Annotated in this window: 51 protein-coding genes, 1 tRNA gene and 1 riboswitch; of the genes, 19 read left to right on the forward strand and 33 right to left on the reverse strand. The window is 32.8% G+C overall.

From position 1 onward, the window contains the following. Nucleotides 1–256 precede the first annotated feature (256 nt). On the forward strand, nucleotides 257–1,204 hold the full coding sequence (trxB, locus tag IW18_RS06635) for a thioredoxin-disulfide reductase (protein WP_041516817.1): 948 nt from the start codon (nucleotides 257–259) through the stop codon (nucleotides 1,202–1,204). 152 nt (nucleotides 1,205–1,356) lie between these two features. Here the strand turns inward: trxB and IW18_RS06640 are convergent, their stop codons facing one another. The 5 genes from IW18_RS06640 to IW18_RS06660 form a co-directional block, all read right to left on the reverse strand. Further along, on the reverse strand, nucleotides 1,357–2,190 hold the full coding sequence (locus IW18_RS06640) for a GIN domain-containing protein (RefSeq protein ID WP_041516818.1): 834 nt from the start codon (nucleotides 2,188–2,190) through the stop codon (nucleotides 1,357–1,359). 86 nt (nucleotides 2,191–2,276) lie between these two features. After that, nucleotides 2,277–3,011 carry a head GIN domain-containing protein gene (locus IW18_RS06645; RefSeq protein WP_041516819.1) on the reverse strand — a complete coding sequence of 245 codons (735 nt, stop codon included), beginning with the start codon at nucleotides 3,009–3,011 and terminating at the stop codon, nucleotides 2,277–2,279. Between the two features lie 3 nt (nucleotides 3,012–3,014). Beyond that, on the reverse strand, nucleotides 3,015–4,760 hold the full coding sequence (locus tag IW18_RS06650; RefSeq protein WP_041516820.1) for a PspC domain-containing protein: 1,746 nt from the start codon (nucleotides 4,758–4,760) through the stop codon (nucleotides 3,015–3,017). Between the two features lie 3 nt (nucleotides 4,761–4,763). Continuing rightward, the gene (locus tag IW18_RS06655; protein WP_008464689.1) at nucleotides 4,764–5,096 is read right to left on the reverse strand and encodes a PadR family transcriptional regulator; all 333 of its coding nucleotides are present in this window, start codon (nucleotides 5,094–5,096) and stop codon (nucleotides 4,764–4,766) included. Nucleotides 5,097–5,224: 128 nt separating this feature from the next. Next, nucleotides 5,225–5,704, reverse strand: a complete 480-nt coding sequence (locus IW18_RS06660; RefSeq protein WP_084607925.1) for a DUF4870 domain-containing protein — start codon at nucleotides 5,702–5,704, stop codon at nucleotides 5,225–5,227. A gap of 231 nt (nucleotides 5,705–5,935) precedes the next feature. On the opposite strand from IW18_RS06660, the gene IW18_RS06665 reads away from it, so the two are divergent. Further along, a complete protein-coding gene (locus IW18_RS06665; protein ID WP_041516821.1) occupies nucleotides 5,936–6,388 on the forward strand; it encodes a DUF4442 domain-containing protein in 453 nt (150 codons plus the stop codon). A 241-nt stretch (nucleotides 6,389–6,629) separates the two neighbouring features. On the opposite strand, the gene IW18_RS23185 is transcribed toward IW18_RS06665, so the two are convergent. From IW18_RS23185 to IW18_RS06695, 7 genes are all read right to left on the reverse strand, one after another. Next, on the reverse strand, nucleotides 6,630–6,794 hold the full coding sequence (locus IW18_RS23185) for a hypothetical protein (RefSeq protein WP_160113193.1): 165 nt from the start codon (nucleotides 6,792–6,794) through the stop codon (nucleotides 6,630–6,632). Between the two features lie 143 nt (nucleotides 6,795–6,937). Then, complete coding sequence (locus tag IW18_RS06670; RefSeq protein WP_041516822.1) at nucleotides 6,938–9,190, reverse strand: multicopper oxidase domain-containing protein; 2,253 nt, start codon at nucleotides 9,188–9,190, stop codon at nucleotides 6,938–6,940. A 9-nt stretch (nucleotides 9,191–9,199) separates the two neighbouring features. Next, nucleotides 9,200–11,740, reverse strand: a complete 2,541-nt coding sequence (locus tag IW18_RS06675) for a heavy metal translocating P-type ATPase (protein ID WP_041516823.1) — start codon at nucleotides 11,738–11,740, stop codon at nucleotides 9,200–9,202. A 216-nt stretch (nucleotides 11,741–11,956) separates the two neighbouring features. Then, nucleotides 11,957–12,517: a helix-turn-helix domain-containing protein gene (locus tag IW18_RS06680; RefSeq protein WP_041516824.1), complete on the reverse strand. Its 561-nt coding sequence runs from the start codon at nucleotides 12,515–12,517 to the stop codon at nucleotides 11,957–11,959. A 2-nt stretch (nucleotides 12,518–12,519) separates the two neighbouring features. Beyond that, nucleotides 12,520–13,050, reverse strand: coding sequence for a DUF3347 domain-containing protein (locus tag IW18_RS06685; RefSeq protein WP_041516825.1), 531 nt, complete (start codon nucleotides 13,048–13,050; stop codon nucleotides 12,520–12,522). 141 nt (nucleotides 13,051–13,191) lie between these two features. Continuing rightward, on the reverse strand, nucleotides 13,192–13,575 hold the full coding sequence (locus IW18_RS06690) for a hypothetical protein (protein ID WP_041516826.1): 384 nt from the start codon (nucleotides 13,573–13,575) through the stop codon (nucleotides 13,192–13,194). A 70-nt stretch (nucleotides 13,576–13,645) separates the two neighbouring features. Next, the gene (locus IW18_RS06695; protein ID WP_041516827.1) at nucleotides 13,646–14,479 is read right to left on the reverse strand and encodes an AraC family transcriptional regulator; all 834 of its coding nucleotides are present in this window, start codon (nucleotides 14,477–14,479) and stop codon (nucleotides 13,646–13,648) included. Between the two features lie 101 nt (nucleotides 14,480–14,580). Between IW18_RS06695 and IW18_RS06700 the strand changes: the two genes are divergently transcribed. From IW18_RS06700 to IW18_RS22645, 6 genes are all read left to right on the forward strand, one after another. Then, nucleotides 14,581–15,747, forward strand: a complete 1,167-nt coding sequence (locus IW18_RS06700) for an MFS transporter (RefSeq protein WP_041516828.1) — start codon at nucleotides 14,581–14,583, stop codon at nucleotides 15,745–15,747. A 652-nt stretch (nucleotides 15,748–16,399) separates the two neighbouring features. Continuing rightward, nucleotides 16,400–19,642 carry a SusC/RagA family TonB-linked outer membrane protein gene (locus IW18_RS06705; protein ID WP_041516829.1) on the forward strand — a complete coding sequence of 1,081 codons (3,243 nt, stop codon included), beginning with the start codon at nucleotides 16,400–16,402 and terminating at the stop codon, nucleotides 19,640–19,642. Nucleotides 19,643–19,659: 17 nt separating this feature from the next. Then, nucleotides 19,660–21,462, forward strand: coding sequence for a RagB/SusD family nutrient uptake outer membrane protein (locus tag IW18_RS06710; RefSeq protein ID WP_041516830.1), 1,803 nt, complete (start codon nucleotides 19,660–19,662; stop codon nucleotides 21,460–21,462). A 28-nt stretch (nucleotides 21,463–21,490) separates the two neighbouring features. Then, nucleotides 21,491–23,071, forward strand: a complete 1,581-nt coding sequence (locus tag IW18_RS06715) for a DUF4957 domain-containing protein (RefSeq protein WP_041516831.1) — start codon at nucleotides 21,491–21,493, stop codon at nucleotides 23,069–23,071. A 224-nt stretch (nucleotides 23,072–23,295) separates the two neighbouring features. Next, nucleotides 23,296–24,657, forward strand: coding sequence for a hypothetical protein (locus IW18_RS22640; protein WP_052480104.1), 1,362 nt, complete (start codon nucleotides 23,296–23,298; stop codon nucleotides 24,655–24,657). A gap of 12 nt (nucleotides 24,658–24,669) precedes the next feature. After that, entirely contained in the window at nucleotides 24,670–25,251 is a 582-nt protein-coding gene (locus IW18_RS22645) for a DUF6705 family protein (RefSeq protein WP_052480105.1), read from the forward strand. Between the two features lie 95 nt (nucleotides 25,252–25,346). Here IW18_RS22645 and IW18_RS06730 read toward each other — a convergent pair whose 3' ends face one another. From IW18_RS06730 to IW18_RS06780, 11 genes are all read right to left on the reverse strand, one after another. Further along, nucleotides 25,347–25,919, reverse strand: a complete 573-nt coding sequence (locus IW18_RS06730; protein WP_041516832.1) for a pentapeptide repeat-containing protein — start codon at nucleotides 25,917–25,919, stop codon at nucleotides 25,347–25,349. Nucleotides 25,920–25,962: 43 nt separating this feature from the next. Then, on the reverse strand, nucleotides 25,963–26,163 hold the full coding sequence (locus IW18_RS06735; RefSeq protein ID WP_041516833.1) for a hypothetical protein: 201 nt from the start codon (nucleotides 26,161–26,163) through the stop codon (nucleotides 25,963–25,965). Between the two features lie 69 nt (nucleotides 26,164–26,232). Beyond that, nucleotides 26,233–27,153: a helix-turn-helix domain-containing protein gene (locus IW18_RS06740; protein ID WP_041516834.1), complete on the reverse strand. Its 921-nt coding sequence runs from the start codon at nucleotides 27,151–27,153 to the stop codon at nucleotides 26,233–26,235. Nucleotides 27,154–27,156: 3 nt separating this feature from the next. After that, nucleotides 27,157–27,720: a DUF6642 family protein gene (locus IW18_RS06745; protein ID WP_041516835.1), complete on the reverse strand. Its 564-nt coding sequence runs from the start codon at nucleotides 27,718–27,720 to the stop codon at nucleotides 27,157–27,159. Nucleotides 27,721–27,915: 195 nt separating this feature from the next. Then, on the reverse strand, nucleotides 27,916–28,290 hold the full coding sequence (locus IW18_RS06750) for a hypothetical protein (protein WP_052480106.1): 375 nt from the start codon (nucleotides 28,288–28,290) through the stop codon (nucleotides 27,916–27,918). A gap of 285 nt (nucleotides 28,291–28,575) precedes the next feature. After that, entirely contained in the window at nucleotides 28,576–30,138 is a 1,563-nt protein-coding gene (locus tag IW18_RS22650; protein ID WP_052480107.1) for a PKD-like domain-containing protein, read from the reverse strand. Nucleotides 30,139–30,159: 21 nt separating this feature from the next. Further along, nucleotides 30,160–31,314 carry a YncE family protein gene (locus IW18_RS06760; protein WP_041516836.1) on the reverse strand — a complete coding sequence of 385 codons (1,155 nt, stop codon included), beginning with the start codon at nucleotides 31,312–31,314 and terminating at the stop codon, nucleotides 30,160–30,162. 26 nt (nucleotides 31,315–31,340) lie between these two features. Then, the gene (locus IW18_RS06765) at nucleotides 31,341–33,389 is read right to left on the reverse strand and encodes a TonB-dependent receptor plug domain-containing protein (protein ID WP_052480108.1); all 2,049 of its coding nucleotides are present in this window, start codon (nucleotides 33,387–33,389) and stop codon (nucleotides 31,341–31,343) included. Between the two features lie 100 nt (nucleotides 33,390–33,489). After that, nucleotides 33,490–33,720, reverse strand: a riboswitch (cobalamin riboswitch). A 191-nt stretch (nucleotides 33,721–33,911) separates the two neighbouring features. Next, nucleotides 33,912–37,307, reverse strand: coding sequence for a polysaccharide deacetylase family protein (locus IW18_RS06770; protein WP_041516838.1), 3,396 nt, complete (start codon nucleotides 37,305–37,307; stop codon nucleotides 33,912–33,914). Between the two features lie 399 nt (nucleotides 37,308–37,706). Beyond that, nucleotides 37,707–37,964, reverse strand: coding sequence for a hypothetical protein (locus IW18_RS06775; RefSeq protein WP_041516839.1), 258 nt, complete (start codon nucleotides 37,962–37,964; stop codon nucleotides 37,707–37,709). A 125-nt stretch (nucleotides 37,965–38,089) separates the two neighbouring features. Beyond that, nucleotides 38,090–38,163, reverse strand: a tRNA-Met gene (locus IW18_RS06780). A gap of 154 nt (nucleotides 38,164–38,317) precedes the next feature. Between IW18_RS06780 and IW18_RS06785 the strand changes: the two genes are divergently transcribed. Together IW18_RS06785 and IW18_RS06790 are read left to right on the forward strand one after the other, a co-directional pair. Then, nucleotides 38,318–38,710, forward strand: coding sequence for an START-like domain-containing protein (locus IW18_RS06785; RefSeq protein WP_026984135.1), 393 nt, complete (start codon nucleotides 38,318–38,320; stop codon nucleotides 38,708–38,710). 54 nt (nucleotides 38,711–38,764) lie between these two features. After that, complete coding sequence (locus IW18_RS06790) at nucleotides 38,765–39,604, forward strand: aminotransferase class IV (RefSeq protein ID WP_041516840.1); 840 nt, start codon at nucleotides 38,765–38,767, stop codon at nucleotides 39,602–39,604. On the opposite strand, the gene IW18_RS06795 is transcribed toward IW18_RS06790, so the two are convergent. The 7 genes from IW18_RS06795 to IW18_RS06825 all read right to left on the reverse strand — a co-directional run bounded on the left by IW18_RS06795 (nucleotide 39,601) and on the right by IW18_RS06825 (nucleotide 46,027). Then, nucleotides 39,601–40,161 carry a YqgE/AlgH family protein gene (locus IW18_RS06795; RefSeq protein ID WP_041516841.1) on the reverse strand — a complete coding sequence of 187 codons (561 nt, stop codon included), beginning with the start codon at nucleotides 40,159–40,161 and terminating at the stop codon, nucleotides 39,601–39,603. The genes IW18_RS06790 and IW18_RS06795 overlap by 4 nt on opposite strands. Before the next feature lie 128 nt (nucleotides 40,162–40,289). Then, complete coding sequence (locus tag IW18_RS06800) at nucleotides 40,290–40,562, reverse strand: HU family DNA-binding protein (protein ID WP_017498096.1); 273 nt, start codon at nucleotides 40,560–40,562, stop codon at nucleotides 40,290–40,292. Nucleotides 40,563–40,742: 180 nt separating this feature from the next. Next, the gene (gene fmt / locus IW18_RS06805; protein ID WP_041516842.1) at nucleotides 40,743–41,690 is read right to left on the reverse strand and encodes a methionyl-tRNA formyltransferase; all 948 of its coding nucleotides are present in this window, start codon (nucleotides 41,688–41,690) and stop codon (nucleotides 40,743–40,745) included. After that, nucleotides 41,690–43,585, reverse strand: coding sequence for a RecQ family ATP-dependent DNA helicase (locus tag IW18_RS06810; RefSeq protein ID WP_041516843.1), 1,896 nt, complete (start codon nucleotides 43,583–43,585; stop codon nucleotides 41,690–41,692). The genes fmt and IW18_RS06810 overlap by 1 nt, the downstream gene beginning before the upstream one ends. Nucleotides 43,586–43,649: 64 nt before the next feature. Beyond that, the gene (locus IW18_RS06815; protein WP_041516844.1) at nucleotides 43,650–44,183 is read right to left on the reverse strand and encodes an AAA family ATPase; all 534 of its coding nucleotides are present in this window, start codon (nucleotides 44,181–44,183) and stop codon (nucleotides 43,650–43,652) included. Nucleotides 44,184–44,477: 294 nt separating this feature from the next. Next, nucleotides 44,478–45,092, reverse strand: coding sequence for a hypothetical protein (locus tag IW18_RS06820; RefSeq protein WP_041516845.1), 615 nt, complete (start codon nucleotides 45,090–45,092; stop codon nucleotides 44,478–44,480). Between the two features lie 17 nt (nucleotides 45,093–45,109). After that, nucleotides 45,110–46,027, reverse strand: coding sequence for an alpha/beta hydrolase family protein (locus IW18_RS06825; protein ID WP_041516846.1), 918 nt, complete (start codon nucleotides 46,025–46,027; stop codon nucleotides 45,110–45,112). Between the two features lie 269 nt (nucleotides 46,028–46,296). Here IW18_RS06825 and IW18_RS06830 point away from each other — a divergent pair, with 269 nt between their 5' ends. The 4 genes from IW18_RS06830 (at nucleotide 46,297) to IW18_RS06845 (ending at nucleotide 49,745) form a co-directional block, all read left to right on the forward strand. After that, nucleotides 46,297–46,593, forward strand: coding sequence for a DUF493 family protein (locus tag IW18_RS06830; protein WP_041516847.1), 297 nt, complete (start codon nucleotides 46,297–46,299; stop codon nucleotides 46,591–46,593). A gap of 3 nt (nucleotides 46,594–46,596) precedes the next feature. After that, nucleotides 46,597–47,316, forward strand: coding sequence for a DUF4290 domain-containing protein (locus tag IW18_RS06835; protein WP_041516848.1), 720 nt, complete (start codon nucleotides 46,597–46,599; stop codon nucleotides 47,314–47,316). Between the two features lie 90 nt (nucleotides 47,317–47,406). Continuing rightward, nucleotides 47,407–48,720, forward strand: coding sequence for a UDP-N-acetylglucosamine 1-carboxyvinyltransferase (gene murA, locus IW18_RS06840; protein ID WP_041516849.1), 1,314 nt, complete (start codon nucleotides 47,407–47,409; stop codon nucleotides 48,718–48,720). 146 nt (nucleotides 48,721–48,866) lie between these two features. Continuing rightward, nucleotides 48,867–49,745: a cation diffusion facilitator family transporter gene (locus IW18_RS06845; protein ID WP_041516850.1), complete on the forward strand. Its 879-nt coding sequence runs from the start codon at nucleotides 48,867–48,869 to the stop codon at nucleotides 49,743–49,745. A gap of 220 nt (nucleotides 49,746–49,965) precedes the next feature. On the opposite strand, the gene IW18_RS06850 is transcribed toward IW18_RS06845, so the two are convergent. The 3 genes from IW18_RS06850 to IW18_RS06860 all read right to left on the reverse strand — a co-directional run bounded on the left by IW18_RS06850 (nucleotide 49,966) and on the right by IW18_RS06860 (nucleotide 53,577). Further along, entirely contained in the window at nucleotides 49,966–52,455 is a 2,490-nt protein-coding gene (locus tag IW18_RS06850; RefSeq protein ID WP_041516851.1) for a DUF5686 and carboxypeptidase regulatory-like domain-containing protein, read from the reverse strand. 68 nt (nucleotides 52,456–52,523) lie between these two features. Next, nucleotides 52,524–52,937, reverse strand: a complete 414-nt coding sequence (gene aroQ / locus IW18_RS06855; protein WP_041516852.1) for a type II 3-dehydroquinate dehydratase — start codon at nucleotides 52,935–52,937, stop codon at nucleotides 52,524–52,526. 76 nt (nucleotides 52,938–53,013) lie between these two features. Next, nucleotides 53,014–53,577 carry a porin family protein gene (locus IW18_RS06860; RefSeq protein WP_041516853.1) on the reverse strand — a complete coding sequence of 188 codons (564 nt, stop codon included), beginning with the start codon at nucleotides 53,575–53,577 and terminating at the stop codon, nucleotides 53,014–53,016. A gap of 284 nt (nucleotides 53,578–53,861) precedes the next feature. Here IW18_RS06860 and IW18_RS06865 point away from each other — a divergent pair, with 284 nt between their 5' ends. The 5 genes from IW18_RS06865 (at nucleotide 53,862) to xerD (ending at nucleotide 57,521) form a co-directional block, all read left to right on the forward strand. Beyond that, the gene (locus tag IW18_RS06865) at nucleotides 53,862–54,362 is read left to right on the forward strand and encodes a hypothetical protein (protein WP_041516854.1); all 501 of its coding nucleotides are present in this window, start codon (nucleotides 53,862–53,864) and stop codon (nucleotides 54,360–54,362) included. 206 nt (nucleotides 54,363–54,568) lie between these two features. Continuing rightward, nucleotides 54,569–55,144 carry a porin family protein gene (locus IW18_RS06870; protein WP_041516933.1) on the forward strand — a complete coding sequence of 192 codons (576 nt, stop codon included), beginning with the start codon at nucleotides 54,569–54,571 and terminating at the stop codon, nucleotides 55,142–55,144. Between the two features lie 161 nt (nucleotides 55,145–55,305). Beyond that, a complete protein-coding gene (locus tag IW18_RS06875; protein ID WP_041516855.1) occupies nucleotides 55,306–55,893 on the forward strand; it encodes a porin family protein in 588 nt (195 codons plus the stop codon). Between the two features lie 146 nt (nucleotides 55,894–56,039). Then, nucleotides 56,040–56,546 carry a hypothetical protein gene (locus tag IW18_RS06880; protein ID WP_041516856.1) on the forward strand — a complete coding sequence of 169 codons (507 nt, stop codon included), beginning with the start codon at nucleotides 56,040–56,042 and terminating at the stop codon, nucleotides 56,544–56,546. 78 nt (nucleotides 56,547–56,624) lie between these two features. Next, nucleotides 56,625–57,521, forward strand: a complete 897-nt coding sequence (xerD, locus tag IW18_RS06885) for a site-specific tyrosine recombinase XerD (protein ID WP_041516857.1) — start codon at nucleotides 56,625–56,627, stop codon at nucleotides 57,519–57,521. Nucleotides 57,522–57,671 lie beyond the last annotated feature (150 nt).

A 57,671-nucleotide genomic window follows, 5' to 3' on the forward strand; every position in this document is an offset into this window, starting at 1 on the left:
TTTTTTTTTGGCATAAACTGAAAGCTAAAATTCTAGTATAGAACGATTATCGCGTCCCGATTTTTAATCGGGAAATCCTCAGGTTCGAATCCTGCCACCCCGACAAAAGTCTTTTATGTGTTTTAAAGAAAGGATTTTTTCTTTTTAAGCTATTTGTTATTCTCTATTTTAGAATAACAAAAACTGATTAGTCGAGTTCTTTTTTCCAACAATAAAAACTTACTTTTGCATCGTCATTATAAATACTATACACATTATGTCAGATACAATCGAAAAAATTAAATGCCTAATTATTGGTTCTGGTCCAGCAGGTTATACTGCAGCAATTTACGCTGCCAGAGCAAATATGAATCCAGTTTTATATCAAGGAATGCAACCTGGTGGTCAATTGACTACAACTAATGAGGTTGAAAATTTTCCTGGTTATGTTGATGGTGTTACTGGGCCTGAAATGATGATTCAATTACAAGAACAAGCAAAACGTTTTGGTTCAGATATTCGTGATGGTTGGGCTACAAAAGTTGATTTTTCAGGAGATATTCATAAAGTTTGGATTAACGATACAATCGAATTGCACTGCGAAACTGTTATTATTTCTACAGGTGCTTCGGCTAAATATTTAGGATTACCTTCTGAACAACATTATTTACAAATGGGTGGTGGAGTTTCTGCTTGTGCTGTTTGTGACGGTTTTTTCTACCGTAATCAAGAAGTAGTAATTGTTGGAGCAGGAGATTCTGCTTGTGAGGAAGCGCATTATTTATCTAAACTTTGTAAAAAAGTTACCATGTTGGTAAGAAGCGAAAAATTCAGGGCTTCAAAAATCATGGAAGAACGCGTTCGTAAAACTGAAAATATCGAGATTTTAATGAATTACGATACTGTTGAAGTTTTAGGAGATGAAAATGTTGTTCATGCTATAAAAGCAAAAAACAAAACAACTGGTGAAATTTTTGACATTCCTGCAACAGGGTTTTTCGTTGCAATTGGTCATAAACCAAACACAGATATTTTTAAAGATTACATTACTCTAGACGAAACTGGTTATATTGTAAATGTACCAGGAACATCTAAAACAAATGTTGATGGTGTTTTTGTAGCTGGTGATGCTGCAGATCATGTGTATCGTCAGGCAATTACTGCTGCCGGTACAGGATGTATGGCTGCACTAGATGCTGAAAGATATTTGGCTTCAAAAGAATAAATTCAGTCGCAGTTTTCAGCTTCAGTTTCCAGTTTTTATTGGAATGTGAAATCGACTATAAACAAAAAGTCCCAATCTTTACGATTGGGACTTTTTGTTTGGTTTAATTTTCAGTTTCAATCTGAGAACTGAAACTGAAAACTGTGACTTTTTTACTTAATCTTCTTAAACAATTTTGCTTCTTCAGAAAAACGTGTAAGTGTTATTGTCGGGCTTCCAAAAAGAGAAAGTTCGGCGTTATTTCCAAGTGCAATTGAAACTGTGGTTTCGGCTAAAATACTTCCTTTAGAATAGTTTTCGGCAGTTACGTTGGCATCTTTTAATGTGAATTTTGTTCCTGTAAAGATCGAATTATTGTCTAGACGAATAGTTGCTTTCTCTGCGATTCCTTCAATTGTAGCGATTGATTTTTGATATAAGTCGCATTTGAATTTTATTGCAGATACTAATGTTTTTATTGAAGCTGTTTTGCTTAGTTGCAAAGCTGCATCTTCCGATTTTAAGTTCAATTCGATTCTTGATTTATCATCGGCTGTTAAGTTGAATTTTTTTGCATTTACATTCAAAAATAATTTAGAATAATCAAAAGTATTAAAAGTAATATCGTCTAATTGAAGTTCCTGAATTGCATAAATAACCGATTCATTTTTAGCAATTACTTTTTTTAACGAACTTGTATACGTAATGTGGATTACTAATTTTTTGAATATCGTACTTTCTTTTGAAGTGTATAAACGAAGTACTTTTTCTCTTAAGTCCATTCCAACGATGTCGTGTAAATTATCGTCGGCTTCAATTTTAATTTCGTTTTTTTCTCCTCGCTCTAAGTATACTTCTAAATTGTCGTCGGCTTCAATACCATCAAATTCTCCAACTTCTTTTATTGACGTTGTCACGATTTTAGATCCTTTTATTTTTTCTCTTTTTTGAGCAAAAGTTAATGTCGTTACCAACAATAATAGGAGTAGGGCTGTATTTTTTTTCATTAATTCTTGATTTGATTGGAACAAATATAAAAAAATCATCCACTTTTGATGAATGATTTTTTATATATTTAACAGATTAAGAGGCTTTATCCTTGGCTGATCGTTCCTCCAGAACTTGCAGTTTTCTCAATTGTTTTAGGAGTAGAGTCGTAATTGATGCTTCCTCCGCTACTAGCTTCTGCTTTTAAATTTACGATTGGATGCACATTAACACTTGCGCCACTCGAAGCTTCTGCTTGTATTTCGTTTACTTGCAATTGGCGAGCATTTACATTAGAGCCGCTTGATGCCGATATTCTTGTTTTTAATGCTTTTCCTTTGATGTTTATGGTACTTCCGCTTCCCGAATCAATAGTTACATTATCAGATTCGACATTTAGATCGATTGATGCAGCGCTTGAAGTTTCAAGATTGATATCTTCGCCAGTAATAAGACCATTATTTATTACAGTAGAAGCGCTTGAAGCTTCTAACTTATCTATTTTAGGCATTTTTACGGTTACTTTTTTCTTTGTAATATCTCTGAAAGAGTTGTATTTACATTTAATGATTAAAGTTCCGTTCTCTACTTTTGTGATAATATCTTTTTGTAAATTATCATCGGCTTCGACAGTAATTTCGGTTGAATCTGATTGCTGGATCACTAAATCTATCGCATTACTTACAGAGATATTTTTAAATTCTCCTTGAACAATTCTTTTTTCAGTCGTAACATTTCCGCTTCCTTCAATAGTATTTACGTTAAGGTTACAAGAGGCAAATAATAGAGCAGCGATTCCTGCAACTATGAATTTTGTAATATGAATGATTATTTTTATCATGGCTTAGTTAATTTTGATTATAACTCCGTTTTTATCAGTGGTTAATCTTCCTTTGGTTTTCTTTCCGTTTAAAACTTCTTTTCCATTTATTTTAATCGAAACTTCTTTAACGGTGTCGTTGTCAATAGTATCGTTATCAATAGTATTATCTTCGTCAGTATTGTAATCAGCATCTCCATACTCATTTTCTCCTGCTGGGCAATTCAAACATTTAATTTTCGAACCTTCAACTTTATAGTTGTAGTTACCACTAAAGTGTAAGTTGAAAAAATCATCTTCAGAATCGTCATAATCTTGAATAGATGCATCTGGTTTGAATAATTGTCCTTGTGGTAAGTACAAATAGATATCAACTTCCTGACCTCTAAATTTGTTTTTTACATCTGTAAGAAAGTAGTTATCTAAAATGATTTGATTCCCGATGATTTGAACTTTATAATCGATTTTTTCGGCTCTTTTCTTTGCATTTGTAAAGGAGTTTCCTCTGGCAGTTTTCTCTACTTGTAAGTAAGCATTTGATTCATCCGTGCGTAAAACATGTAAGCGAACATCTGTAGAATAAATCAGTTGATTATTGGCAGAATCTTGTACAAATTCAAAATCTCTATGCTGATTTAAGCTTTTTGAATAGTAATCATTGTATCTAAATTTTACATGAAGTGTGTCAGTTGGACTAATTTTAATTTCTTTTTTCTCAACAGATTTATTATCGTATGAAAATTCAGTTGCTTGTTTGATTCCAATGCTAATTGCAATTGTAACCGCAATAATCCAAATTGCTAACAAAGTATATTTTGTAATATTCCCGATAGATTTTAAGTTTGGAGATAACAATTTGAAACCTAAAAGTGTCAAAAAGAAAAACGGAATTCCAACAGCAAAGAACATTAATAATCCAAATGACCAAATTGGGTAATCTGTAAAGTTTCCGGCTTCAACGAAGTTTTGCCATGGAAATTCAATAAAAAGGTTTGTTCCTAAAGTAAAAACTCCAATTAATAAAAGGATTAAAACACTAAGTCCTGACATGATTAAAATAATTCCTAAAAACTTAGCAAAGATTTTAAAAACCGTCATAATAAAGTCTCCAAATGAACTACTTATTCTCTCAGCTCCGGACTTTACTTGGTTTCCAACTTTGTCATAATCTGCATTTTTAAATTTATCAGATAATGATTCAATTTCTTCACGAACTTTTTTTTCAATGTTCGAAATCGTAACCGGTTCTCCAGTCATCTCTAGTTTTTCTGAAGTTGTAACCGCTTCCGGTGTTACAATCCAAAGAACGAAATAAGCTAAAATTCCAACTCCAAAACCTGCAAAAACAAATATTAAGAAATTGATTTTTATCCAAACAGGGTCAATTCCAAAATAATGTCCTAAACCTGTTGCAACACCACCAATCATCCCTTTTTCTTTATCACGGTATAATTTTTTGTGTTTTCTTGTACCATTATTAAAAGATTTGTTTGGTTTTTCTTCGTCCTCAATAATATAGTCTTCAGGTTGCCCCATAACGGTAATCACTTCGTCAACGTCTTTTAAGCCTACAACATGTTTTTCGCTTTTTTGTTTTTCTGTTAATAATTCAGAAACACGCATTTCGATATCTTTAATAATTTCATCCTGTCCAGATGAGTTGTTAAGTGATCGTTTTATAGCGTCAAAATAGCGTGTCAATTTTAAATATGCGTCTTCATCGATGTGAAAAAACATACCGCCTAAGTTAATATTTACTGTTTTGTTCATGACTTATTGATTTTGATTGGTGATTAGATTTACGGCGTCAGACAATTCTGTCCAAGTTCCGCTAAGTTCGTTTAAAAAAGTTTGTCCTATCTCGGTTAATCCGTAATATTTTCGTGGTGGCCCAGAGGTCGATTCTTCCCAACGATAATTAAGCAAACCGTCGTTTTTCAGCCTAGTTAAAAGTGGATAAACTGTTCCCTCAACAACTAGTAATTTTGCGTTTTTTAAAGTGTCTAATATTTCAGATGTATATGCGTCTTTTTCTTTTAATACTGATAAGATGCAAAACTCAAGAACACCTTTGCGCATCTGTGCTTTTGTGTTTTCAATGTTCATAATTTCATTTTGTTTTTTTTAGATTGAACAATTCGTTTTTTGATTGATGATTGATTGATGATTGAATTCGAAACTATTCTTATTGATTGATTGTAATGTTTCGACTATAACTTTTAACTTTTTAAGGATTACTTTATAAAAGGAATCGTTAGCGGATATTTATACAATTCTCCGTTTGAAGCTTTTATCGAAGCATAAATCACTAAAAAGAACTCAACAAATTTTAGTACTCCAAATAGTAAAACCGCCGTTATACCAACACTTAATAATCCAATGTTTCCGTGAAAATCAAAATTTCTAATTACGAAATCTTCGTCGTTAAAAACGGCTTCCATTGGAAGGTTTTGAAGAAAAACAGTTATAAAAATTGGAATTGCGATTAAAGCTAAAACCAAGGTGTAAAGCAATAAACTTAACTGGAAGTTTAAAGTCTGTTTTCCGTGGTGATTTACAAATTCTGATTTGTCTTTGTAACTCGTCCAGATTAGTATTGGGAAAATATAATTTCCAAAAGGAATAATATATTGACTCAATGTGCTTAAATGTGTGAACGTTGCAGTGTTTCTTTCTGATGTGGTTTCCATGATGAGTGGTGTTGTTGTTTCCATGATTAAAAGTATATAGTATTTTCTTATGCAAATATATGTCTAAAAGACAGTATCTTGTTTTACATAGTACCAAATATTAACAAAATATTAACAAAGTTAATGTTTTAAAATGATGCATAATATGCTGAAAATCATTGTTAGGTACTGATTTTACTGATGAATTAGGAAAGTAATTGCGATTTATTGTGCGTGCATAGTTTTTTTGTATTTTTACATAAAAAAACAAATACCATGGCATTATCAGTTTCTAAACTTAATAAATTTGTATTATTCAAATTACCATCAGCATATATTTGCGGTGTGCGTGTAAAGGCAATCGACGAAGATAGATGTGTGGTTAGTGTAAAACATAGATGGATAAACCAGAATCCTTTTAATTCGATGTATTTTGCTGTTCAGGCAATGGCGGCCGAATTGACAACTGGAGCATTGGTTATTTCGCAAATTCAGGAAAGTGGCAAAAAGATCTCGATGCTAGTGGCGAATAATAAAGGAAACTTTACCAAAAAAGCTACCGGGAGAATTACATTTGTTTGCAATGACGGACATTTAATTGCAGATGCAATTAAGAGAACAATTGCGACAGGCGAGGGACAAACTTTCTGGATGAAATCTATTGGAACTAACGAAGAAGGAGTTCAGGTTTCTGAAATGGATTTTGAATGGAGTGTTCGATTGAAATAGTTTTGTATTTTTTTTGCTACAGATTATGTGCATGTTTTTGTCATTCCGAGGAACGAGGAATCTCCTCAAGTAGCTCTACAATTTAGGAAAAAACTTTGTGTTAGTTTCTTGTGAAGATTTCTCGTTCTTCGGAATGACAATGATTATTTGATTATAAAAACCTCTAATCTGTGGCAAAAAATAAACCATAAAAAAAGACCTCAAGTAATTGAGGTCTTTTTTGTTGAAATGGTTATTCAATTTATTTTTTAACACAACAAGTTTTTTTATCTTTCTTTTCAGATTTGGCTTTTTTAGTGCAACATGATTCTTTTTTATCCTTTTCTTTTTTTGTAGGTTTAGTTTCTTGTGCACTTACACCAATTGAAAACACAGCAATAGTTAGAACGGTAATTACTTTTGTCATTTTAGATAATTTTAAATTGTTTGATAGTTATAAATAGTACGGTTTGAGGATTCAAATGTAACAAGATTTTTCAGAGTTGATTCTTACAATTTTGTTAATGTTTTTGTAATAATATGTCATTAAAGATCAAATAAAATTCTGGTTTAATAATTCATATTCAAGCCAAAACCAACTCCCATATCACTATCATAATGTGTTGTAATTCCAAAGTTTCTAGCTACAACATATTTTAAACCAGCCATATATTCCTTATCTGTATTCCACATTAAATTCATTCGCAAACGTCTGGAAAGCGGAATATCTTTTCGTTCAAATTGTATTCTCACATTTCCATCGGTGTAAACCTCAACCTGCGCTTTTACGAGCATTGGTAAAGTATATTCGATACCGGCACTAAACACAGAACGATTGTCTTTAGTGTTCTTTTGGCCAAATATATTTTGTTCCTGTTCGTCCATACCCATTTTTCGATATCTCCAATCGAAACCAATAAAAGGCATAAGCCATTGCATTTTACCAATATAGCGGCCAATATGCGTTTCGGTTTCATAACCATGTTCATTATTATAACCCAATCTCCATTCAGTTCCAATGCTCCAACGCGTGTTGCCTAACATTGCTTCTCCATCGTTTCCGTTTGTAGCAAAGTCATTTTCGGCCATAAGATGAAACATGCGATCGTCCATTTTTAGCATTTTGTCTGCCATTTTTGGATCTTTAATTAAAGGATTTGGAGCTGAATTTTCATAACTAAAAATACGTCCCATACCTGCCATCATGTGATACAATATATGACAGTGAAAAAACCAATCGCCATCTGCATTTGCCTGAAATTCGATCGTGTCGGTTTCCATAGGCATAATATCAATCACATTTTTTAGAGGGGAATATTCTCCATGTTCATTTAGAATTCTAAAATCGTGTCCGTGCAAATGCATGGGGTGACGCATCATAGAACCGTTATACAATACAATGCGAACGTTTTCTCCTTTTTTAATTAAAATTTTATCGGTTTCAGAAATTACTTTATTATCCAGGCTCCAAACATAACGGTTCATGTTTCCTGATAATTCAAATCTTAGTTCTTTTACGGGAGCATCTTTTGGTAAAGTTGTTATTGTTGGAGATTTTAGCATTCCATAATTCAAGGTTGTAATTTCGGCAGTTTCTGTTGTATCGCTAGACATTTTCATATCTTCCATTTTCATGCCTTCCATATTATGCATAGAATGATCTTCGACTTTTGTAGATTCATCTTCTCCCGAAATTTCCGGATACATAACAGCATTCATGTCCATTTTGTTAAGAGACATTTGCATACCCATATCATTCATTTCTCCATTCATCTTCATCATATCATTCATCATTTTCATACCTTCAAAATATTTCAATTTTGGAAGATGTGAAACAGGCTGTTTAGTCCCTTCACCTAAAAATAAAGAAGCAGATCCGGTTCTATCTTCGGCTGTAGCCAAAAAAGCAAATGATTTTTTATCTTCAGGAATGGTAACCACAACATCATAGGTTTCAGAAACTGCAATAATCAATCGGTCAACTTCTACCGGTTCAACATCGTTACCATCGCTGGCTACAACGGTTATTTTTCCACCACCATATGTTAGCCAAAAATAACTTGAAGCACCTCCGTTTGCAATTCGCAGTCGCACTTTGTCGCCTGCTTTAAATTGCGAAAGCTGATTCTCATTTTTTCCATTTATTAAGAATTTCTCATAATAAACATCACTAACATCCATAGCATTCATGCGTTTCCATTCGTTGGTAACTTTGGTCGAAAAGTTACCTTTTTGAATCGCTTCGGCATAACTTTGAGTAGTTCCTTTTTTTATCGCAAACCAGTCATTGGCATTGTGTAACATTCGTTGAACGTTCTCTGGTTTCAAATCTGTCCATTCACTTAAGATTATCGGAACTGTTGGTAAATCATCAATTCCTTTTCTAAATGTTTGATCGTCTTTCTTTTTATTAATAATAAAGAGTCCGTATAAACCAATTTGTTCCTGTAAGCCCGAATGACTGTGATACCAATACGTTCCGTTCTGGATAATTGGGAACGTATACTTATGAGTTGTTCCGGGTTTTATTGGCATTTGAGTTAAATATGGAACTCCGTCTTCTTTGTTTGGAAGAAATAATCCGTGCCAATGCATGGCTGTATTTTCTTTTTTTAAATCGTTATGTACATAAATCTCTGCAATGTCACCTTCGGTAAAGGTTAATGTTGGCATCGGAATTTGTCCGTTAACCGTAAGAGCACGTTTTTCTTTTCCGGAAAAATTTACAATTGTGTCCCTGACGTGTAAATCATAACGCACTACTTTTTGAGCTTTTACACTTAAAGCAATCAAAAAGACAATCATAATAGTGTATAGTTTCATTTTAATTTTTTAAAGATTTAGATTTCGTAAGCGTAAGGCATTTACAATTACAGAAACCGAACTCAAACTCATTGCTAAAGCTGCCAACATCGGCGAAAGCAAAATTCCAAATACAGGATATAAAATTCCTGCTGCAATTGGCACGCCCAAAACATTGTATATAAAAGCAAAGAATAGATTTTGTTTGATGTTTTTCATTACAGAATGGCTTAGTTTTTTTGCTTTTACAATTCCGTTTAAGTCACCTTTTACAAGCGTTATTTTGGCACTTTCTATGGCAACATCAGTTCCTGTTCCCATTGCAATTCCAATATTTGCTTGAGCTAGAGCCGGAGCGTCATTAATTCCATCGCCTGCCATTGCTACAATTTTGCCTTCGGCTTGTAAACGCTGAATTTCTTTTAGTTTATCTTCAGGAAGACAATCTGCTTTAAACGAACTTAAATGTAAGCGATCAGCAACGGCTTTTGCAGTATTACCATTGTCACCGGTCATCATAATCACTTCAACACCTTGATCAATTAAATCTTTAATTGCTTTTTCGCTGGTCGTTTTTATAGCATCTGTAATTGTTACATATCCTAAAACAGTATTGTCAATGGCGATATAAGAAACCGTTTTTCCTAAACTTTGTTCGGCAATAATTTTATTTTCAATGTCTTCTGAGATCGAAGCACCAACTTCAATCATTAATTTTTTATTTCCTAAAGCCACTTTTGCTCCATTAACCGTTCCCGTAACACCTTTTCCGGCAACAGCTTCAAAGTCTGGTACTTCAACTAAAGTTTGATTTTTAGTTTTCGCAAAATTAACTACAGCTTGAGCCAAAGGGTGTTCGCTATTTTGGTTTAACGAAGCGATGTTTTGCAATAAAATGTCTTCATTATTAGCAACTGAATAAATTTTCTCGACAGATGGTTTTCCTTCTGTAATTGTTCCAGTTTTGTCTGTAATTAAAACATCAATTTTATTCATGTTTTCTAGTGCTTCGGCATTTTTTATTAAGATACCAAATTGTGCACCTTTACCCACACCAACCATTACAGACATTGGAGTTGCTAATCCTAAAGCACATGGACATGCGATAATTAATACTGCAATGGCATTAATTAATCCGTAGATATAAGCTGGTTCCGGACCAAATTTTGCCCAAGCAATAAAGGTTAAAATCGAAATTAACACAACTGTTGGGACAAAATATTTTGCCACACGATCTGCCAGTTTCTGAATTGGGGCTCTCGAGCGGCTTGCGTCGTTTACCATTTGAATAATTTGAGAAAGCAAGGTTTCAGAACCCACTTTTTCGGCAATCATAACAAACGACTTGGTTCCGTTTATAGTTCCTGCAATTACATTATCGCCAACTTTTTTATCAACCGGAATTGGTTCTCCGGTAATCATAGCTTCGTCGATGCTGCTTTCTCCAGTTATTATTTTTCCGTCAACGGGAATTTTTTCTCCTGGTTTTACACGAAGTAAATCGTCTTTCTTGATATTGTGAATCGAGATTACTTTGTCAGTTCCGTTTTCTACTAAAGTTGCTTCTGTTGGAGCCAATTTTAATAATGCTTTTATAGCTCCGTTAGTTTGTCCGTGTGCTCTGGCTTCTAATAATTGACCTAATAAAACTAATGTTATAATTACTGTTGCAGCTTCAAAATAAAGATGAATGGTTCCGTGATGTGATTTGAATTCTGATGGAAAAATATCTGGAAAAAACATTCCAGCGATACTAAATAGAAAAGCAACACCAGTTCCAATTCCAATAAGAGTGAACATGTTTAGATTCCAGGTAATAATCGATTTATAAGCACGAACAAAAAACATCCAACCTGCATAGAATAACACAGGAATTGAAAATAAGAATTGAACCCAATTCCAGTTTTCAATAGACATGATTTTAAAAAGAGGATTATTCGGAATCATTTCTGACATCGAAATAATAAAGATTGGAAGGGTGAACAAAAGCGCAATCTTCATTTTCTTCATTAAATCATCGTAAGTTTTGTTTTCTTCAGATTCAGAAGCTTGCATCGGAACCAAATCCATACCACAAATTGGGCAATCTCCTGGTTCGTTTGAAATAACTTCCGGATGCATTGGGCATGTAAATTGCGTGGTGTTGATTGCAATTTGCGGAACTAAATCCATTCCGCAAACTGGACAATCTCCTGGTTTATCATAAGTTTTATCGCCTTCGCAATGCATGGGACAATAATAAACTCCGGTTGTATTATGATTATGAGTTACAACGGTTTTTTTTTTATGTTCATGACCTGCATAACTTTCTTTATTTTGACTCGAACAACAAGATTTAACTGCTGTATCTGAATTTTTTTGTGTAGAAGTCATTTCAATAGTATACTTTCCGGCTTCAGTTAAAACCTCTTGAAATTTTTCGGTCGGAACATGTTTTTCCATTGTTATAGTTGCCAATGGAGGATTCAATGTTACTTCGGCTTGAATTCCTTCTACTGTGTTTAAAGTTTTTTCCACTTTTTTACGGCAACCGTCGCACGACATTCCTGAAATTACATATTGATGTGTCATTGTTTTTTGTTTTAAAGTATTACAATGCAAATTTCCGAAGTAACGATTACATCGGTTTGTATAATTTTGAGAATGATTTGTAAGATTTACAAAAAGAATATTTAACGGCAAAGAGCGCAAAGTTTTTTGTTTTAAGCCTGAATTAATCGCCTACTTTGTGATTTCTCGTTCCTCGAAATGACATAAAATTTTAATACCCTTTGCGGTCAAGAAAAATTACAAATTCTCAATCTGTATGCGTTTTTTATCCTTCAATTGCTTAAAGTAAGTAGGAGTAAAGCCCGTAATTTTCTTAAACTGATTGCTTAAATGTGCTACATTGCTGTAGTTTAACATATCGGCAATTTCGCTTAACGAAAGCTCATTATATATCAATAGCTCTTTTACTTTTTCTATTTTTTGACTGATAAAATATTTTTCGATAGTAGTATTTTCAACTTCCGAAAATAGATTGCTCAAAGTGCTATAATCCTGATTTAGATTTTCTACTAAATAATCGGATAGATTAACTTTAAGGTCGTTGTTTTTATGATGAACTAAATCGACAATGAGATTTTTTATTTTCTCAATAGTTTTACTTTTTTTGTCATCAATAAAATCAAAACCTAAAGTTTGCAGGTTTTTAAGTAAAATTTCTTTTTGATTTTCGGTAATTGGATCTTGTAGTTCTACTTCGCCTAATTCCACTGAAGTAGTGTGAAGTCCAAGTTTTTCAAACTCAGACTTCACAACCATTTTACAGCGACCGCACACCATGTTTTTGATGTAAAGAGTCATGTTTATTTAATGGTTTCTACCACGTTACCACAAGTTAACATTGATGAACCATAATAAGGATTTTTAACTGCTTTTTCTTTGCTTAACCAATCAGCATCGGCCATTGGGCAATATTGTTTGTACACAACTTGCGAAGATTTTGAAACTTTAATTAATTCGTAAGTACTTTTTGAAAGTGATTTGAAAGTTTCACGTTGTTTTTTTAAATCTGAACTTGTAGAAATACTTTTAGCATCTGCTGTCAATTTTTTCATGACTTTCATCCATGCAGTATGTTCGTCACTTTTTAATTTGTCCATTTTTACTGCGGTAATTGCTGTCAATAAATCTTTGGCTTTCGCCGAAGTTAGTTTTGCATCGCTTTTAATTAAGGCATCTTTTACAGTAAAATAAGCATCATAAACAGATTGTAATTGTGTAGAATCGACATCTTCAATTGTAGATATTTCTGTTTTAATTGAATTTGCCTGAATAGTATTTGCAGAAAATAATACGATTATTACTGCTGCTATAGTTGATATTGTGTTTTTCATTTTATAAGATTTTAATAGAGAAGATGATTTTTTCTCTCAGTTAAATAATTTTAATTTTTGTTTTGTAGGTTTAGCCTAAATCTTTGTTCCTGATCGTGATTGCGATTAAACTAAACCCAATTAGGGCTATCAGAAATAGAATTATTTTATTTTTGGTAGTAACCAAATAGAAGTAAAACCAGCAGAAATACTAGCGGTTTTGTGTAGTGAATTTTGTTTCTCGACAGAGAAATTGAATGAATTAGTATCAAATGCAAATTCGTTTATTGCAATTAAACTGTGATGTAAACTTGAAGTTGTACAACCAGAATGATCACATTTTCCGTTGCAGCCATGTTGGTCTTTATTGGGGCTGTGATCTTTTTTGCAACAATCTTTTTGACAAGTGTTATTTGTTTTGTTTGAAGTTGCTTTGTTTTCGTACGAATTTTTTTCAGAAGATTTTCCGCAAGCATAACTCGTTCCTGACATCAAAAAGAAGCCAAGTGTTAGAATGAGTACTACTATGTGAAGTTTTTTTGTCAACTAAAAATATTTTACGATTACAAATTTAATCAAATTATTAAAAGCTTCTACCTGTTTTAGATTTCAAATTTTATGTTTTCTTAAAATCAGTAGGTTTCATGTTTTTTCTCTTTTTGAAATAGTTTGATAAGTGGCTCTCATCGGTAAAACCAAATTCGTATGCTATTTGTTTAATAGGTAATTGGTTGTTATGAATTCGCTTTTCGATCAAAGTAGTTCTTAGATTATGAATATAGTCACGATAACTTATTGCGAATGTTCTTTTGAAATAGGCACTAAAATAAGTTTCGGCAATATTAAAATGATTGGCGATAACTTTTATCTGCACTAATTTTGGATTGTAAATGTTCTGATGAATATAAGATGCAATTTGTTCGTAATCGATATGAGTTGATTTCATTTGTAAATTCATGCCGCGAACGGTTTCTTTAATCAAACCAAAAATCGAAAGAATTTGATAGAATACAATAGGAGAGGTCGAAACATCTATTTTGCAATTGTATGCAGATATGTTTTCGATGGTGTTTTTTAATATTGTTTTGCACGGATCGTCAAGTTTTAATACTGTTTCTTTTAGCAATTTATCGCGCATGAAATCTTCGGGCGTATTAAGATGCATATCATCACAAAAAAGATTTCTATTCGAATTGAAATAATTGTCTGTAAACTTAATATAAAAGAATCGGGTACTTTTTTTAATATCAAAATAATGTTCGTCTTCCGGCGAAATCACAAATAAATCTCCGGATTTGTAGGGTAACAAATTGTTGTTGAGATGATGGATTCCGTTTCCTTTTTTTATGTAGATAATTTCGTAATACGTATGCGAGTGCGGCGGAAGATGAAATTTCTCGTCCTCAAATTCATCAATAACCAGTGTTTTGAATTGATTTAATTTTGGCATAACATAAATTTACAAGTTTATATCGCAAATATACAATTTATTTTGAATGCAACAGTGGTAAATTTGCACCATAGAAAGTCTATTCCTTTCTTATAAAACAAATGAAAAAAAGTCTTATTGCACTCTCATTAGGAGGTTTAACTATCGGTATTACCGAATTTGTTATGATGGGTTTGTTGCCGGATATTGCCTCAGATATGAAAGTTTCAATTCCGGTTGCCGGATATTTAATTTCAGCTTATGCGCTTGGTGTTGTTATTGGAGCGCCTTTATTAGTAATCTTGGGAAGAAACTTAGCTCCAAAAAAGATGCTTTTGATATTAGCGTTAATGTTAACGGTTTTTAATGCGCTTTCGATTATTGCACCAACTTATAATTTTTTATTTGCTTCGAGATTCCTTTCTGGATTACCACATGGCGCCTTTTTTGGAGTTGGAGCGGTAGTAGCTAGCCGTTTGGCAGATAAAGGTAAAGAGGCTCAGGCAATTTCGATTATGTTTGCCGGTTTAACTCTGGCTAATTTAATAGGTGTTCCAATTGGTACATATATAGGTCACAATTTTATATGGCGTTATACTTTTGTATTAATAGCCGTTGTGGGGTTGCTTACATTTTTGTTTATCTCTTTATGGATGCCAAACTTAGAGAAGAGTGGAAATGTGAATATGAAAACGCAATTGCAATTTTTTAAGAAAACCGAGGCTTGGCTAATTATCGGGATTACTGCAATTGGGTTTGGAGGATTATTTGCGTGGATTAGTTATATCGCGCCTTTATTGACTAATGTTTCTGGGTTTGCGGCAGAAGATGTTTCTTATATTTTGATTCTGGCAGGTTTAGGAATGGTGGTTGGAAATTTTGCAGGTGGAAAGCTTGCCGATAAATTTTCTCCGGCGCCTACCGTTTTGGCACTACTATTTGTAATGTCGATTGATTTGATTTTGGTTTACTTCTTTTCATCTAATCAATATGTATCCTTGTTTCTTACTTTCTTAACCGGAGCGATTTCTTTCTCGGTAATTGCACCAATTCAGATGTTGATGATTAAAACGGCTAAAGATGCAGAGATGATTGCCTCGGCAGCACTTCAAGGAAGTTTTAATATTGGAAACGCTTTGGGTGCCTTTTTAGGTGGATTACCATTGACTGCGGGATATAGTTATGCTTCTCCAAATTTAATTGGTTTAGGAATGGCTGTTATAGGAATGGTTATTACTTTTGTATTAATGCAAAAACATAAGAGTAATTTGCAGTTGCAACGCGCATAATGATCTAACTTACTTTTTTATAAGTAAAAGTCCTTAAACCAAATTTGGTTTAAGGACTTTTTTTTGTCTATAATTCTGGTTTTCTATTGTTTATGTTTTAATTTTAGTGGTATCAGATTTTTATTAGTAAGAATAGTATTCTTTTTAAGTCTTTTAAGCAAAGTACCAAGACTCGGAATTTAGTTTTTAGTATAAAAATTATTACATAAATTTTGAGGTCTGGATAAGTTTTAAGTGTAGAAAAAACACTTGCAGATATTGTAAATAGTTTTAGTGTAATCGATTGTTTTTTTTGCAAAATCGCAACAAATAAAGGAATAATAAAAATATATTTAATATTTATATGTGACTTAAATTACATATGTCATATAAAAAACCTCTTTTATTTTTGATATTTAATTTATTTTATGAATTTTTTATGAATTTTAATTTTTTATATCAAAAAAATATTTAAGTTTGTGTAATCGATTACAACTTTTTTTTATTGTTAAAATAAGTGCCAATTTGAGTCATTGCAAATAGGTGAAAAAACTCCAACTCTTGTTGTGGAAATAAAGCTTTAATATTCTTAAGAAAGTTTAATCGGAAAAATAATAATAACCACAAAAAACCACTTAGAACAAAAAACAATTAATAACTTAAACAATCAACCATGAATTTTAAAGATTTATTTAACAAAGGAGCAAATTGTTGCTTTGCAGTTGTTTTCTTATTGTGCTTACTGGCAAGCAATCAAATGAGTGCACAGTCTGTAGTATTTGAAGGAACAGTTAAAGACGCTGCAGGACTAGGTTTGCCTGGAGTTAATATTTTAGAAAAAGGGACAAAGAATGCTACTTCTTCTGATTTTGACGGACGATATAAGATAAAACTTAGTAATCCTAAAGCAGTTTTGAGTTTCTCTTTTATAGGATTTAAAACAAAAGAAGCTTCAGTTGCAGGAAAAACAAATATGGAAATCGTTTTAACTGAAGATTCTAACAGTTTAAATGAAGTTGTTGTAATTGGATATGGAACATCAAAAAAATCTGATTTAACAGGAGCTGTATCTAGTATCTCTGGTAGCGATTTGAAAAAAGTGCCCGTAGCAAATGTTGCTGAGGCATTAACAGGTCGAATTGCCGGTGTGCAAGTAACTGCGTCAGAGGGTTCTCCAGATGCAGATATTAAAATTAGAGTTCGTGGAGGTGGTTCTCTTACTCAGGATGCTTCGCCTTTAATTATTGTAGATGGATTCCCAATCAATAGCATGAACGATATTTCTTCATCTGATATTGACTCGATGACAGTATTGAAAGATGCTGCTTCAACTGCGATATATGGATCTCGTGGAGCAAATGGTGTAATTATCATTACTACTAAAAGTGGTAAAAATGGTAAAATGGCAGTAAGTTTCAACATGTTTTATGGTATGAAAAAGATAGCCAATGAAATTGATGTTTTGGCACCGGACGATTATACTAAATGGCAATACGAATATGCTTTGCTTTCTCAAACAGGAACAAAAGTAGCTTCAGATCCAGCTTCATACACTAAGTATTTTGGAAATTGGCAAGATCACGATCTATACAACGGTCTAAAAGGTAATGATTGGCAAAAGCAAATTTTTGGACGTACTGGTGAGGTACAAAGCCGTGATTTAGGAATTAGAGGTGGAAGTGATAAGCTTAACTATAATTTTAATTATGCTCATTATGATGAAAAAGCTATTATGATAGGTTCAGATTACAAACGTAATAACCTTTCGTTGGCTTTAAAAAGTAAATTGAATGATAAAATTGACGTTAGTTTTACGATGCGTTACTCAGATACTGAAATTGATGGTGGAGGTGTAAATGAGCAAAATGAAAAGTCTTCGGCAGATTCACGTATGCGTACTATTGTTGGTTATGCACCGCTTCCGGTTTCCGGTTTAACTTCAGATGACACTTCTGGCGATGGAACAGATGTATTGGTAAATCCGTTAAGAGCTGTATCTGACAATGATCGTCAACAGTTTCGTAAAAACTACAATATGTTAGGTAGTTTTGGATGGGAACTTGCAGATAATTTAAAATTGAAAGTAGATTTAGGTTTGGATAATTTTAGCAATTTAGATTATCGTTTTTACGGACTAACTACTTATTATATTGCTAACACTCCAGTTAGTACATTACAGGGTATGCCTGCAATGATTATGACAGATACGAAAGATCAACGTTTTAGAAATGCTAATACATTGAATTACGATTTCAAAAAAATTATGGGTGATAACCACCATTTAAGTGCTCTTATAGGTGAAGAAAGTATCGATTACACTTCTAATACTGTAACAAGTACGATTCATGGATATCCTAAGTTTTTTGATTTTGATAAAGCAAAAACATTAACAACACAAGGAACTCCGCAGTCAGTAGACAATTACTACAGCCCTGATGACAGATTATTATCGTTTTTTGGACGTGCAAATTATGATTACAAAAACCGTTACTTATTTACAGCTACATTCCGTGCAGATGGATCAAGTAAATTTTTGGAACAAAATCGTTGGGGATATTTCCCAGCTTTTGCAGCAGGATGGAAAATTTCTGAAGAGAATTTCTTAAAAGGTAAAAGCGCTATAAATCTTTTAAAATTAAGAGCGAGTTATGGTGAAGCAGGAAATAATAATATTCCTGTAGGACAACAAGTTCAAATATTCCAATCAACAGCAACAACTTGGATTAACGGAGTTACTAGTGTTTGGGCGCCTTCTAAAACAATGCCTAATCCTGACTTGAAATGGGAAACAACAGTTACTCAGAATTTTGGTTTGGACTTTGGGTTTTTCAAGAATCGCTTAAGTGGTAATTTTGATGTCTATAAAAATGTTACCAGCGATTTGTTAATCAATTTCCCTGTTCCTGGATCTGGATACGATTTTCAATATCGTAACATGGGAGAAACACAAAACACAGGTTTCGAGGCTACTATTAATGTTGTGGCAATTGAAAAAGCTAAATACGGATTGAATTTCTCATTCAATATGGGAATAAACAAAAACCGTATTAACTCACTTGGTGTTATGAATAATTTTGGACAAGCTACAGGATGGGCTTCGTCACAAATTGGAGATGATTATTTAATCGAAGTTGGTTCTTCGCTAGGGGCAATGTATGGTTATAAAAATGATGGAAGATACGAAGTTTCAGACTTTGATTATATTGAAGGGAAATACGTTTTAAAAAGTGGCGTAGTTAATACTGCTACTACTTTAGTTGGAGATGGAAGTGGTCTTAAACCTGGAGACATGAAATTAAAAGATGTTAATGGAGATGGTAAGGTAGATTTAACTGACAAAACAGTTATTGGTAATGTGAATCCTAAAAGTACTGGTGGTTTTGTTATTAACGGAAATGCTTATGGATTTGATTTAATGGCAGCTTTTAACTGGAGTATTGGAAATGAAGTCTATAATGCTGATAAAATTGAATTTTCGACAGCTACTGCTTCAGGACAGTACAAAAATTTAAATTCTACTATGGCCGATGGAAAGAGATGGACGAATTTGGATCCGGTTTCAGGTCAATTAGTAACAGATCCTGCTGCATTAACTGCTCTTAATGCTAATACAACAATGTGGTCTCCTTATATGAGAAGTGCAATATTTACTGATTGGGCAGTTGAAGACGCATCATTTTTAAGATTGAATACTTTAACATTAGGGTATACAGCCCCTGAGATGTTTACATCTAAACTTGGAGTTTCTAAATTAAGATTCTATCTGACAGCAAGCAATGTTTTTGTTTGGACAAACTATTCAGGTTCTGATCCGGAGGTTTCTACAAGAAGAAAAAATCCACTTACACCTGGGGTTGATTCAAGTCCTTATCCAAGAAGCAGACAAATGGTTTTTGGGATGAATCTTAATTTCTAATTTTAAATTATTACAAAATGAAACATAAATTAATAATAGCGGGATTGATTATTTCTGGTTTATTCAACTCTTGTCAACAATTCGAGGATGATTATCTAGATACACCTGCACAATCAACATTAGATGCGTCTTTGATTTTCTCAACAGCGGGATTAGCAAAAGGAGCTATTGATGGAATAAAAGTGCCATTTGCCGAAACTAACTCTTATAGAGGACGTTTTTTACCATATTATGGATTAAATACTGACGTAGAATGGTATAATACTTCGCAAACAGCAGGAGATAAGGCAGATTTGTGTGTTTATGATACAAAGCCAGGTAATACAGAGATGAATACTACCAACAATGCTTATTCGATGATGTTCTCTGGTATTGAGCGTGCTAATATTTGTATTCAGGGTTTACGTCAGTACGGAAATCCATTGCCGGGAACAGAAATGGGACAATTATTAGGAGAAGCTTTAACACTTAGAGCAATTTACTATGCTGATTTAATTAAAGCCTGGGGTGATGTTCCGGCTCGTTTTGAGCCAATTACTTCTGCGACTTTATATTTACCTAAATCAAGTAGAGATGTTCTTTATAAACAATTAATTAAAGACTTAGGTGAAGCAACAACTTTAGTGGCATGGCCTAATCAAACTGCATATACAGGTACTGTAGAGCACGTAAATAAAGCTTTTACAAAAGCATTTAGAGCGCGTTTGGCTTTGGCGGCGAGTGGTTTTCAACAATATCCTGATGGTGTAAGAAGAAGCACCGACCCAGAACTTTCGGTAGCTAATATGTATGCATTGGCGCTAAATGAATCTCGTGAAGTGATTCAAAGTGGTTCTGCTCGTTTAGAACCTACTTTTGAGGGATTTTGGAGAAAGTATAATGAGGAGAATACTACTGCTGGAGGAGAATCTCTTTGGGAACTTCCTTTTGCTGATGGACGTGGTAGAATGTTATTTACGTTTGCTGTAAAACACACAGCGGCTAGTGATCAATTTCAAGCTAATGGAGCTAACCGTGGTGGTGTAGCGGGACCATTACCATTTGTTTTTTACGATTATGATCAAGTTGATACTCGTAGAGATGTTACTTGTGTACCTTACAAATATGGTGCGGCAGTTAGTAATATTGCTAAACAAGAGTTAGGTTCATTAGATACATGGTATTTTGGTAAATACCGTTACGAATGGATGAAACGTTATGTTACTTCTACTAATGATGATGGAGTTAATAAAATCTACATGCGTTATGCTGAGGTGCTTCTTATAGCTGCCGAAACTGCTAACGAATTAGAAGGTCCTGGTGCAGCTGCTCCTTATTTAAAAGAAATTCGTAGAAGAGCATTCCCTGCTGCTTCACAAGCTGTTAAAGTAGATGCTTACGTAAATGCATTAACTAGTAAGCAGGCAATGTTTGACGCTCTTGTGAAAGAAAATAAATATGAGTTTACTGGCGAAATGGAACGTAAACAAAATTTAATTCGTTGGAATTTGTTAAAAGCAAAATTAGATGAAGCAAAAGTAAAAATGGCAGCTTTATCAACTCGTACAGGCGAGTATGCAGATGTACCAGCTACTTTATATTATAAATTTAAAGCGGATAATGTATCACTAGATATTTACGGATTAAACAGAGGAGAATCTACAAATCCTGGTATAGCTTATACCGCTGTTGCTTGGACATGGACAGGAACTGCAGCAGACGCTAAGATAAATTCATTGTACAAACCGGGTGTTAACCCTGATAACAGACAATTCTGGCCAATATGGCAAGTATTTATTGATGGAAGTAATGGTCAATTAAAGAACGATTACGGTTATTAAGATCTTAGAAAAAATTAATAAAGTTATTATGATGAAAATAAAACATATACTAAAAGGATTAATAGCCACATTGGTACTTACTTCTGCCATTTCGAGCTGCGAAAGTTATAATGAAGGATTGTTAGACGGTATAGGAAATTCAAGAGAATTTTCTCCTATCGCTCTTACAGCAAAAATAAGAACTCAAACATTTGTTGAACTTAACTGGACAGTGAATGCAGCGGCAGATCATTATACAGTAGAATTTAGTGCAGATGATCCAGACTTTAAAGTAATCTACAAAACACTTCAAGTTACAGGATCTCAATTGCCGTTAACAGTTCAGCTTGAGGGTGAAACTACTTACTCTATAAGAGTTAAAGCAGTGACAAACGGATTAGCAGATTCAAAATGGTCTGTAGTAACGGCAACAACACTTTCTGAGCAACTTTTCTTCCCTGTACAACCAGCAGATATTGATTCAAAACAAGTTACGCTAAGATGGGCACCAAATAGCACAGTTACTCAAATTTCGGTTATGCCAGGAAATATAATTCGTACTATTACTGCGGCAGAAAAAACTGCAGGTGTTGCAACGATAACAGGTCTTACAAGTGAAACGGCTTATACGGCTACTTTGTTAAATGGTGCTAAGAAAAGAGGAGTGGTGAATTTTACAACAGGAATTGATATTGGTACCGGTATTTTGGTTAAGGCAACAGATGATTTAATGCAAAAAATTGCAGATGCAGCATCAGGAGCTATACTAGTTTTAGAACCTGGAGACTATACTGCTGATAATCAAATTGGAGCAATTACTTTGAACAAATCAATTACATTAAGAGGGCTACGTCCTGCTAATACGCCAAAACTTCATGTGAATTTTGTATTAGGTACCGGATCGGGTAATGTGAGTTTGATAGATTTAGATCTAAAAGGAGATAAAGGAGCTGCCGGAGCTGCAGTTTCAGTTGTTAAATACAATGATAATAGTGTTAGCTATGGTACATTATCAATAAGCGGTTGTAATATACATGATTATGGAGTTTCATTAATTAGTGCAAACTTAACTGCTGCTAAAATTACTTCAATAACTGTTGACAATACTGTTCTTACAAATATATTGACAGTTGGAGGAGAGTTTATTGACGTAAGAGGTTCTCAAGTAGCACAGCTTACACTTAAGAACAGTACTTTTAACAATTGTACATCTTCAACTGCAGCAGCAAGACATTTTATCCGTATGGATGCGGGACTTACAGGTTTAACTTCAAATGTGTTAATTGATAGTTGTACTATATTGAATCCAAATATGCTTGCAACAAGTGCCAATTCAATTTTGTATACACGTTTTGTAACTACTGTAATAGTTGTTCGTAATACATTGTTTGCCAATACACCGGCACCATATACAAGAGAAGCGGTAACTCCAAACCCTACATTTTCAAATAATAATTATTTCAATTCACCAAATTTAAATGCAAATCCTCTTCCGCTTGCAAATAACAGACCAGATGCATCTGGTACTGCGTTGAATCCACAATTCACAAGTGCTGCGACTGGAGATTTTACAATAGGTAACCAAACTTTAAAAGACAATAAAGTAGGAGATCCACGTTGGATAAAATAAATTATTTAAGTTTTTAGTTGAGAAAGGGATGCAGTTTATTTGCATCCCTTTTTTTGTGCTTTAATTTTTGGTAGGTATATTTAAGAAGTAGGTTTTTGATAAAAAAAGAAGATAATTATTACTTTTTTTAACTAAATAAAAACAGTAATGATGTTTTTTGTAGTAAAAAAGTTATATATTAGTAGTGTTGGAACTATTGGCCAATAGTTGTTGTTTTTTAATTTATGGGATTAATAAATCCTTTTCTGCCTGCATTCAGCGAAATAGAAAAGGTGAATTATAATATTATGAATAAGAAATTACAGAAATTTAAGGCTTTAAAGAAAGTTGCTCTTTTTGGTTTTATGTTAGTATTAACCAATTGCCAGGTTGATGATTTGGGGACAAAACAATTGAATGATGATATTCAAACAGTAAGTATCGATGAGGCAAAAAAGTTTTTGGCACGATCTAAGAATAGTACTTCATCTAAAATGTCTAATATAAATGAAAATCTAGATCTAGATAAAATTACTCAAGAAAAATTAAATGGTAGTGATCAGTTGTTGACAGTAATACCATTTAAGACAAATAATAAGTTTCAAAATGATAGAGTTTTATTAATAAATGAAAAGAATGAAATAAAAAGTGTTGTTTTTAGTATGTACCCCGATGATAAATTTGATAGTAGTGGTTTTTCTGGACAAATTTTTATTTATTCATTAGATGGGAATTTTATTAATGGTTACAGAGCAAAGGATGGAATTATGATTACCCAGTTTGTAAAGACGGATAAAAAAGCATCCCCAACTGCTAAATTAGGAGGTGAGCTAAATGAAGTTGTTATTCCCGGGAGACCAAAACGGGCAGATGCCGTTCAATACGATATGATCTATAGTAATGCTGGAGGTCAAGGTATGTCTTGGGATACGGTAGGAGGTATTACAGGAGGAGGAGGTTCTAATGGTACAAACCCTCCTGTTGCAGATGTAAATCCATGTGATAAAATAAAAGAGCAAATAAACAATGCCTTATTTAATAGTAAGAAAGAGGAATTGAGCAAAAAAACGGGAGAGAAAGGAGAAACTGGATATTCTCAAAGTAAGAATGGACCATTTACAGCTCTAAATATGTCAGGTACCGATGCTTTAAATATCGATATTACCGATGATATGATTGGTTTTATGCATACGCATGTTGATGAATATGAATCTAACGAAGTTGATCCAGATGGCAATATTCAAATTAGGAAACCAATAAAGATGTTTTCACCTGCAGATGTGGGAATATTTTTGGGACTTGTAAAGAATGCTAAAACCAATAATGTTCCTATTGCAAATGTATATGGTGCTATGGTATCGAGTTCTGGAGTTTATGAATTGCGTTTTAATGGAAATCCAGATAATATAGAATCTTTTAATTGGAAAAAATTAGACGAAGTTTATAAAACATATTTTAAAAATGAAAGCTTAGAAATTGGATTTTTAAAATTTTTAGAAGAAAATGGAAATGTCAGTGGTATTGAATTATACAAAATAAATAAAAATGGAACCACAACTAAGAAAACATTAGGAACAAACAAAAAAGTAGTAGAAACAGATTGCTAAAAAAAAACATATATGAAAAATATAATAAAAGTAACGTGTTTATTAATGATAGTATTTTCTTGTAAAGGACAACAAATTGTACCTGTGGAAAAAGCAATAGAATATAGAGATGCTGGTAATGGTGTTCCTGATGGAATATATCTTAAAGATGTTAACAATTTACTCGACAAGTATGTAGGTACATGGATTGGTAGTGTGGATGCTAAAAGCTATACTTTTGTGGTAAGTAAATATAAAAATAATCTTTCAAGAGGTGTTTCTCAAGATGAATTGTTAATCCGTTTTCTAATAACTAAAAGTGACGGGACGATTATAGAGGATACTAGGAGCCTGCCCGATACAAGTCCTTATGTAATAAAAGGAGATTATTTTAATAAAACTGCAAGTTATTACACTTCTAATTATATGGGTAAAAACCCTGAATGTGGGCAAAGTGGTACGATTTTTATATCATTACCAAAAAAATCGGTTAATCCGCAAATGAAATTATTTCTTATGCCTGATCGAGATTTGATGGATGTAAAAAAGTGCCCGGGACAAAAAGTGGCAGAACAGGTATTACCTATAAAGTCAATATTTTTGACTAAGCAGTAGTTGTTTTTTTTGCTTTTAAATTATATAACAATTTTAGTTCAAAAAATAATAATAGGAAAGGGATGTAGTTTTACATCCCTTTTTTATTGAAAAAATCATTCTATATCCAAATCAAATTTTTCAAGTAATCCTGCAAGTGCAGAATGTGCTACTTTGGTTCTTTTAATTTTATTTTCAGAAGGATCGAAAGTGTAATTTCGAGAAGTTCTAAAATCAGTTTTTTCTAAAATACAATCCTGAAAAGTGGCATTAGCAAGATCGCAGTTTTTAAAAATGGTCAGAGATAAATCAGTATTCGAGAAATCGACATCTTTTAGAGAGCAATCAATAAAGTTCGTTTTCTTTAATTTTTTATAAATAAAAGTCGAATAATCAAGAAGACAATCCTGAAACGACATCGAAAATAAAAAGCTATTACTAGAACTAAAATCCAATCCCATTAATTTGCATCCAATGAATTTAATATTCTTTAATCCTGTGTTTTTAAGAATAGAAAGTGAAAGATTACAGTTTTTAAACGTACAATCTAAAAAATCAATATAGCTAAAATCGCTTTTAGAGAAGTTACAATTTATAAACTCACAATTTATGAATTCGTTATCTGATAATTTTTGATCAGAATAATCTATAGTGTCAAATGTTTTATTTTGGTGCAATGCAGCTTCCATTAGTATTGAGTTGAGGTTTAAAGTAGGGTATAATAAAAGCGTTTTATTCTAATTCGATACACTCGAAAACATCATTTTTTAATGCTATTTCGTTTATTTCTGCTTCGCTGTCAATTCTTAAAATATTATCGCAATCTTCCAGATCAAAATTCCAATAAGCATTCGGTAACAATTCGTTAAGGAATGTATTTGCGAATTCTAATTTCGATTTTGTGTCAATAGAAGTTTTATAAACATAAATCATAATTTGCTTTTTTTATGAGGCAAATTTCAATAAATGTTTCTTGATTTGATAGGATTTTATAAGCAACAATTAGGACTTATCAATCAATTTTCGGTATTGAATAGGAGTGATGCCTTCGTGTTTTTTAAAGAAACGACTAAAGTATGATTGATCTTCATGACCCACCTGCATTGCAATTTCGCTAACAGAAAGAGTAGTTTGAAAGAGTAAATATTTAGCTTCAAGTAAAATGGTTTCCTCAATCCATTTGGCAGCAGTTTTACCAGTTGCAGATTTTACAGATTTGTTTAAATGATTAGGCGTTATATTAAGTAATGAAGCGTAATAATTTACCTGATGGTGTGTTTTTATATGGGTATAAATAAGCTCTTTAAATTTTGTTGCAATAACAGAAGCGGCACTACTATTTTTAGATGTTTTAGTAGCATTTTTGTTCATTTCGCAAAACAAAGCCATTAAATACGATTGAACGAGGTCAAAATTATTGATTCCTGTTTCAAGATATGCGGCTTGCAAACGATTAAAAAGATTGGTAGCAAAAGAAGAATTTTCATTTGAAACAATAATTTTTGGATTTCCACCAATTTTTAGAAAATCAAAATCACGCAACATTTCGCTATTGCCATATTTACCAATTAAAACATCGGGGTGAAACTGACAGATAAAACCAACATGTTTCGTGTTGATATTTTCTATAGAGAAAATTTGTCCTGCCGGAACCACAATCATTTCATTGGCATTAGTCTGATATTCTTCGAAACCAATTTTTATAACATGTATTCCCGAAGTTACAAAAAGAATAGTATGACAACTGTGTTTTGACGGAGGAACGGTGTAACGTAGCTGCATCATTTCTTCCATTTTTAAACAAAAAAAATGATCTGAATTTGATTTAAAAAGCAAATGTATCGGATTTTCTAAACCAAGGAATTTTTCTCGAAATCCTTTCGCACCGTACGTTTTTATCTTTTCAGCCGTTTTGCTTTTCATACCTTAATAATACAATCTAAAATCGAGCAATTTACACAAAGCATAATGTTTTTGGTATAATTCTTCGACCACTTCTGTAATGTCATCATTTTCCTGATACAAACTAAAAAATGCTTTATCGATTGTACTGCAACTTGCAATTTTATTATAAGTCGATCCATAGCCGGAAATAGCTCTTGCCCCGGTAATATCCAGAAAATATTGAGCTTCCTCGTCGTTTAAATCTAAAACCTTTAAGTTGGCAAAATGAATAATTTTACCTTTCATTTTACCTTCAAAAAGTTCAGCTATTTCTTCAAGACTATAATAGTAATCGTGAAGACAAATGTTGTTGGGTTCGCCCGGCATTACTAAATAAATAATTTCATAATCTTTAAAATTATGATCTTCATAAAGCAATACATTCAAGCTTTCTTCTAGTCCTTCGATCGTATCACAAGTTTTGTAAATACTCGCAATACCATTATCAATAGCTATTTCCTCAAGATTTTTAACCACTTGAGTAATCACATTATTATCTACGTCAGGAACGCCTTCGAGGCAGAAGATGAATTTTTCGTAATCCATAACATTATGTTTTCCGGTTACTGATGAGTGATAAAAAGATCACTTTGTTTTCGTTTTCACAAAAGTATTTTTTATTGCCGAAAAACAGCTATTCAGATCATTTTTTAACGCATTTTTGACATTGAAGAAATTCTAATGAATATTTAGCGTAAAATAGCTCTAATAATTTAATATAAAAGTTAAGTTGTTTCGATATTAAGAGAATAATCGTTGCCACCACTTTTGTTGTGGTTTTTGGAGAGTTTGATTATCATTTTTAATTTCGATCTCTCTTTTATGTCCACAAGCAGCACAAAAAGAAGCTTTGGAAGTTCTATAAGGTTTAGAACAATTTTCGCATGGCGGACCATATAAATCTATGCGGTGATGCATAATGGCATTGGGTTCCGTTTCTTTAAAACCAGTTATCTCTTCATAATAATTTAGCAACTCTTTAAAACGTTCGATTCTGGTCATGCTGCATTTTCCTTTTTCAAAACCAGCACGATAAAGTTTAGATGCAATTAAATGTTCTTCAGTATTCAACATCGGAACTTTCATTTTACATCTCCAACACCAAAGATTTTCCATATTGCTCTTTAATTATAGTATTGAATGTATTGTTTTTTAAGGTTTTAGCTTTTTGTTTTAGCTAAATTATATTTGTTTAATGAGAATAATTTACGGTTTTTCTCATTTTAACACAAAAGTCGTTTTTATGGCTGTTATATTACTAAGTAGAAATACCCGAATTTAATTTGTGATTTAATTAAAAAGCATAAAAAAGCGGATTAGTTTTGGCTAATCCGCTAGTTTTGAATTTATAATTCCCTAAGTTTTTTAGACTAAAAATCTAATAGATTTAAGATTTAATAATTAAAGATTTAGATCTTTAAATCCTGATACTTCTGTAGAAACTTCTCCTAACCATCCGCCTTCGGCTCTGTTAGAATTGTAAATTTTAATAAAATTAATTCCTTTTAATTTTACAGATTCTCCTTTAGAATTAACGGCCCAACTAATGTCAATTTGCCCTCTTACATCAGCATTTGCCCAGTTGTCAGTGTAGCCCCAATCGTAAGCAGGATTTGCCCAATTCGTTCCTTTTCCTCCAGATTTGTCGTAAATATTCGATTTTAAGAAAGTTCCTTTAAAAGTAATAGTATTAGTTCCTTTCCACATTGGGTAGTAAGTTTGTTTGTGGTATGTGTTTTTAGAAATATACCCACTTTGTCCTTGATTATCTGTCCAGCGAATGTAATTTGGTTCGTTCGGATTTGTAGGTTCAGCTTCCGGTTTGTAATAAGTCAATTCATAGTTTTTGATAGTCGTTGCTTTTCCGTGTTCAGAACCAGCAATTTCAAACCATTCGTCATCAGCTTTTTCGTTACCGTTGGCATCGTAAGAAACCATTACAATTCCAGGTTCAGCCCAGTCTGTAAAAGCATTACCAAGTACAACAAAATCATTACCTTCTTTGTTGATAATAGTATGGTCAAAACCAAATTGAACATATCCTCCAAAACCTCCAAGACTTACCATGCTTCCTGTTGTTAAAGCTGTTTCTGCTTTTACACGCATAGTCTCATCTGTATCTGCGGCAGTTGCAGCAGGTAATGAATTTGTAAATTGTCCCGGAGCAGGAAAAAAGTCAAATACCTGTGTGATTCTGTTTAAATATGTTTTTTCGTTTACAGTTAAAGCAAAAGTTTTAGAATTTTCGCCAACACCATTTTTTGCTCTAAATTCAATAGTGTACGTTCCGGCAGTTGCAAAAACACTAAATAAATCTGTGGTAGTCGAAACTTCTTCATTGTTCACTAACCACTTGTAAGTTGCACCAGCAGCATTTGCCAGTTGAGGTTGTACTCTAAACCATTGCATTTTATCAATCGCAAAACCTCCTGTTGGAGTAGCAATCGTGATTTCCGGAGCGCTGGCAACGATACTTATTGTACGGCCATCTGCAAATGTAAAAGTCATAATACCATTAGCTATAGCTACAGCCGTAATTTCGGCAGCATCTTTTCCTTTTTGACCAGATGCTGATATTCCGCTGTCAACACCATTAATCGTCCAGTTTCCACTTGTACCAATAGTGATTTTTGGAGCTTCGCCTTTTTCACCTGTAGCACCTTTTGCAGAACTTCCGGTATCAACACCATCAATCCACCAATTGCCATTTGCACCTATTTTGATAAATGACGAAGTATTACGAACGGATAATTTAGTTCCGTCGCTCATCGTAATTACATAACTGCCATCTTTTGTTTCGTAACCTACTACATAAAGACGTTTGTTAAGTACGTCAAGTAGGTTTTCGTATTGTGCCATTCGGCTTTTTAAGTCGTTGACATCATTTCTCAGATCATTAATATCATCTTTATAACAGCCTGACAAAAGCAGGACAACAGATAATGCAAGTAGAATTTTCTTCATGTTTTAAAAAATTATTGGTTATTAGTTTTTGATTGTTTTCTTTAGTTTAAAGGCAAAATGTGCAGGGATATCTCCTGTAATAACAGTGAATTTGGTATTCCCGTTTTTATCCACACAATACAATTTTCCGGGAGATACATAATCTCCGGCATCTGTTATGAATACATTTAGCGAAATTGGATCGACTGCTAAACCGTATGGCGTTTTTATTTCGTCGCGAACTGCTTTTGGCAGGAAACTTTCAGAAAGTAAAGTTTCGGTTTTAACATCAATCATAGAATAATTAATGATCCAGTCAAAAGTGCTGTAGCTAAATTCAGATCCTATTATGTAAGCTTTGTCTCCCACAATAGTAAGATTCGAACAAGCAATATCGAAGGTCTTTTTGATGTTGTCTGTTTTAGTATCAATTACAAAAAGTTTTGATCGAACATCATAATAATCTCCGCGTGAACTTACATATAGATCTCCGTCGCTATCCGCTTCTATTCGGTGTAAGTTTATGGCAACATCAATATCTTTAGTTTTGGTGAACGTTTTTAGATCAATAACCGAAACAGTGCGCTCATAGTTTGGTGGACTATATCCGCCAGAATTGGCAACATATAACTTATTTCCAACTACAGCCATTTCTTCAGGTTGACGTCCCACTTTTACAGTTCTCGTAATTTGAAGAGAAGTGGTATCAATTTCGGCAACAAATCCGTTAGGAGAATTATCGCCCAATTGTACTTCGCCATCGTAGGCGCTTGCATAAGCTTTTCCGTTCGTAAAAGTTATATAACGACAATTTTTTACATCAATAACCTTTAGGCGTTTAGTTGTAACGGCATCCATAACTTCAATTTTATTCGAATTATTGATAACCGCATATATTTTTGTTCCGTAAATTCCAATGTCATTACCAACATCTCCCAAGCCCAAAGTAGCTTCAGGATTGGCCTGACCGTAAACATTTCGTCTGTAATTTCCAGTTTCATAATCATAATAATCCAATGAAGCTTTGTTCATATTCATATTACCCTCATTAAGTAAATAAAATCCTTGTACAGTAGTTACAACTTCGGGAGGTAAAACCTCTACTTCTTCTGGAATAATAGGATCTTCTTCTTGACATCCCTGAAGTCCAATTGCCGCAAAAGCCAGTATTAGCCAAAATTTGAAATTTGTTTTCATGATCGAATATTTAATTATTAATTTTTTTAAAGTTTTATAGATAGGTTAATACGGTAGTTTCTTCCGGGCATTGGAAAATTTAGTACAACATCATAATATTGATTGAAAAGATTGTTGACTTCGGCTCCAATTTTTATAGATTGTTTTAAAAATTTTCCATCCCAAATTACCGCCATGTCGCTGGTGTACCAAGGTTTTACATAGTTTACAGGGATATTGGCTTTTTGGCTGTATCGTTCTCCTGTATAAATAAAACTGTAATTCATTTGCCAGTTTTTCCAGTTGATAGATGAGGTAACTGTACCACTGTTTTCTGGAGTATAAGGTATTTGATCGCCGTATGTTGTGCCTTTGGGAGTAACATCTATTGCTTTTTGATAGGTATAACTCAATCCTAAGTCAAGAAATATTTGCTCCGGAAGTTTAAAAACGAAGTTTGTGTTGAGCTCTAAACCTTTTATATCTACAAGACCAAGATTCATCATCGTCCATCTAAAAAGGTTAGACGATGGCATGGCTACAATTTTGTCTTTAACACGATTGTAGTAAACATCTGCTTGAAAAGAAGCTGATTGTAAAAACTTTTTAGGCTCAATAATATAAGTGGTTCCAAAGTCATATTGAGTCGTAAATTCTGGGCGTAATGAACTGTTGCCAATAAAAGTATAATAGAGATCATTGAAAGTTGGCATTCTAAAAGACTCTTTATAAAACGCCCGAATTCTGAAATTTTTAGTATCAAATGGCTGAAATGAGGAAGATAGTACAGGGCAAAAAACGTGTTGACTATCGCCTTGCTGATAATATTTGACTTGTTCGTCAACATAAGCGCCGAGTAAATTGGCTTGAATGTCAAGTCGTTTCCAGTGCATTTCTGTAGACAAAGCGCCTAAATAAGAATATCGGGTTGGGTAGGGGAAACGGTATAAATTTGCATCGAGCGTATTTATAGAAAAATCAGTAGCGAGAGATATTTTCCACCATTCTTTAATCGTATACTGATTAACTACAGATGCGTAAAATTCGTTTTGATAATATTTGTTGTCTAATGCGCCTTCGGTAGTTTTGTAATCAGGATCGATGTAACGGCTGTAATCTCTGCTGAATTTTACATTGGCGAGCAATTCATATTTTTTAGAAAAAGAGTTTTGAAAGGAGCCGTGAACAAAAAAGTTTCTATCCCATTGACGCTGATAATAATTATATCTATTGGCTAAAATTGCACCCGGAAGTCCACGTTCAGAGTCGTAATAGTATGCTTTAAGAGAAGCTTCACCACTTTTTAATTTTGCGTAAAGATTCAGTTCGCTTCTTAAAGCTGTAATGTCTCCATTTTGGCGAACTGCTGTAGTGTCGTAACCGTCTTTTTTCTGATATCTGTATTTGTATTTTCCATCGGCGGTTAGCCATTCAGTACTTGCTGTTAAAGAGATCGATGAAGATAGTTTTTGCTGATATAAAACAGAAGGATTAAAAAGTCCAAACGATCCTGCTTTAATAGCAGCTTTTATATTTGCTTTTTTGCTTCCTGAAAATTCAGGGATTTTTGTTTTTAAGAAAAGAGTGTTCGAAGAGAAAAAACCTCGTGCAGGCTGAAAAATAGTAGACTTTTGTCCGTTGTAAAGTTCAATCGTCTCAATATTATCTAGAGAGTATTTTCCTAAATCAACCTGACCATTTTGAGCATTACCTACGCTCATTCCGTCATAAAAAACTGCCGTGTGTGCACTTCCAAGACTTCGTACATTTATGGTTTTAAGGCCGCCAATTCCTCCATAATCTTTTAGTTGAACACCCGAAAAATAACGAACCGCATCTGCAACCGATAAACTATTGAGTTTTTCCAATTGTTTTCCAGATAAAATCTGGACAGGCATTGGCGATTCTAACTTGAACTCACGTTTGCTCGTTGTTAAAATAACCTCTTTTAAGGCATGTGTTTTTAAAGAATCGGGCCCTTTATTTTCTTTTGATGGATGATCTTGTGCGTAAATAGGATTCAATGATGAAACCCATAGAAGCAAGCATAATCCACCATGTAGCAGGCGAAAACGCCTATAAATACATGAATGCATAGCAAAATACTCTATTTAACTAAATAGTTATTAACGGAAAAATTAAAATCAAATGTTAGTTTGATATGTGTGTTTGTTCAGAGCTCTGGTCCACGAAAGCTTGAAGTTAATTGCAGTGGCAGGTCTCCTGACTTATTCCCATTTTGATCGGCCTTCCCACATTAAAAATGCAGTGGCAAAAGATTAGATTTAGAAAACTTAAAAGCTTTAAATCTGCCAAAATGTTGCATGGAATTTTACAGTAACGGGCTTGTTCAGGATTTGCACCTGATTCCCTCTTCGTTAACTACACTTGAAAAGTTGTAGCTAAACCATTGCGGGTGCAAAGGTAGATAAACTCTTAGTTTTATTTATAGAAAAAAAACGTTTAATTTTTTTGACACGTTATTTTCGTAATAAACATGGGGCTTTACAACGTGTTTTTGGTTGTTGTAAATTAAATTTCAATGATTGTAAAAAAAGAAAACTGTGTAAAAAAAATATTGATTTTACACAGTTTTGTATTAGTAGTTTTGGTGAATTCTATTTTACAGATCCAACGTTTCCGGTGCGGGTTAATACACCCCATTGTTGGCTTTCGCCTTTAATGGCTCTTCGTAAAGCTTTAAATAATATGACATACATTAACTGGCGATAAACAAAGCGTTGCGGAATCAACCAGATTAATTTAGTGAGTTTTTCTTTCTCAAATATAAAAGCAACTACACTAACCAACATGTCAACCAACATAAAAACAATATAATAAATACCAATTTTATGTAAGCTATGAATATCGTTATGATTCCAAATTAAACTCAAAATCAATACTAAGTCTGCCAATGGAGCAAAAATAGGAAGTACTATTTGAAAAATCAAAACGTTAGGTAACGAAACCATTCCTAAACCTTTGTACTTTGGGTTGAAACAAGCGTCTCTGTTTTTCCAAAAAGCCTGCATAATACCATAACTCCATCTAAAACGTTGTTTCATAAACTCCTTCAAACTTTCCGGAGCTTCAGTTATAGCAACAGCCTCGATACAATTTACAATATGATAGTTGTTTCGTAATATTCGAATTGTTAAGTCGCAATCTTCTGCCAAAGTATCAGTCGTAAAACCGCCCGCTTTTTCTATGGCTTCTTTTCTAAAACCGCCAATCGCGCCCGGAACAACTGTAATGCCATTAATTAAATCAAAAGCTCTTCGGTCAAAGTTTTGCGCAGTAGTATATTCGATACTCTGCCATATAGTAAGCATCGTATTCTCATTTCCTACCTTTACATTTCCTGCTACGGCACCAACTTCCTGCTTGTTTTTTAATTGTATTCGGAATCTTTTCATTAATTCCGAAACAGCATTAGTCTTAAGTTGAGTGTCGGCATCAATACAAATAACATATTCGTTTTCGGTAAGTTCAATTCCGCGATTCAGTGCAGATGCTTTTCCGCCGTTAGGTTTCGTATGAATTTTTACAGTTTTGTTATTTTCAAATGCATCTTGTACCATTTTAAAAGTATTGTCTTTTGAGCCATCATCGACAAAAACAATATCAAAATCCGGGTAATCTTGCAGCAATAAATTTTCAATAGTTTTTACAACATTTATTTCTTCATTATAAGCTGGCACAATAATGCTTACTTTTGGATGAGAACCAACAATTGGATTATAAACAGGCGGGTATTTATGATCTTTCCACTTTTTTGCAAATGCCATTCCGGCCATAAGTAAAATGCGTACAAATCCTAAAATGATTGCGACCCAAAAAGTAGCCGTTATAAAATTACCAAACCAATATCCTAAATCAAAAATGAAGTTATCGATAGATAAGAAATTACCTTTTGCTTTTGGCATAATTTCATTCTTAGTTTTACCTAGTAAATGAGATACAGTTGTAAATTGAATTCCTTTATCCTTAAAATACTTAATAATTCTTGGTAAGGCCTCTACAGTTGCCTGTCTGTTTCCCCCGGCATCATGAAGTAAAATAATTCCTTTATCAGGATCAGCTTCATATTGTTTTATTGTTCTCGAATAAATGCTGTCTGCGCTAACGCCAATTTCCCAATCATTTGGATCAATACTTTCTCCAACCGTATAATAATTGTGAATTTTACTGAGAGCTACAGGCTCTAATTCTGCTTCAGTCGTTGGTTCCGCATCGGCATTGTAAGGAGCTCTAAAAAGAACAGTACTTCTTCCTGTAACAGCTTCAATTAATAATCTGGTAGCTTCCATTTCAGACGTAGCACGTTCAGTACTTACCAATGCAATATTAGGATGAGTAAAAGTGTGATTGCCAATTTCGTGTCCCTCATTGTAAATCCTTTGTAATAAAGGAATATTGCTTTCACCTTGCAAGCCAACTACGAAAAAAACTGCCGGAACTTTTTCTTTTTTTAAAATATCTAATATTTGTGGAGTATAAGTAGGATCAGGACCATCGTCAAAAGTAAGAACAACTTGATTGTGAACATTTCCAAACTTACTAATTACGTATTTGGTGGGTAGTTGTTCATAATTTTGTTCTGTAATAATAGATTCAACAGGATTAATCTCGAGGTTTATTTTTCCGGGTTGAGGATCAGTAAGGACATCTAAAATTTCGCCATCGCCAATATAATCCGGAGTTTCAAATCTAGTCGTAACATGTTTAAGAAGGTCAAAATCAAAAGGTTTTTTCTTAAGACTTTCATTTGTTAAACTTCGATTGTAAAAAGTCCATAATCGTTGGTCTTCGCTGCCCAATCGCCATAAAGCAGTTCCTGCAACTCCATACTCATCGGCAAATCTAATAATATTGAAATTAGTTGCAGCATCAGTAAAATAAACAGAATGTGCTTTTTTGTTGCCGTCTAAATAAGAGAAAGAATTGTTATAGCTGTCATTATTGAACTTTATTGTAGCGCCATATTGTTTTGCCAAAGATATTGCTTCGTTGTATGTTATTGTTGTAGCCTGGCTGCCTTTTTGCCAATCGTATCCATAACCGGCGAAACAAAGTATAATTTTACTTGATGGAATTTCTTTTGCAGTTTGATCGAGCGTTCTCTCAATCCATTTTTGACTACTAATATCTCCGGGTGTACTACCACTATAATGTTCGTCATAAGCCATGAGAAACATATAGTCGTTATATTCAGATAATTTTTTAATATTAAAATCATCATCGTTCGGCATAATATCCTGAGAAACGATGTAGCCGAGAGAATGTAGTTTTCCGTAAAGTTCTTTTTGAAATGCAATTATAGGCTCGTCGCTGATTTCTTTAAATTCTTCAAAATCTATATTGATTCCTTGCAGGTCGTATTTCTTTAGATTTTTAATGATGTCGCTAATCAGTCTTTCTCTTTTGGTTTTATCATGAAGAATTCTGTGAATTAAATCGCCATCAAAGTCACCCTCTTTTCCAATAGATTGGTTGATGTTATTGATTAAAGGAACAATTTTTACACGACTTTTTTTCATTACTTTTAAAGCGGCAGTGTCAATTTCTGTGCGCAATAAATCGGTTTTTGGATCAATAAAAAACCATTCAGGAATAACCATATTAATTTTATGGACATTTCTTTGTAGCGAAAATAAACTCTGAGGATCCCAGTCAACATAAAAAACAGCTCTAACTTGATCTGTATTTAGCTCGGCAGGTTTAGTATTTATCTTTTTTAAATTTCGCTTTGCTCTCAAAAAATAATCAAACCCTTTGTATTTTTTTAATTCTTTAGCGCTTAGCTCAACTGGAGTTATAGGATTAGAAATGTTTTTTTCCTGTTTTGCATTGTTTCCCAAAAGAGGCAATGAAGGTTTTAATCCTTTTTTTAAAGTGATAATAAAAATTGGGATTAAAAGTATAATAGCGAATATAAATAGTCTGGTAGACCATTGAAAAGTTTTCCAGCGTTTTTGGGTATTAGTCTGGAAGATTTGTTTTTTGTCGTTCATTACTTTTACAACGTATTTTAAATTATAATTACTAGAAAAATATAAGAATTCTGGTGTTTGTTAATTTCCTGTGATGTAAAGTATTATACATGTAAAAATAAGAGAAATTAAAATACGAAATTACTAATTGTAATTTTTTTGATACGCGCAATAAAAGTTTTAAGAATGTTTAATTAAGCTTTTTTTATAAATCAAGTAGGCGTTTAGTAATAGCAGAATGCTTGATGTTTTTGATTTAAAACAAAGGAGCTTGAGATTATAAAAAAAGCGGATTAGTTTTTACTAATCCGCTTTTTTGAATGTTTTCATATTTATAACCAAAACAAAAGATGTATACCTGATTTCAATTTTTTAAAAAATGATCATCTTTTGATTTTTTTACTTCAACTCGTTTAGGTGTTATTTTTCTTCTTCTAAATTATCAACCGCAGAAATTTGGTCAAGAATGTTGGTTTGGTTGGGTGCGATATAGTTTTTGTTCTCCACAGCATTTTCTTTTTTGAAAAGAAGATCTAATGCATTGTAAAGTCTCAACAAAACGTCTTTGTCTTCCTTTTCAATCTCTAAAGCAGTATTAAAATTAAAAACGTAGTTGTTTGAATTGCGTACTTCTACTTTTATAGTTTTTGATGTGATTTTAAATTTGACAATATCCATATGTTTCTATTTAGAGTGATAGTTTGCTGTTTTTGTTGATCCCATATTTGAATTTATCACTAAGTTAGGGATTATTTTTAAATAAAAAACCCCTAATCAATTGATGATTAGGGGTTTATTTTTTGTAGCGAGGACGGGAGTTGAACCCGTGACCTCAGGGTTATGAATCCTGCGCTCTAACCAACTGAGCTACCTCGCCAAGATTGCAAGTGAACCGTGTTCCTCATTGCGGGTGCAAAGATAGAAATAATATTAATTGTTGCAAGAATAAAATGAAGAAAAAAAAATATTTTTAAAAATGCATTGTTTTTGGACATATATTCTTATATTTCCAAAAAAATTAAAAGTAGCACATGGATCCAAAAATACGTTACGAAATCGAGTTTCCGATCAATTCTTCGCCGCAATTATTGTATCAATATATATCAACACCGTCAGGTTTGTCAGAATGGTTTGCAGACAATGTAAATTCAAGAGGCGAATTTTTTACTTTCATTTGGAATGACTCGCAGGAAAAAGCGCGTTTGGCTTCTAAAAAAACTGGTGAAAAAGTTAAATTTAAATGGGTTGACGAAAGCAGTAAGGATACAGAGTATTTTTTTGAATTACATATCTTAGTTGATGAATTGACTAAAGATGTGTCTTTAATGGTTGTCGATTTTGCTGAAAAAGAAGAAGTAGGAGAAGCTAAACAATTGTGGGAGAATCAGATCTCAGACCTGAAACATCTTATAGGTTCTGTTTAGTAAAAGTCTATTTTATACCTTATATTTGCCCTGAACAAAATTCAGGGTTTTTTTATGATCAATTTTAACGGAAATATAGTTGCGCAGGATGATAGTGCATTAACTCAAAATCGCGCTTTTTTGTATGGAGATGGTGTTTTTGAAACATTAAAAATAGTCAATAATAAAATTTTATTTCTTGAAGATCATTATTTTAGACTGATGGCTTCAATGCGTGTGGTTCGTATGGAAATTCCAATGAACTTTACAATGGAATATTTTGAAGAGCAAGTTTTAAGTTTGCTTCAGAAAAAAAATATTTCAGCCTCAGCCAGAGCCCGAATTACTGTATTTAGAAACGATGGTGGTTTGTATTTGCCAAAAACCAACGATGTTTCATATTTAATTCACGCAACACCACTTGACAGTACAGCATACGCTTTAAATTCTGCTGAATATGAAGTTGATTTGTATAAAGATTTCTACGTAACCAAACAATTATTATCGTCTATTAAAACGACTAATAAGATGATTAATGTTACTGGAAGTATTTTTGCTCACGAAAATGGCTTAGCAAATTGTATTTTAGTAAATGATACTAAAAATGTTGTTGAAGCATTGCAAGGAAATTTATTTATGGTTGTGGGTAAAAAACTTATTACACCGCCAATTTCTGAGGGATGTTTGAACGGAATAATGCGTAAGCAAATATTAGCTTTGGCTAAAAAAATAGAAGGTATCGAAGTTTCGGAAGAAATAATTTCGCCATTTGATCTTCAAAAAGCAGATGAATTATTTGTGACCAATGTAATCATGGGGATACAACCGATAACTAAATATCGAAAAAAAGTATTTATAAATGATGTGGCTCAATTATTAATACAAAAGCTAAATGAATCCATATCCGAAAATTAATTCAGATATGGGTTTTCAGGTGCATTTGACCAAATAAGATAATCGCCACCAAGCTCAATAATTTGTTCTTTCCAAAAATGGGTAGTTGACTTTCCAATAATTTTATTTTTGTAATTATTATCAGCAATAATCCAAGAGTTTGCTTGCATTTCATTCTCGAGTTGATTTTCGTCCCAACCTGTATAGCCTAAGAAAAAACGGATATTATTTTTATTAATTGATCCGTCATTTATTAAGTCTTTAGTCGATTCAAAATCACCTCCCCAATAAATTCCATTAGAAATCTCGACACTATTCGGGATTAATTCAGGAATATTGTGAATAAAATATAAGTTATCCTGTTCAACAGGACCTCCGTTGTATATCTTGAAAGTAGCTTCAATTTCGGGTATTAGGTCATTAATAGTGTACTTTAAGGGTTTATTAATGATAAAACCAATTGATCCTTCTTTGTTATGGTCTGCTAATAAAATTACCGATCTATTAAAAGATAAATCTCCAATTATAGAAGGTTCAGCAATAAGCAGGTGTCCTTTTTTTAATTTTTCTGAAATCATACGGCTACAATTTTTATTAAATTTAATCATAAAATTTTAAAAAACCCAAATAAAATCGTTAAAGCGCATAAAAAAACCCTTCATAAGAAGGGTTTTGATTATATTATAAGTTTAGAGAACTTTCTTACTTAGTTCACTGCACCTTCTAATTCAGCTCCAGCTTTGAATTTTACAACATTTTTAGCTGCGATTTGAATAGTTTTTCCTGTTTGTGGGTTTCTACCATCTCTAGCAGCTCTAGCAGATACTGACCAAGATCCAAAACCTACTAATGAAACTCTTCCACCTTTTTTCAAAGTAGCTCCTACGTTTCCTAAAAATGATTCTAAAGCCAATTTTGCCGCAGCTTTTGTGATTCCTGCATCAGCAGCGATAGCATCGATTAATTCTGATTTGTTCATAATAATTAGTTATTAATTGTTGGTTAAAAAAAATTGTTAATACACAAATTTAGTAGGAAATCCGTTCCTTGCAAGTGTTTTCTTTAATTTTAGCAAAAATTGTTAATAACTTGCTTTTTTTGTTCATAAAGCGGGTTATTCATCGATCAAAAACAAGTAGAAACCCCTGTTTTACTGACGTTAATAGACTTTTGCGCTATCAGAAAAAGTTATTCCATTAAGTAATTCTGTTACTTGCATTCTCTTTTTTCCTGGTAATTGTAAACTTATTAGTTGTAAAAAGCCATCTTGTACTGCAATTTTGATTTCTTTTTTGCTGAAAATCAATTTTCCTGCCTCATAAGAATGAGCTTCAGAAATCAATTTAGCTTCGTATATTTTAATGCTTAATTCTTCATCTTTATCTTTTAGAAAACACCACGAAGCTGGATATGGGCTTAAACCTCGAATTAAATTATTGATTTCTGCTCCGGATTTTGTCCAGTCAATCTTGCAATTTTCTTTGTTGAGTTTGTAGGCTGTTTTAATTTCGACATTATCTTCTTGAATTGTAGTGGTCACATTTCCTTTTTCGATAATTTTTAATGTATCAATTACGGTTTCGCTTCCTAATAGCATTAATCTGTCGTGTAATTGTCCTGCGTTTTCTTCCGGTTCAATAGCAATTTCAGAATTTAAAATCATTGCTCCCGTATCTATTTTGTCGTCAATAAAGAAAGTCGTTACTCCTGTTTTAGTTTCTCCATTAATAATAGCCCAATTAATTGGCGCTGCACCACGATAATTTGGTAATAAAGAAGCATGAAGATTAAAAGTTCCTAAACTAGGCATTTCCCAAACTACTTTTGGTAACATTCTAAAAGCAACAACAATTTGCAAATTGGCATTTAAAGATTTTAGTTCGGCTAAAAAACTCTCATCTTTTAAGTTAGTTGGCTGCAATAAAGTAAGGTTGTTTGCTAATGCATATTCTTTAACTGCTGAATATTTTATTTTTTGTCCACGCCCCGCCGGTTTATCAGCAGCAGTAATAACGCCAACAACATCATAATCGTTTTTAATAATGGTGTCCAAAATGCCTACAGCAAATTCTGGAGTTCCCATAAATATAATTCTCAATTTTTCCATTATGTTTTTAAAGTGTATTTATTATTTGGAAGTATAGTAATATGATTGTTTTCTAATAATTCCTGAAGAGCTAAAATAATATCATTAGCATCTAGTTTTATTTGAAGCTGAATTTCTCTCGAAGTCAAAGCGGCAGATTTTAATAAATGTAAAATTTTATCGGCAATCAAATCAGCTTCGGTGATTTTTCCTTTCTGAGTAATGCAATACGAACAAACACCGCAATTCTTATTGGTTTCTTCTCCAAAATAATCCAGAATCAATCTGTTTTTACAGGTTTTGTTTTCCTTTATATAATGTAGAACAGACAAAAGTTGCTCTTCTTTTAATTTGTTTTGTTTTTCTAGATATTTAGAAACTCGGTTTATGGTTAAGTCATCTTCGCGAACTTCATTAAATAATATAGTAGCATCATTATTTTTTGATTTGTATTCGATTATTTCTTTTTCCTTTAATTTTTCTAAAACTGCCACAACTTGTTCTTCAGTATGTTGTGATTTTTTTGCAATTAACGAAAGATTAAAAGGTGTTTTCATTTCGTAAACACCTGGATAAGTTCTTAAAATCGCAAGAATAATTTCTTCGTCATTTGGATTCAAACTCATGTATCGAATCACTTCTTTAGACTCAATTAAAAACTGTAATGTAATCTTTTCTGAAAATTCCTGCGACATCGTAATGATTCCCTGCTGATTTAAAAATTGCAAAGCATTATAAGTTTTTAAAGTAGGGAAGTCGTATTTGCCACAAAAATGATTCAGTTTAAACGAAAACGAGTCATCTAAGCCTTCGCCATATGCAATCTGAAAATAATTGCAAAGTTTGACATACATTGTTTTTAGAAACTTCTTATCAGGTAGAACATTCAAAAATTGTTGTTCTGTTTGAGTTGCGTCTGAGTTATTAAAAAGTAAAACCGAATAAGCTTTTTCGCCATTTCGGCCCGCTCTTCCAGATTCTTGGTAATAATTTTCGAGGTTTTCTGGCAGTTGGGTATGAATAACCGTTTTTACATTGTCCTTGTCAATTCCCATTCCAAAAGCATTTGTGGCCACTATAACTTGTGCTTTTTCAGACATCCACAATTGCATGTTTTTGTCTTTTTCTTTAGATGAAAGTCCACCGTGATAATATGTTGCGTTAAAACCTAAAGATTGTAATTGTGTTGACATATTCAAGCACGATTTTCTGTTTCGCACATATATAATAGAGGGCTGCGGGTTTTTCTTTAAAATTTGTTCTACACGATACAGTTTATCTTCGACTTCAAAAACCATGTATGCAATATTTTTTCTTTCAAAAGATTGCTGAAAAAGTACAGGGCTTTTTAAACCTAATTCGGTTTTTATATCTTCAATAACTCTTGGAGTTGCCGTAGCAGTCAAGGCTAAAAACGGAATCTTTGGAAAGTATTTTTTTAGTTCTGAAATTTTTAAATAAGCTGGACGAAAATCATGTCCCCATTGCGAAACACAATGCGCTTCGTCAATTGCAATTAAATTTATAGGAAGATTTTTAATGCGTTCTAAAATCCAGTCCGATTGTAAGCGCTCCGGCGAAAGATATAAAAACTTATAATTTCCGTATTGGCAATTGTCCAGAAGATCAATAATTTCCTCGGTATGAATCCCGCCAGTAAGAGCAATCGCTTTAATATTGCGTTTTTGTAAATTTGCCACCTGATCTTTCATCAAAGCAATTAAGGGCGAAACTACTAAACAAATTCCTTCCTTCATCAAGGATGGAACCTGAAAACAAATCGATTTTCCGCCTCCGGTTGGAAGCAGGGCAAAAGTATCCTGACCGTCCAAAATCGAGTCAATAATCTCCTTTTGCAACGGTCTAAAACTGTCGTGTTTCCAGTATTTTAAAAGAATTTCTTGCGCTTCAGGCATTAGTCTTGTTTTAAAGTTAAAAAATTTAGAAATCAGTTTCTAGTTTTACAACTTTAAAACATGCCTAAATTTTATCTAAGATATAAAGAATTCTGTTCTCAACCGTATCTTTAGGTACTTCAATTAAGTTATATCCGTATTTTTGATAGGTTTCAACAAGATGTTTTTGTATCGTTAATGCCTGTTCGAAATTTTCGTAACGTTCAGTGTCGCTTTCGTAAATTTCTTCCCACGGCGGTAAAATAAAAGTTTTAGAATATTTAAAGTCTTCACAGGCTTTAACAAAGTGCTCCGGGTATTCGTCGCCAATATAATCCATATAAGCAGTAACATCGGGAATTCCGCGATCTATAAAAACTACATCATGAGGTTCTTCAAGTGCACTCTTAAACTGCTTAATACGGCCTTCCAATAACATTTCGCTAAACAACAAAGGTTGTTCCAGGAACAATTGTTCGATACCGCGTTGCTGTGCTTCGAGTGTAACTTGTCGTGAAATTTCAGGGTAACAACAGTAGCCACGAGCTACTAATTCGTTGATAAGAGTAGATTTTCCCGTTCCCGGGCCACCAATGAGAACTATGATTTGTTTTTGCACTTTCGTAAAATAAAGCGCAAATTTACCTAAACTTATTGTATTTAAAAAGATTATTTTGCCTTGAGCGAATGATTTCGCATTTTTTTTATAATTATTGCCGCAACTGGACTAAAGTCCAGCTCTACAAAATGAATTGTTCCTTTGGAACTTAAACCAAAAAGAGTCGCGGGCTAGGCAAATATTGTAGGGTTGGACTTTAGTCCAGTTATAAAATGGAAGGTAGCAAGTTTTGAATGTTTTTATGTTTAGCCGTTGGTTTTAACCAATAAATTAAATGATTTTATGAGTTTGGCTTTAGCCAAATATCCTCCACCATTTCTTTTTTATTTCTTGAGCATAAATTCTTGGAATATCTTCTATTTGGTTTCCGTCAAAATCTATAACATATTCATTAGAGTCAAAATCAAATAATCTAATTGCATTGTCTTCAATAGTTAATTCATTATAGCCCTCAGGATTGAACCAAATGTCTCGTCCGCCAAAACTCCAAATAATTTCGCCTTCTATTGATATTCTGAAAATTAGTAATTCTCCACGAATAATAAAGTCATTTTTTAATTTATGGATAGAGAAATTTGTTGCTAAATCGAATTCTTTATGCCAGATTAATTTTAATGAGGGAATTTCTAGGCAATAGATTGTATTGCCGCTAATAACCCAAATTTTATCATCTTCAACAATAAAAGTATCTTCAAATATTCCACTTATACTATTGGTTTGGTAAATTGTAATATTAGAAATTTCAATTCCAAATTCTTTAAGTATGATAAAGTGACGACTTCTGTATACTGGAACTTTTTCCTCGCCACCAAAATAAATTTGATTATTTTTTGGTTTAATAACTGAATCCCGATTGTTATTATAATCATAAAGTAATTCAATTTCAAAATTTTTGTAGTCAATTTTCATTGTTTTAGCTTTAAAAATTACTCACAAAACAAATATTTTCCATTACCCGCATCTTTTTTCTTAGAAGGAATAATAATATGCGATTCGAATTTCTTTCCTTTCAAAACATTATTCGTAAAATCTAAAACATATTGTTGACCTTGATGAAAAAGGTAACCTGAAAACTCATGTCCGCCTCCGCAAAAAGTAATCAATTCAATGTCCTTATGTAAATCATTCATATGATTGTAAACAGCATAAGAGCCAAAAAGAATCAACCAACCCGAAGCATTTGTAGGGCAGGAGCGATGTGAGCCCGCGCTGTAAGGAACTGTGTCGTCATTACTTCCGTGTGCCAATAACATTGGGATTGCTTTTTCTTTTGTAATTAAATTAATATCCTGAATCGCTCCAGAGCCTCCAATAAAACCGGCATATTTGAAGTTTTCTGGTAAATTGTTTTTGTATAAATTCATGAGTTTGTAATCCCAAAACGAAGCGTGAAAACCAATTTCAGCACCGGCACTAATTCCGGAAATAAAGATTTTAGACGTATCGAGATTGTATTTGTTGGCATTTTCAATCAAAAATGAAGTTGCCTGCCACATATCGCTTACACCAATTTGAATTGCCTTTATTTTCTCGGTTAAAGTTCCTTTGCAACCAAAATCTTTTCCTTTCATATATAAACTGTATGAAATGCTCGCAACCGCATAACCGTTTTTTGCCATAAACATTCCAAAATCTTTCTCGCTCGTACGTTCTCCGCCGGAGAAACCTCCTCCAAAAGCAAAAATAATTAACGGAATTTTTTCATTAGATTTTTTCTGAGGTAAGTATAAATCCAAATCCAGTTTGATGGTGTCATTTTGAAAATAAGTCATCGTTTTGATTTCTTGTGCTTTTGTATTTTGAAAATTGAGAATAATGAAAAGTAAGAAGATGATTTTTTTCATGGTATAATGTTTTAATCTCGCAAAGACACAAAATTGTCATGTGAAAGTATATAGGGTTTATGTGAAAGGCTTTGTGGATTCGTGACTTTGTGTGTAAATTTCGCAGCAATGTTTTATCAAATATAAGAGGAAATTTTACAAAGAAATAATGTTGTAAAGTTTTTTTCTCTGCACCTTTGCACCTTTGTAACTCTGCACCTTTTTTCTAATTAAAAATTCTAAAAAATCTGAAATCAAAACCGTATATTTGCGTTTATTTTTAATTACGAATGGAAAACGATAAAGAAAAAAACACCGCCGAATTTTACGAAAGATTAAAGGTTGAGTTGGACAATTCAAATACTTGGCCAGCAGAATACTTGTATAAATTCATTGTCCCTTCTGTAGATGATAATGTAGAGCGAGTTGAAAAATCCTTTGATGGTATGGGAGCAGTTATTAAAACAACAAAATCTAAAACAGGTAAATTTACCAGCGTTTCTATAGATGTTACCATGCATAGTGCTGATCAAGTGATTATCAAGTACAAAGAAGTTTCTACTATAGAGGGTATAGTTTCATTATAACTTATGAACGAAAAATATAAAAAAGAAGTCGCGAATGATGTTGTTTTTAATTTAGAATACAATTCTGAAAGACAACGTTTAATCATTCCAGAATACGGTCGTCATTTGCAAAAACTGATCGATCAGGCTACTGCAATCGAAGATGCTGAAACGCGCAATAAAGCCGCAAAATACATCATTCAGGTTATGGGAAGTTTAAATCCTCATTTGCGTGATGTGCCCGATTTTCAGCATAAATTATGGGATCAGCTTTTTATCATGTCTGATTTTAAATTAGATGTAGAATCGCCATACCCAATTCCGTCTCGCGATGTATTGCAGTTAAAACCAGATGTTTTACAATATCCGCAAAACTTTCCGAAATACAGATTTTATGGTAATAATATCAAATATATGATTGATGTTGCTAATAAATGGGAAGATGGCGAAATGAAAAATGCATTGGTTTTAGTAATTGCCAATCATATGAAAAAGTCGTATTTGAGCTGGAACAAAGACACCGTAAAAGATGATGTGATTTTTGAACATCTATATGAATTATCTGGTGGGAAAATTAATTTGTTGCAAAGTACAGAAGAACTTTTAAACACGACAGATTTAATGCGTACCAATAAACGTATGTCAAACAAAATTACGCCAGCCGGACAGCCAAAAATTCAGAGTAATAAAAACAACAATAAAGGGGGTAAAAAACCTTTTGTAAAAAATAACAATCAGAAATAAAAAGGTACTAAGCTACTAAGATGCTAAGCTATTAAGATTTTTAGCTCAGAAATTTAGAACCTCAGGACCTCAGAACCTTAAAAAGAATATATGGGAGTTTTTAAAATCGAAGGAGGAATTCCTTTAAAAGGAGAAATCACTCCGCAAGGAGCAAAAAATGAGGCATTACAAATTTTGTGTGCCGTGCTTCTAACAGGAGAGAAAGTTAGAATTAATAATATTCCCGATATTATTGACATTAATAAATTAATCACGTTGTTGGGTAATTTAGGAGTGAAAATTCAGCGTAATGAACCGGGTTCGATTACGTTTCAAGCTGATGAGGTTAATGTTGGATATTTAGAAACCGAAGCTTTCAAAAAAGAAGGAGGAGCGCTTCGTGGTTCTATTATGATTGTTGGACCACTTTTAGCACGTTTCGGAAAAGGATATATTCCAAAACCGGGTGGAGATAAAATTGGCCGTCGTAGATTAGATACACATTTTGAAGGTTTTATTAACCTTGGAGCAAAATTTAGATACAATAGAGAAGATCATTTTTATGGAGTAGAATCTCCAAAAGAAGGATTAAAAGGTACAGATATGTTGCTTGATGAAGCATCAGTTACCGGAACAGCAAATATTGTAATGGCTGCTGTTTTAGCAAAAGGAACAACTACAGTTTACAATGCAGCTTGTGAGCCTTACTTGCAACAATTGTGTAAAATGTTGAACTCTATGGGAGCTAAAATTACCGGAGTTGGTTCAAATTTATTGACTATCGAAGGTGTTGATAGCCTTGGAGGTTGCGAACACAGAATTCTTCCGGATATGATCGAGATTGGTTCTTGGATTGGTCTTGCGGCTATGACAAAAAGCGAAATCACGATTAAAAATGTTAGTTGGGAAAACTTAGGATTGATTCCAAATACATTTAGAAAACTAGGAATTACAATCGAAAAACGTAACGACGATATCTACATTCCGGCTCATAAAGACGGATATGAAGTGAAAACTGATATCGATGGTTCTATTTTAACAATTGCCGATGCACCCTGGCCAGGCTTTACACCTGACTTATTGAGTATCGTTTTGGTTGTGGCAACACAAGCAAAAGGAGATGTGTTAATCCATCAAAAAATGTTCGAAAGCCGTTTGTTTTTCGTTGATAAATTAATCGATATGGGAGCAAAAATTATGTTATGTGATCCGCATAGAGCTGTAGTTATGGGGCATAATTTTGAATCTCAATTAAAAGCAACAACAATGTCATCTCCAGATATTCGTGCCGGAATTTCGTTATTGATTGCTGCGCTTTCTGCAAAAGGAACAAGTACAATTCAAAATATCGAGCAAATCGATCGTGGATACGAGCGTATCGACGAGCGTTTAAGAGCTATTGGAGCAAAAATCGTGAGAGCGTAAAAAAGTTAGCCGCGAATTACACAAATTACACTAATTTTTAATTTTTGAAATTCAATTACTCTAATTTAGTTTTAAAATTAGGGAAATAAAACACAAAGTTAGTATTTGTGTAATTTGTGAAATTTGTGGCGAAAAAAATAGTCTAAATGACAAATGAACAAAAAGCTATAAAAGCTACCTATTTTAGTATAGTTGGAAACACCTGCTTAGCCGTTGTAAAAGGCTTAGCAGGTTTTTTTGGCAATTCTTATGCCTTAATTGCAGATGCAATAGAATCGACTACAGACATATTTTCGTCATTTTTGGTCTTATTCGGAATTAAATATTCGAATAAACCAGCCGACGAAAATCATCCTTACGGTCACGGTCGGGCAGAACCTTTAATTACATTTTTGGTTGTTGGATTTTTAATTACTTCAGCAACTATTATCGGATATGAAAGTATTGCTAATATTCAGAATCCACACGATTTGCCAAAATCCTGGACTTTATATGTTTTGGGCGCTATTATTATTTGGAAAGAGTATTCTTTTCGATTAGTAATGAAACGTAGTAAACAAACCAATAGTTCTTCATTGGCGGCAGATGCATGGCATCATCGTAGTGATGCAATTACATCTGTAGCTGCGTTTATCGGGATTTCTATTGCATTAATAATGGGGAAAGGTTATGAATCTGCAGATGATTGGGCGGCGCTTTTTGCTGCTTTTTTTATCCTATATAATAGTTATAAAATTTTCAGACCGGCGCTTGGCGAAATTATGGATGAGAATTTGAATGATGATTTAGTAGAAGAAATCAGAATTACATCTTTAACAGTTGTAGGTATTTTAGGAACCGAAAAATGTTTTATACGTAAAGCGGGAATGAAATATCATGTCGATCTTCATGCTATTGTTTCGGCTCAGATTTCTGTAAAAGAAGGCCATGAATTATCACATAAATTGCAGGATAAATTAAAAGAAAAAATACCTCAATTGGGTAACGTTTTAATTCATATTGAACCGGATGATTATCACTCTTAGAGGTTCAAAGGTTCAAAGGTTCAAAGGTTCAAAGGTTCAAATGTGCTGAGGTTTTTATTTGAAATGTAAAAAAAACGAAAATCCGTTTATTCTTTTAGAGTAAACGGATTTTTTTTATAGGATATTTTTTTGTCTGGCTGAGCGAAGTCGAAGTTTCATGAGACGTTTCGACTTTGTCCCTCTGAACCTTTGAGCCTTTGTTCCTGAATACCTTAATACCTTAATCTAATACATTCAAAATCTTCAATCCAAGTACAACACCATTTTGCTGAATTCCGCCTTGATACGAATGAATATAATCGACTCTGAAAACTTTAAATTTTCCAAAACCTAAGTTATCTAAACCAATTGTAAATTCAGAATACGGTTTTCTGTCTGGAATTGCCAATGAGTGAAATCCGATATTCATAGTGGATTTTAAAAGATTCAAAAGCGGAATCTTATTCATGATAAATCCTGTATCATTATATTCAGAATGTATTTCAAGATAACGATCATTTGTGCTGTTAGAATAGTAAGGCATTAAGTTAAAAACATTCAAATAACGTTCGTTTGTTCCAATGTGAGTTTGGTTTCCATTAAAGTGTCTGTAATCGATAAATGAAATGTTTTCGGCATTAAAAAACTTTCCAGCTCTAAAATTCATTCCTAAAACACCTTTGTTTCCTAATGATACATCATATAGTACAGACGCGCCCAAACGTACGAATTCGTATTTTTTCTCGCTAGCCGCAAAAGCTTTTTCAAAAGCTAGAAAGATAATTGGGTATTTTTCATCTTTAATATTATATCTGCCGTCGGGTCTTGAAATGTATTTGTTTCCAAAGTTAATTCGGGCACTTATGGCGGCTTTAAACAAATGATGTTGGTTAAAAGCAGGATTTACATAATCGTCCGGAGCCAACGGATTATTAGACGAATATGTATCATCTCTTTTAAAGAAAGAATAGTCGGTCGTATTAAAAAGAGGTTTTCTTTGCTCGTAGGCTACTTTACCATTTAGATTTAAGCCATTCATAACGTTTTGTGAATAATTTACTTGAGCAAATTCTAAGTTGTACAATTTCATGTAATTGTCTTTAAAAAACAAAGAGCTTATTGAATTGATAAGTTTGCTTATTGGTTCTGCACTGTTAAACTGAGCGGTTTTTGTACCTCCAGTGGCCGAAATGGTGGCGTAATTTATATTATTGAACTTGTGGATAATTTGTCCGGTAACACGAAAACGCTCATCCGAAAATCCATAATTGAAAGTGGTACTTATCGAAGTACTTTTTCCTAGTTCTTCATCGGTTTTTTTAAATGAAAAACCAGAATCGAGATTAAAGCCCTGAACCGTATTGAAACTTAATGAAGTTACATTTAGTAATCCTTTATATTCAAAGGTTTCTTTTTTGAAAGTGTTTTTATGAGTGTATCCCATTAAAACATACCAAACTTTAAATTTGTTGTTTTTTGCATCGATCGAATCTGTATATTTTTGTGATTTTCTGATGGTTTGTAAGCTGTCTTTTTTAGTATAATCTGTACTTTCTTCAATAGTTAGAGGAATTGGACGAATTGAATTCCAGAAAGCATCATCTTTTTTATTGGCATTGGCTTCAAAAGCTACTATTTCATTTCCAAAAGTTTTTTTCGCGAAAGAATCAGGGAATTCATAGTTGGAATAAACGTAATTAAATTTTCCGGAGAATTTAATTCCAAAAATACCAGCATTAAAAGAAAGTGTCTGAGCATTTTTGGTCCAAATTTTATTTTTAGAATTGTAGCTAAAGCTCTGTTTTAGAGTCATTAATTCCGTAAATTCATTTTTCATTCGGTAACCTTTAATGTCTAAATCAATTGCATAAATGGCAAAACTGTCATCAAGGATATAAATGTAACCTTCAAAAACAGGTTCTTTATCGCGTTTAGGAGTTACTTTGATCTTGTAAATTTGTTGATTATTATCGTCATAAAAACTACCTTCGAGTTTATATTTATAGTAACTAAATGCATTATCGGCTATGGGCGAAATAAGTTTTACGTCAAAGTCTAGCGTATTTTCATAAAAATCATAAGTTGATAAAGTTGCTGTATTGTAGCTGTAGCCTTTGTTGTTTCCAGAGATTTTAGAAGCGATAATTTTCTCTTTTAATTTGTTTGGTTTTTCAAAAGCGATTTTCGAAATAGTTTCAGATAAATATAAAATTCCCGTTCCCGTTGAATCTAAATTAGATGACATATCGGCGCCAAGATCTATTTTTTGACCTAGAATTTTCTTGGGTAAATCCTTTACTTTAAAAATTCCTTTCGAATAAAAATCGGCAGTATAGCGTGCTGTTTTATCAGAGTTATCTTTTTTATTAGCGATAGCGCTTTTAATAATTGCATTCGCTGGATTGTTTTTAGGATCAATGATAACTTCATTTAATGCAAAGCTTTCTTCCAGAAGCTTGATGTCTAAAAGGATAATTTTTGAGTCTGGAGCAACCGCTGTTTTTTGAGTTTTAAACCCCAAATACTGAAAAACAATCTTGTTTTTACCAACCTCTTTTACATTAAGCTGATATTTTCCCTGTTCGTTTGAAGTTGTGCTGGTATAAGTGTTCTCTTCAAGGACAGAAACAAAAGGCAAGGGATTTCCTTTTTCGTCAGTAATAGTTCCTTTGATTTGAGCAAAGTTTGAAATAGAAAAAAATAAAAAGGCAAATAAAGTAAAGTTTTTCATAGAAGTGGCTTTCTACAAAAATAAAATAAGTTAAATCTGAGCTTATTAATTATTTGTTAAATAATACTTTACAAAAAAGATTGAATAGCTAATTCGTAGCTCTTTAATCCAAAGCCTAAAATTACGCCCTTTGCATTGCCGGATAAATACGATTGATGCCTAAAGCTTTCGCGTGCATAAGTGTTCGAAATATGAACTTCGATTACTGGAGTTGTTACAGCTTTCATCGCGTCGCCTAAACCTATTGAAGTATGAGTATAAGCACCTGCATTTAAAATAATTCCATCAAATGTAAAACCTACTTCTTGAATTTTTCCAATCAATTCGCCTTCAATATTACTTTGATAATATGAAAGTTCAATGTTTGGGAATTTCTGTTGCAACGTTTCAAAATAATCTTCAAAAGTTTGACTTCCGTAAACTTCAGGTTCTCTTTTTCCTAAGAGATTCAAATTAGGTCCGTTGATAATGCAGATTTTCATAAATGTAATTTTTGTAAAAATAAAAAAACCGTTCTAATTATTAGAACGGTTTTTTTAAAAGTATGTGATATATTTTTTAGAACAACATAATTCCAGCTGAAAGTTGGAATACAGAGTTTTTAAGATCAGCTTTAGAAGAAACTTCAGTTAATCCAAAACCGTAGCGACCTTGAATAAAGATGCCTTCAGTTATCTTTAAACCAAGTCCTGCATTAATTGCAAAGTCAAAAGTTTTAGGATCCTGAACATCAAATTCTTTCTTGTTGCTTACTAAAAATGATGCTTGTGGTCCTACCTCTAGACTTAAAGATTTTGTTACATATATTTTAGCCATCACCGGAATTGCAATATATCCTAATTCGTTTTTAAATTCTCCAAGTGCATTTTTGTACGAAGCACCTTGAGTAGAATATAAAAGCTCTGGTTGAATTGAAAATTTCTCTAACAATTTAACTTCGGCAATTAAACCTGCGTGATAGCTAGTAATACCATCTTTACTGTAATTTATTCCGCTAAAAGAAGCGTCTCCAGTTTGATTGGCAAAGTTTACTCCCGCTTTTACCCCCACTTTTAAAAATTGTGCTTGTATTGAAGCTGATGTTGCAATGAACATTACAGCTGCTAAAATTAATTTCTTCATAAAAATGTTTTTTTAAAATTTGGTATTTTAATGTTATTCAAAGTTCAAAACTACATATTTAGCATTTTATTGCATTATATTTTGGATTAAATAATTAATAAAATTCCCACTGAAATCTATTTTTTTGGATTAAAAACACTTTGATTTTCTTTTATAATGCTGATTATCAGATTTGTTTTTAGTCGTTTTTTTTTGTCTTATTTTATTATTTTATTAACTTTTTGTGGGTGAAATTTTGTAGGTATAATCTTAATTTTGAATAATTAATTATAATAAATTTTATCATGAAGAAAATTATTTTAGCAGTAATTGCGGTAATGGCATTTGGTTTTGCAAATGCTCAAGAACAAACAGCGAAAGGGAAATGGTTAATTGAAACTAATACTGGATTTGGTGCAACTCAAGTTGGTGCTACAGGTTTTCAATTATCATCTTCTGATGGGGAAACCACATGGAGTTTAGGCGCTGAAGGGGGATATTTTGTAGCGGATAATCTTGCTGTTAAGGTTGGATTAGGTTATAATGATCTTGGACACAGTTTAAATGCTTTTTCATATAAAGTAGGTGCGAAGTATTATTTACTAAATAAATTTCCTCTTGAAGCTTCTTATACTGGAGCAAGTGTAAAAAATGCTGATGCAGCTTCTTTTGTTGGGCTACAAGGTGGTTATGCTTTGTTTTTAGGAAAGAATATTTCAGTTGAGCCAGGTCTTCGTTACAATTTTTCTTTAAATGATTATGCAGACGTTTTTCAGTTTAACGTTGGTTTTGCATTACATTTTTAATTCCATTATTTAAGTTTTTTTTTCTGCCTTCCTAGATATCTAGGAAGGTTTTTTTTGTTTTATGTTTATGTTGTTGAAAATTAATTTGTTGGATTTTGCTAAAATGGATAAGTGTATACATTAGTACTTTTATTTATTTAGAAGTAAATCACTATTTAAGAAGAAAATTTTTATATTTGAGTATTATAAACCCAAAAAAAATTGTAATGAAAAGAATTATTTTAGCTGCTATAGCAGTAATGGCATTTGGATTTACGAATGCTCAGCAAACTAGATTTGGAATAAAAGGAGGTCTTAATATTACTAGTTTTGCCGGAGGGAATTATTATGACTCTAAATCTTTGGTTGGTTTTCAAGTAGGTGGCTTTGCCGAAATTAAAATTATCGAAAGATTATCTATTCAACCAGAGGTTTTGTACTCTACTCAAGGCGCTAAACAAGAAGTTGGTATGACTAATTTTGATTCTAAATTGGATTATATTAACATTCCTGTTTTGGCTAAATTTTATGTTACAAAACAGTTTACTGTAGAAGCGGGACCACAAATTGGATTTTTAGTGTCTGCAAAAAATAATGGTAATGATGCTAAGGATCTCTATAAATCTGCTGATACAGGTTTTAATTTTGGAGCCGGTTATAATTTTACAGACAATGTTTCTGTAGGTCTTCGTTATACAGTAGGTATCTCTAATATTGAAGATTATGATATTAATAATGTGCAACAATATTATGATAGCCCAAAAAATAGTGTTTTGGCGTTAACCTTAGGTTATAAATTTTAAAAGGTCTAAAATATATTTTTGAAAGCCTTCCAGAATTAAAGAAGTTTTTTTTGTTTAAATAAGACGTGACAAAGCCAAAATACATGGATAAACTTATTTTGTAGTGAATTTTTGTATTTGCATGAGTATATTCTCTGTTTTTTAATTTTAATTTTTAGGATATGAAAAATAATATTTTAACAATTGTCGCATGTATGGCATTTGGATTTGCGAATGCACAATCCGTTAGATTTGGTGTCAAAGCTGGAGTGAATATTTCAAACTTTACCGGTTATCAGGAAGATGTTAAATCTTTGACCGGATTTCATATTGGAGGTTTTACAGAATTAAAAGTTGCGAAAAAAATTGCTATTCAGCCTGAATTTTTGTTTTCTACACAAGGAACTACTATTGAAGGGTTTAATGGAGATTCGAATTCAAGTATTAAACTGAATTATTTAAATATTCCGGTTTTAGCTAAATATTATATCACAAATGCTTTTACCATCGAGGCGGGGCCACAAATTGGTTTTTTATTATCTGCTAAAAATCAAGGTGATGATATCCATGATTTCTATAAAACAATAGATTTTGGTCTCAACTTAGGTTGTGGATATGAATTTACAGATAATATTGCTTTAGGTGTGCGTTACACAATTGGCTTGACAAATGTTGCTGATAATAGCGATGTGCCTACAGACTATCCTGATTTCTATAACTTAAGCTTTAAAAATAGTAATTTTGCATTATCGTTAGCATATAAATTCTAATAATACTTAGCAGATTTTCTTTATAACCTTTCAAAATTTGAAAGGTTTTTTTATTCCTACAAAATATCTAATAAAAATAAAAATATTTTTTTATAAGTATGTTTTTATATTTGTAAGAATAAATTTAATCTAAGAACAAAAAAGAAATGAAGAAAATTATTTTATCCGTAATTGCGGTTATGGCATTTAGTTTTGCAAATGCTCAAGATGGGCATTTTAAAGTTGGAGTTCATACAGGTTTTGCTGTTGGCGAAGCTAGTGATGCTTTTTCTATGAATCTTGGTGCTGATGTTGCTTATCTTTGGAAAATATCAAACGAATTTTCTGCCGGAGCAACAACTGGTTATACAATGTACATTGGCAAAACATATACAGCTTATGTTGGACCTACGGCTTACATAATGATAAAAAGTGCTAATCAAGGTTTTGTTCCAGTTGCTGGAACTGCACAATATTCAATCACAGATAATTTGTTTGCTGGTTTAGACTTAGGATATGCAATTAATGTTAGTGGCGACTTAGATAGTGGAGTTTTGTATCAGCCAAAATTTGGTTATCAAAATAAAAAAATTGAAGTATATGCTGCTTTCAAAGGAATTGATACTAACGAAAGTCTAAATTCTTTTAATGTTGGCTTCAACTATAAATTTTAATTTTTGACGGTTTTATATATTAAACCTTCCAATAACTGGAAGGTTTTTTTGTGCTCAAAAATGTTTTACTTTGTAACTATGAATTGGAATAAATATATTAAGGATTATCAATCGTATTTGCGAATCGAAAGAGGTTTGTCTAAGAATACTATCGAAAACTATGGTTTCGATATTGAGCGATTGTGCCTTTTTTTAGATACAAATCAAATTGAGGTTTCGCCCATAAAAATTAGTGACGAGACTGTTCAGCAATTTATATATTCAGTTTCCAAAGAAGTTAATCCGCGTTCGCAAGCGCGCATTATTTCCGGGTTAAAAAGTTTTTTTAATTATTTAGTTTTTGAGGATTATAGAACTGATAATCCGTTAGAATTAATTGAAACTCCCAAAACCGGACGAAAGTTGCCTGATACTTTGGCTGTTCAGGAAATAGATTCTTTAATCGCTGCCATTGATTTAAGTACAAATGAAGGCGAACGCAATCGTGCTATGCTGGAAACTTTGTATGGTTGCGGATTGCGGGTTTCGGAGTTGGTTTCTCTTAAAATCTCAGATTTATTTTTTGAAGAAGGTTTTATAAAAATTCACGGAAAAGGAAATAAGGAAAGGTTTGTGCCAGTTGGAAAGCTGACTCAAAAATATATGGAGATTTATCAAAAAGAAGTTCGGGTAAATCTTACTATTAAAAAAGGATATGAAGATACCTTGTTTTTAAATAGAAGAGGAAATCAGCTTACAAGAGCTATGATTTTTACGATTATAAAAGATTTGGCTGTAAAAGTTAATTTGAATAAAAATATTAGTCCGCATACTTTAAGACATTCTTTTGCAACACATTTGTTAGAAAATGGAGCAGACTTAAGATCAATTCAGTTAATGCTTGGGCATGAATCGATTACAACAACAGAAATTTATGTACATCTGGATCGAAGTTTCTTAAAAGAAGTCATGCATTCTTTTCATCCACGTAAATAATTTTTTTGTTAGAGTTCTGATTTCTAATCAAAAATAATTATATTGTATGATATTTTCTATTAAAGGCAGATAAGATCGACAAACGACATTTTTTTCTTTCAAATGTTATTTGAATCATTCAATTTGAATAAATAAGTAATATATGGTTTT

The sequence above is a fragment of the Flavobacterium hibernum genome, from assembly GCF_000832125.1.
Lineage (GTDB): Bacteria > Bacteroidota > Bacteroidia > Flavobacteriales > Flavobacteriaceae > Flavobacterium > Flavobacterium hibernum.

Bases quoted from the DNA above. Each gene is read 5' to 3' on its own strand.
- trxB (WP_041516817.1), top strand. From the start codon at position 257: ATGTCAGATACAATCGAAAAAATTAAATGCCTAATTATTGGTTCTGGT.
- IW18_RS06640 (WP_041516818.1), bottom strand. From the start codon at position 2,190: ATGAAAAAAAATACAGCCCTACTCCTATTATTGTTGGTAACGACATTA.
- IW18_RS06645 (WP_041516819.1), bottom strand. From the start codon at position 3,011: ATGATAAAAATAATCATTCATATTACAAAATTCATAGTTGCAGGAATC.
- IW18_RS06650 (WP_041516820.1), bottom strand. From the start codon at position 4,760: ATGAACAAAACAGTAAATATTAACTTAGGCGGTATGTTTTTTCACATC.
- IW18_RS06655 (WP_008464689.1), bottom strand. From the start codon at position 5,096: ATGAACATTGAAAACACAAAAGCACAGATGCGCAAAGGTGTTCTTGAG.
- IW18_RS06660 (WP_084607925.1), bottom strand. From the start codon at position 5,704: ATGGAAACAACAACACCACTCATCATGGAAACCACATCAGAAAGAAAC.
- IW18_RS06665 (WP_041516821.1), top strand. From the start codon at position 5,936: ATGGCATTATCAGTTTCTAAACTTAATAAATTTGTATTATTCAAATTA.
- IW18_RS23185 (WP_160113193.1), bottom strand. From the start codon at position 6,794: ATGACAAAAGTAATTACCGTTCTAACTATTGCTGTGTTTTCAATTGGT.
- IW18_RS06670 (WP_041516822.1), bottom strand. From the start codon at position 9,190: ATGAAACTATACACTATTATGATTGTCTTTTTGATTGCTTTAAGTGTA.
- IW18_RS06675 (WP_041516823.1), bottom strand. From the start codon at position 11,740: ATGACACATCAATATGTAATTTCAGGAATGTCGTGCGACGGTTGCCGT.
- IW18_RS06680 (WP_041516824.1), bottom strand. From the start codon at position 12,517: ATGACTCTTTACATCAAAAACATGGTGTGCGGTCGCTGTAAAATGGTT.
- IW18_RS06685 (WP_041516825.1), bottom strand. From the start codon at position 13,050: ATGAAAAACACAATATCAACTATAGCAGCAGTAATAATCGTATTATTT.
- IW18_RS06695 (WP_041516827.1), bottom strand. From the start codon at position 14,479: ATGCCAAAATTAAATCAATTCAAAACACTGGTTATTGATGAATTTGAG.
- IW18_RS06700 (WP_041516828.1), top strand. From the start codon at position 14,581: ATGAAAAAAAGTCTTATTGCACTCTCATTAGGAGGTTTAACTATCGGT.
- IW18_RS06705 (WP_041516829.1), top strand. From the start codon at position 16,400: ATGAATTTTAAAGATTTATTTAACAAAGGAGCAAATTGTTGCTTTGCA.
- IW18_RS06710 (WP_041516830.1), top strand. From the start codon at position 19,660: ATGAAACATAAATTAATAATAGCGGGATTGATTATTTCTGGTTTATTC.
- IW18_RS06715 (WP_041516831.1), top strand. From the start codon at position 21,491: ATGATGAAAATAAAACATATACTAAAAGGATTAATAGCCACATTGGTA.
- IW18_RS22640 (WP_052480104.1), top strand. From the start codon at position 23,296: ATGGGATTAATAAATCCTTTTCTGCCTGCATTCAGCGAAATAGAAAAG.
- IW18_RS22645 (WP_052480105.1), top strand. From the start codon at position 24,670: ATGAAAAATATAATAAAAGTAACGTGTTTATTAATGATAGTATTTTCT.
- IW18_RS06730 (WP_041516832.1), bottom strand. From the start codon at position 25,919: ATGGAAGCTGCATTGCACCAAAATAAAACATTTGACACTATAGATTAT.
- IW18_RS06735 (WP_041516833.1), bottom strand. From the start codon at position 26,163: ATGATTTATGTTTATAAAACTTCTATTGACACAAAATCGAAATTAGAA.
- IW18_RS06740 (WP_041516834.1), bottom strand. From the start codon at position 27,153: ATGAAAAGCAAAACGGCTGAAAAGATAAAAACGTACGGTGCGAAAGGA.
- IW18_RS06745 (WP_041516835.1), bottom strand. From the start codon at position 27,720: ATGGATTACGAAAAATTCATCTTCTGCCTCGAAGGCGTTCCTGACGTA.
- IW18_RS06750 (WP_052480106.1), bottom strand. From the start codon at position 28,290: ATGGAAAATCTTTGGTGTTGGAGATGTAAAATGAAAGTTCCGATGTTG.
- IW18_RS22650 (WP_052480107.1), bottom strand. From the start codon at position 30,138: ATGAAGAAAATTCTACTTGCATTATCTGTTGTCCTGCTTTTGTCAGGC.
- IW18_RS06760 (WP_041516836.1), bottom strand. From the start codon at position 31,314: ATGAAAACAAATTTCAAATTTTGGCTAATACTGGCTTTTGCGGCAATT.
- IW18_RS06765 (WP_052480108.1), bottom strand. From the start codon at position 33,389: ATGCATTCATGTATTTATAGGCGTTTTCGCCTGCTACATGGTGGATTA.
- IW18_RS06770 (WP_041516838.1), bottom strand. From the start codon at position 37,307: ATGAACGACAAAAAACAAATCTTCCAGACTAATACCCAAAAACGCTGG.
- IW18_RS06775 (WP_041516839.1), bottom strand. From the start codon at position 37,964: ATGGATATTGTCAAATTTAAAATCACATCAAAAACTATAAAAGTAGAA.
- IW18_RS06785 (WP_026984135.1), top strand. From the start codon at position 38,318: ATGGATCCAAAAATACGTTACGAAATCGAGTTTCCGATCAATTCTTCG.
- IW18_RS06790 (WP_041516840.1), top strand. From the start codon at position 38,765: ATGATCAATTTTAACGGAAATATAGTTGCGCAGGATGATAGTGCATTA.
- IW18_RS06795 (WP_041516841.1), bottom strand. From the start codon at position 40,161: ATGATTTCAGAAAAATTAAAAAAAGGACACCTGCTTATTGCTGAACCT.
- IW18_RS06800 (WP_017498096.1), bottom strand. From the start codon at position 40,562: ATGAACAAATCAGAATTAATCGATGCTATCGCTGCTGATGCAGGAATC.
- fmt (WP_041516842.1), bottom strand. From the start codon at position 41,690: ATGGAAAAATTGAGAATTATATTTATGGGAACTCCAGAATTTGCTGTA.
- IW18_RS06810 (WP_041516843.1), bottom strand. From the start codon at position 43,585: ATGCCTGAAGCGCAAGAAATTCTTTTAAAATACTGGAAACACGACAGT.
- IW18_RS06820 (WP_041516845.1), bottom strand. From the start codon at position 45,092: ATGAAAATTGACTACAAAAATTTTGAAATTGAATTACTTTATGATTAT.
- IW18_RS06825 (WP_041516846.1), bottom strand. From the start codon at position 46,027: ATGAAAAAAATCATCTTCTTACTTTTCATTATTCTCAATTTTCAAAAT.
- IW18_RS06830 (WP_041516847.1), top strand. From the start codon at position 46,297: ATGGAAAACGATAAAGAAAAAAACACCGCCGAATTTTACGAAAGATTA.
- IW18_RS06835 (WP_041516848.1), top strand. From the start codon at position 46,597: ATGAACGAAAAATATAAAAAAGAAGTCGCGAATGATGTTGTTTTTAAT.
- murA (WP_041516849.1), top strand. From the start codon at position 47,407: ATGGGAGTTTTTAAAATCGAAGGAGGAATTCCTTTAAAAGGAGAAATC.
- IW18_RS06845 (WP_041516850.1), top strand. From the start codon at position 48,867: ATGACAAATGAACAAAAAGCTATAAAAGCTACCTATTTTAGTATAGTT.
- IW18_RS06850 (WP_041516851.1), bottom strand. From the start codon at position 52,455: ATGAAAAACTTTACTTTATTTGCCTTTTTATTTTTTTCTATTTCAAAC.
- aroQ (WP_041516852.1), bottom strand. From the start codon at position 52,937: ATGAAAATCTGCATTATCAACGGACCTAATTTGAATCTCTTAGGAAAA.
- IW18_RS06860 (WP_041516853.1), bottom strand. From the start codon at position 53,577: ATGAAGAAATTAATTTTAGCAGCTGTAATGTTCATTGCAACATCAGCT.
- IW18_RS06865 (WP_041516854.1), top strand. From the start codon at position 53,862: ATGAAGAAAATTATTTTAGCAGTAATTGCGGTAATGGCATTTGGTTTT.
- IW18_RS06870 (WP_041516933.1), top strand. From the start codon at position 54,569: ATGAAAAGAATTATTTTAGCTGCTATAGCAGTAATGGCATTTGGATTT.
- IW18_RS06875 (WP_041516855.1), top strand. From the start codon at position 55,306: ATGAAAAATAATATTTTAACAATTGTCGCATGTATGGCATTTGGATTT.
- IW18_RS06880 (WP_041516856.1), top strand. From the start codon at position 56,040: ATGAAGAAAATTATTTTATCCGTAATTGCGGTTATGGCATTTAGTTTT.
- xerD (WP_041516857.1), top strand. From the start codon at position 56,625: ATGAATTGGAATAAATATATTAAGGATTATCAATCGTATTTGCGAATC.